The 57,671-nt window shown below is 62.9% G+C and carries 51 protein-coding genes and 2 tRNA genes (1 of these 53 only partly in view); 14 read left to right on the forward strand and 39 right to left on the reverse strand.

Going from position 1 to position 57,671, the window contains the following annotated elements; all coding sequences use genetic code 11:
• Window positions 1–891: 891 nt before the first annotated feature.
• Together J0W34_RS17065 and mltA are read right to left on the reverse strand one after the other, a co-directional pair.
• On the reverse strand, window positions 892–2,094 hold the full coding sequence (locus tag J0W34_RS17065) for an ammonium transporter (RefSeq protein ID WP_230969589.1): 1,203 nt from the start codon (window positions 2,092–2,094) through the stop codon (window positions 892–894).
• A 180-nt stretch (window positions 2,095–2,274) separates the two neighbouring features.
• The gene (mltA, locus tag J0W34_RS17070; protein WP_230969590.1) at window positions 2,275–3,537 is read right to left on the reverse strand and encodes a murein transglycosylase A; all 1,263 of its coding nucleotides are present in this window, start codon (window positions 3,535–3,537) and stop codon (window positions 2,275–2,277) included.
• A 194-nt stretch (window positions 3,538–3,731) separates the two neighbouring features.
• Between mltA and J0W34_RS17075 the strand changes: the two genes are divergently transcribed.
• Genes J0W34_RS17075 through mgtE form a run of 3 tightly spaced genes read left to right on the forward strand, consistent with a single transcriptional unit; the run spans window position 3,732 to window position 6,918 of the window.
• Window positions 3,732–4,619 (forward strand): ATP-binding protein, encoded by an 888-nt coding sequence (locus J0W34_RS17075; RefSeq protein WP_230969591.1) that lies wholly within the window; start codon window positions 3,732–3,734, stop codon window positions 4,617–4,619.
• Complete coding sequence (locus J0W34_RS17080; protein WP_230969592.1) at window positions 4,616–5,551, forward strand: Nudix family hydrolase; 936 nt, start codon at window positions 4,616–4,618, stop codon at window positions 5,549–5,551. Before J0W34_RS17075 ends, J0W34_RS17080 begins: the two co-directional genes overlap by 4 nt.
• Window positions 5,551–6,918 (forward strand): magnesium transporter, encoded by a 1,368-nt coding sequence (mgtE, locus tag J0W34_RS17085; protein ID WP_230969593.1) that lies wholly within the window; start codon window positions 5,551–5,553, stop codon window positions 6,916–6,918. Before J0W34_RS17080 ends, mgtE begins: the two co-directional genes overlap by 1 nt.
• 71 nt (window positions 6,919–6,989) lie before the next feature.
• Here the strand turns inward: mgtE and J0W34_RS17090 are convergent, their stop codons facing one another.
• The 11 genes from J0W34_RS17090 to J0W34_RS17140 all read right to left on the reverse strand — a co-directional run bounded on the left by J0W34_RS17090 (window position 6,990) and on the right by J0W34_RS17140 (window position 17,300).
• On the reverse strand, window positions 6,990–7,196 hold the full coding sequence (locus J0W34_RS17090; protein WP_227817979.1) for a DNA gyrase inhibitor YacG: 207 nt from the start codon (window positions 7,194–7,196) through the stop codon (window positions 6,990–6,992).
• 6 nt (window positions 7,197–7,202) lie between these two features.
• Window positions 7,203–7,958, reverse strand: a complete 756-nt coding sequence (gene zapD / locus J0W34_RS17095; protein WP_227817978.1) for a cell division protein ZapD — start codon at window positions 7,956–7,958, stop codon at window positions 7,203–7,205.
• 55 nt (window positions 7,959–8,013) lie between these two features.
• The gene (coaE, locus tag J0W34_RS17100; protein WP_230969594.1) at window positions 8,014–8,625 is read right to left on the reverse strand and encodes a dephospho-CoA kinase; all 612 of its coding nucleotides are present in this window, start codon (window positions 8,623–8,625) and stop codon (window positions 8,014–8,016) included.
• Window positions 8,622–9,425, reverse strand: coding sequence for an SPOR domain-containing protein (locus tag J0W34_RS17105; RefSeq protein WP_230971696.1), 804 nt, complete (start codon window positions 9,423–9,425; stop codon window positions 8,622–8,624). The genes coaE and J0W34_RS17105 overlap by 4 nt, the downstream gene beginning before the upstream one ends.
• 297 nt (window positions 9,426–9,722) lie before the next feature.
• A complete protein-coding gene (locus tag J0W34_RS17110; RefSeq protein WP_230969595.1) occupies window positions 9,723–10,466 on the reverse strand; it encodes a type III pantothenate kinase in 744 nt (247 codons plus the stop codon).
• The gene (locus J0W34_RS17115; RefSeq protein WP_230969596.1) at window positions 10,463–11,290 is read right to left on the reverse strand and encodes a biotin--[acetyl-CoA-carboxylase] ligase; all 828 of its coding nucleotides are present in this window, start codon (window positions 11,288–11,290) and stop codon (window positions 10,463–10,465) included. Before J0W34_RS17115 ends, J0W34_RS17110 begins: the two co-directional genes overlap by 4 nt.
• A gap of 38 nt (window positions 11,291–11,328) precedes the next feature.
• The gene (ntrC, locus tag J0W34_RS17120; protein ID WP_227817986.1) at window positions 11,329–12,759 is read right to left on the reverse strand and encodes a nitrogen regulation protein NR(I); all 1,431 of its coding nucleotides are present in this window, start codon (window positions 12,757–12,759) and stop codon (window positions 11,329–11,331) included.
• A 39-nt stretch (window positions 12,760–12,798) separates the two neighbouring features.
• Window positions 12,799–13,884: a nitrogen regulation protein NR(II) gene (gene glnL / locus J0W34_RS17125; RefSeq protein WP_227817975.1), complete on the reverse strand. Its 1,086-nt coding sequence runs from the start codon at window positions 13,882–13,884 to the stop codon at window positions 12,799–12,801.
• Between the two features lie 48 nt (window positions 13,885–13,932).
• Entirely contained in the window at window positions 13,933–14,400 is a 468-nt protein-coding gene (locus J0W34_RS17130) for a DUF4124 domain-containing protein (protein WP_321573682.1), read from the reverse strand.
• A gap of 129 nt (window positions 14,401–14,529) precedes the next feature.
• Window positions 14,530–15,939: a type I glutamate--ammonia ligase gene (gene glnA, locus J0W34_RS17135; protein WP_227817973.1), complete on the reverse strand. Its 1,410-nt coding sequence runs from the start codon at window positions 15,937–15,939 to the stop codon at window positions 14,530–14,532.
• A 182-nt stretch (window positions 15,940–16,121) separates the two neighbouring features.
• Window positions 16,122–17,300, reverse strand: coding sequence for a cation diffusion facilitator family transporter (locus J0W34_RS17140; RefSeq protein WP_227817972.1), 1,179 nt, complete (start codon window positions 17,298–17,300; stop codon window positions 16,122–16,124).
• 56 nt (window positions 17,301–17,356) lie between these two features.
• Here J0W34_RS17140 and J0W34_RS17145 point away from each other — a divergent pair, with 56 nt between their 5' ends.
• Together J0W34_RS17145 and nadA are read left to right on the forward strand one after the other, a co-directional pair.
• Window positions 17,357–17,809, forward strand: a complete 453-nt coding sequence (locus J0W34_RS17145) for a rhodanese-like domain-containing protein (RefSeq protein ID WP_227817971.1) — start codon at window positions 17,357–17,359, stop codon at window positions 17,807–17,809.
• An 88-nt stretch (window positions 17,810–17,897) separates the two neighbouring features.
• A complete protein-coding gene (nadA, locus tag J0W34_RS17150) occupies window positions 17,898–18,998 on the forward strand; it encodes a quinolinate synthase NadA (protein WP_230969597.1) in 1,101 nt (366 codons plus the stop codon).
• A gap of 58 nt (window positions 18,999–19,056) precedes the next feature.
• Here nadA and J0W34_RS17155 read toward each other — a convergent pair whose 3' ends face one another.
• Window positions 19,057–19,506: a cupin domain-containing protein gene (locus J0W34_RS17155; RefSeq protein ID WP_227817969.1), complete on the reverse strand. Its 450-nt coding sequence runs from the start codon at window positions 19,504–19,506 to the stop codon at window positions 19,057–19,059.
• 1 nt (window position 19,507) lies between these two features.
• The gene (locus J0W34_RS17160) at window positions 19,508–20,596 is read right to left on the reverse strand and encodes a RuBisCO large subunit C-terminal-like domain-containing protein (protein WP_230969598.1); all 1,089 of its coding nucleotides are present in this window, start codon (window positions 20,594–20,596) and stop codon (window positions 19,508–19,510) included.
• A gap of 59 nt (window positions 20,597–20,655) precedes the next feature.
• On the opposite strand from J0W34_RS17160, the gene J0W34_RS17165 reads away from it, so the two are divergent.
• Complete coding sequence (locus J0W34_RS17165) at window positions 20,656–21,402, forward strand: endonuclease/exonuclease/phosphatase family protein (RefSeq protein ID WP_230969599.1); 747 nt, start codon at window positions 20,656–20,658, stop codon at window positions 21,400–21,402.
• The gene (clsB, locus tag J0W34_RS17170; RefSeq protein ID WP_230969600.1) at window positions 21,399–22,583 is read left to right on the forward strand and encodes a cardiolipin synthase ClsB; all 1,185 of its coding nucleotides are present in this window, start codon (window positions 21,399–21,401) and stop codon (window positions 22,581–22,583) included. Before J0W34_RS17165 ends, clsB begins: the two co-directional genes overlap by 4 nt.
• Here the strand turns inward: clsB and J0W34_RS17175 are convergent.
• Window positions 22,578–23,063 carry a CoA-binding protein gene (locus tag J0W34_RS17175; protein WP_230969601.1) on the reverse strand — a complete coding sequence of 162 codons (486 nt, stop codon included), beginning with the start codon at window positions 23,061–23,063 and terminating at the stop codon, window positions 22,578–22,580. The genes clsB and J0W34_RS17175 overlap by 6 nt on opposite strands.
• A complete protein-coding gene (gene gluQRS, locus J0W34_RS17180; RefSeq protein ID WP_227817964.1) occupies window positions 23,053–23,961 on the reverse strand; it encodes a tRNA glutamyl-Q(34) synthetase GluQRS in 909 nt (302 codons plus the stop codon). The genes J0W34_RS17175 and gluQRS overlap by 11 nt, the downstream gene beginning before the upstream one ends.
• Window positions 23,962–24,119: 158 nt before the next feature.
• Between gluQRS and J0W34_RS17185 the strand changes: the two genes are divergently transcribed.
• Window positions 24,120–26,057: a diguanylate cyclase domain-containing protein gene (locus tag J0W34_RS17185; RefSeq protein ID WP_227817963.1), complete on the forward strand. Its 1,938-nt coding sequence runs from the start codon at window positions 24,120–24,122 to the stop codon at window positions 26,055–26,057.
• A 38-nt stretch (window positions 26,058–26,095) separates the two neighbouring features.
• Here the strand turns inward: J0W34_RS17185 and ychF are convergent, their stop codons facing one another.
• The 8 genes from ychF to J0W34_RS17225 all read right to left on the reverse strand — a co-directional run bounded on the left by ychF (window position 26,096) and on the right by J0W34_RS17225 (window position 32,733).
• Entirely contained in the window at window positions 26,096–27,187 is a 1,092-nt protein-coding gene (ychF, locus tag J0W34_RS17190; protein ID WP_230969602.1) for a redox-regulated ATPase YchF, read from the reverse strand.
• Window positions 27,184–27,789, reverse strand: a complete 606-nt coding sequence (gene pth / locus J0W34_RS17195) for an aminoacyl-tRNA hydrolase (protein WP_230969603.1) — start codon at window positions 27,787–27,789, stop codon at window positions 27,184–27,186. Before pth ends, ychF begins: the two co-directional genes overlap by 4 nt.
• A 23-nt stretch (window positions 27,790–27,812) precedes the next feature.
• On the reverse strand, window positions 27,813–28,436 hold the full coding sequence (locus J0W34_RS17200; RefSeq protein WP_227817960.1) for a 50S ribosomal protein L25/general stress protein Ctc: 624 nt from the start codon (window positions 28,434–28,436) through the stop codon (window positions 27,813–27,815).
• Between the two features lie 78 nt (window positions 28,437–28,514).
• Window positions 28,515–29,465, reverse strand: coding sequence for a ribose-phosphate pyrophosphokinase (locus J0W34_RS17205; RefSeq protein WP_227817959.1), 951 nt, complete (start codon window positions 29,463–29,465; stop codon window positions 28,515–28,517).
• A 76-nt stretch (window positions 29,466–29,541) separates the two neighbouring features.
• Window positions 29,542–29,618: transfer RNA gene (locus tag J0W34_RS17210), tRNA-Gln, on the reverse strand.
• Between the two features lie 18 nt (window positions 29,619–29,636).
• Window positions 29,637–30,479, reverse strand: coding sequence for a 4-(cytidine 5'-diphospho)-2-C-methyl-D-erythritol kinase (gene ispE / locus J0W34_RS17215; protein ID WP_230969604.1), 843 nt, complete (start codon window positions 30,477–30,479; stop codon window positions 29,637–29,639).
• On the reverse strand, window positions 30,476–31,036 hold the full coding sequence (gene lolB / locus J0W34_RS17220) for a lipoprotein insertase outer membrane protein LolB (protein WP_230969605.1): 561 nt from the start codon (window positions 31,034–31,036) through the stop codon (window positions 30,476–30,478). Before lolB ends, ispE begins: the two co-directional genes overlap by 4 nt.
• Window positions 31,033–32,733, reverse strand: a complete 1,701-nt coding sequence (locus J0W34_RS17225) for a tetratricopeptide repeat protein (RefSeq protein WP_230969606.1) — start codon at window positions 32,731–32,733, stop codon at window positions 31,033–31,035. Before J0W34_RS17225 ends, lolB begins: the two co-directional genes overlap by 4 nt.
• A 196-nt stretch (window positions 32,734–32,929) precedes the next feature.
• Here J0W34_RS17225 and mutM point away from each other — a divergent pair, with 196 nt between their 5' ends.
• Both mutM and J0W34_RS17235 read left to right on the forward strand, forming a co-directional pair.
• Window positions 32,930–33,745: a bifunctional DNA-formamidopyrimidine glycosylase/DNA-(apurinic or apyrimidinic site) lyase gene (gene mutM, locus J0W34_RS17230; protein ID WP_230969607.1), complete on the forward strand. Its 816-nt coding sequence runs from the start codon at window positions 32,930–32,932 to the stop codon at window positions 33,743–33,745.
• 145 nt (window positions 33,746–33,890) lie between these two features.
• Complete coding sequence (locus J0W34_RS17235; RefSeq protein ID WP_227817954.1) at window positions 33,891–35,864, forward strand: dynamin family protein; 1,974 nt, start codon at window positions 33,891–33,893, stop codon at window positions 35,862–35,864.
• Between the two features lie 70 nt (window positions 35,865–35,934).
• Here J0W34_RS17235 and J0W34_RS17240 read toward each other — a convergent pair whose 3' ends face one another.
• From J0W34_RS17240 to J0W34_RS17260, 5 genes are read right to left on the reverse strand one after another with little or no spacing between them, the layout of a single operon-like run.
• Window positions 35,935–36,183: a YfhL family 4Fe-4S dicluster ferredoxin gene (locus tag J0W34_RS17240; protein WP_227817953.1), complete on the reverse strand. Its 249-nt coding sequence runs from the start codon at window positions 36,181–36,183 to the stop codon at window positions 35,935–35,937.
• Window positions 36,184–36,199: 16 nt separating this feature from the next.
• The gene (coaD, locus tag J0W34_RS17245) at window positions 36,200–36,688 is read right to left on the reverse strand and encodes a pantetheine-phosphate adenylyltransferase (protein ID WP_227817952.1); all 489 of its coding nucleotides are present in this window, start codon (window positions 36,686–36,688) and stop codon (window positions 36,200–36,202) included.
• A complete protein-coding gene (rsmD, locus tag J0W34_RS17250; RefSeq protein ID WP_227817951.1) occupies window positions 36,685–37,227 on the reverse strand; it encodes a 16S rRNA (guanine(966)-N(2))-methyltransferase RsmD in 543 nt (180 codons plus the stop codon). Before rsmD ends, coaD begins: the two co-directional genes overlap by 4 nt.
• The gene (locus tag J0W34_RS17255) at window positions 37,224–38,570 is read right to left on the reverse strand and encodes a M16 family metallopeptidase (RefSeq protein WP_230969608.1); all 1,347 of its coding nucleotides are present in this window, start codon (window positions 38,568–38,570) and stop codon (window positions 37,224–37,226) included. Before J0W34_RS17255 ends, rsmD begins: the two co-directional genes overlap by 4 nt.
• Window positions 38,571–38,587: 17 nt before the next feature.
• Window positions 38,588–40,000, reverse strand: coding sequence for a M16 family metallopeptidase (locus J0W34_RS17260; RefSeq protein WP_230969609.1), 1,413 nt, complete (start codon window positions 39,998–40,000; stop codon window positions 38,588–38,590).
• A 127-nt stretch (window positions 40,001–40,127) separates the two neighbouring features.
• Between J0W34_RS17260 and ftsY the strand changes: the two genes are divergently transcribed.
• The 4 genes from ftsY to J0W34_RS17280 all read left to right on the forward strand — a co-directional run bounded on the left by ftsY (window position 40,128) and on the right by J0W34_RS17280 (window position 47,456).
• Window positions 40,128–41,384: a signal recognition particle-docking protein FtsY gene (gene ftsY, locus J0W34_RS17265; RefSeq protein WP_230969610.1), complete on the forward strand. Its 1,257-nt coding sequence runs from the start codon at window positions 40,128–40,130 to the stop codon at window positions 41,382–41,384.
• Window positions 41,381–42,043, forward strand: a complete 663-nt coding sequence (locus J0W34_RS17270) for a cell division ATP-binding protein FtsE (protein ID WP_227817947.1) — start codon at window positions 41,381–41,383, stop codon at window positions 42,041–42,043. The genes ftsY and J0W34_RS17270 overlap by 4 nt, the downstream gene beginning before the upstream one ends.
• Window positions 42,043–42,942, forward strand: coding sequence for a permease-like cell division protein FtsX (ftsX, locus tag J0W34_RS17275; RefSeq protein WP_230969611.1), 900 nt, complete (start codon window positions 42,043–42,045; stop codon window positions 42,940–42,942). The genes J0W34_RS17270 and ftsX overlap by 1 nt, the downstream gene beginning before the upstream one ends.
• Before the next feature lie 104 nt (window positions 42,943–43,046).
• Complete coding sequence (locus J0W34_RS17280; protein ID WP_230969612.1) at window positions 43,047–47,456, forward strand: CHASE domain-containing protein; 4,410 nt, start codon at window positions 43,047–43,049, stop codon at window positions 47,454–47,456.
• Between the two features lie 24 nt (window positions 47,457–47,480).
• Here J0W34_RS17280 and J0W34_RS17285 read toward each other — a convergent pair whose 3' ends face one another.
• The 9 genes from J0W34_RS17285 to acs all read right to left on the reverse strand — a co-directional run.
• Complete coding sequence (locus tag J0W34_RS17285; RefSeq protein ID WP_227817944.1) at window positions 47,481–48,035, reverse strand: NADPH-dependent FMN reductase; 555 nt, start codon at window positions 48,033–48,035, stop codon at window positions 47,481–47,483.
• A gap of 159 nt (window positions 48,036–48,194) precedes the next feature.
• Entirely contained in the window at window positions 48,195–48,986 is a 792-nt protein-coding gene (locus J0W34_RS17290) for an SDR family NAD(P)-dependent oxidoreductase (RefSeq protein WP_227817943.1), read from the reverse strand.
• Between the two features lie 228 nt (window positions 48,987–49,214).
• Window positions 49,215–49,305 (reverse strand) — tRNA-Ser (locus J0W34_RS17295).
• 77 nt (window positions 49,306–49,382) lie between these two features.
• Window positions 49,383–51,422 (reverse strand): sodium:solute symporter family protein, encoded by a 2,040-nt coding sequence (locus J0W34_RS17300; protein WP_227817942.1) that lies wholly within the window; start codon window positions 51,420–51,422, stop codon window positions 49,383–49,385.
• A gap of 54 nt (window positions 51,423–51,476) precedes the next feature.
• Window positions 51,477–53,645: a 3'-5' exonuclease gene (locus tag J0W34_RS17305; RefSeq protein ID WP_227817941.1), complete on the reverse strand. Its 2,169-nt coding sequence runs from the start codon at window positions 53,643–53,645 to the stop codon at window positions 51,477–51,479.
• 2 nt (window positions 53,646–53,647) lie between these two features.
• A complete protein-coding gene (locus J0W34_RS17310) occupies window positions 53,648–54,022 on the reverse strand; it encodes a response regulator transcription factor (protein ID WP_227817940.1) in 375 nt (124 codons plus the stop codon).
• 59 nt (window positions 54,023–54,081) lie between these two features.
• Complete coding sequence (locus tag J0W34_RS17315; protein ID WP_230969613.1) at window positions 54,082–56,799, reverse strand: sensor histidine kinase; 2,718 nt, start codon at window positions 56,797–56,799, stop codon at window positions 54,082–54,084.
• On the reverse strand, window positions 56,799–56,990 hold the full coding sequence (locus J0W34_RS17320) for a hypothetical protein (RefSeq protein ID WP_227817938.1): 192 nt from the start codon (window positions 56,988–56,990) through the stop codon (window positions 56,799–56,801). The genes J0W34_RS17315 and J0W34_RS17320 overlap by 1 nt, the downstream gene beginning before the upstream one ends.
• Window positions 56,991–57,175: 185 nt before the next feature.
• A protein-coding gene (acs, locus tag J0W34_RS17325; protein WP_227817937.1) for an acetate--CoA ligase crosses the window boundary here: on the reverse strand, window positions 57,176–57,671 show its 3' portion. It continues 1,466 nt past the right edge of the window; the window shows 496 of its 1,962 coding nt (coding positions 1,467–1,962); its start codon lies beyond the right edge, outside the window; the stop codon is at window positions 57,176–57,178.

The raw sequence follows: 57,671 nt of genomic DNA on the forward strand, positions 1-57,671 counted from the left end.
ACTCAACTACAAGGGCTTCCCCCCGAATCGCAAGCATCGATTCAAATCATTTGATTCTCCTGGTGCTGGCAACACGACGTGTCGAAGAAGCTGAAGGACTGCGGTACTACAACCGGTCATGTTGGGCATTAATGGCCCGGACCCTGATGAAAGACGCGCGTGGGGGCCTCATTCGTTAGCAGGGCTCGGTGTTGCCACCCCTGGAGTTAATCAGGTACGCCCCACGCGGGTCCAAACCGCTTCACATCAACGCTGTGTTGTCCTGCCAGAATTCATTTCCTGTTCTTGAAGATCATTCGACCGGATCGGCCTTGAGCCGGAACTGATCACCGTTAGAGGTCTCGCATGAGCTCTGTCTCTGGCGGCCAATCCCTCGCTCGCGTCCTCGCGGCAATCGAAGGTTTCTTCGTCCGCCACGGCGAATGGCCTACCGTCGTCCGCCTTCCGCCTGGCTACATCGAGCACTTGCGGGACGTAGCGTTACCGCCGGCGGCTTTTTCGAAGCTCACCGCGAAAGTGGCGCTTGTGCCCGAAGCGTCGGCAACGGCCATCGCCGAGAACCAAGCCGGGTTGCAGAACAACTACGGCGTGTCTGGCTTCTCGAAAACAAAACCACCAATTCGCGCTCGGAACTTCCTATTGCGGCCCGACAGGTCGCGATGTCCAAGCAAGCGCTCAGGCGAACGGCTTTCGAATCAAACTTCCCGTACGGCAGGAAGCTCCAGCATCAAGGTCCCACTGGCGCTTGGGAGGCGGCAGCCCCACCCAAGCAGCGGGAACGCACAGTCCCTGACGTCAGAAAGCGTCATGAACCATCACAGCAGGTTCATGACGCTTTCAGGACAGTCAATTCGAGTTCGAGAGACTTTCTTCAGAGAGTCACTGCAGCGCTTACCAGCTCGCCTCGCGCTCGGGTGTCGCGGTGATCTTGTGGATGGTCAGATCGGCGCCCTCGAACTCCTGCTCCTGATCGAGGCGCAGCCCCACGGCCGCCTTGAGCACACCATAGACCAGGAAACCACCGCCGAAGGCCACGCCCACGCCGGCCAGCGTGCCGAGCAGCTGACTCAGGAACGTCACGCCGCCCATGCCACCGAAGGCTTCCAACCCGAAGATGCCGGCGGCAATGCCGCCCCAGGCGCCGCACAGACCATGAAGCGGCCAGACACCCAGCACGTCGTCGATCTTCCAGCGGTTCTGGGTCAGCGTGAACATCAGGACGAACAGGGCACCGGCAATCAGGCCGACCACCAGCGCGCCGCCCGGGTGCATCAGATCCGAGCCGGCACACACCGCCACCAGACCGGCGAGCGGGCCGTTGTGCACGAATCCCGGGTCGTTCTTGCCGAAGACGAGGCCGGCCAGTGTGCCGCCGACCATGGCCATGAGCGAATTGACGGCCACCAGACCACTGATGCCCTCGACGGTCTGGGCACTCATCACATTGAAGCCAAACCAGCCCACGGTCAGAATCCACGCGCCCAGGGCGAGAAAGGGAATACTGGAGGGCGGATGCGCCGCGATGGCGCCGTTCTTGGAATAACGTCCGTGCCGGGGGCCAAGCAGCAACACGGCCGCCAGGGCAACCCAGCCGCCCACGGCGTGCACCACGACGCTGCCGGCAAAGTCATGGAAGGTCGCGCCGAAGCTCGCTTCGAGCCATGCCTGGAAGCCGAAGTTGCTGTTCCAGATCATGCCTTCGAAGAAGGGGTAGACCAGCCCCACCAGCAGCGCGGTGGCGGCCAACTGCGGATAGAAGCGCGCACGCTCGGCGATGCCGCCCGAAATGATGGCGGGAATCGCTGCCGCAAAGGTCAGCAGGAAGAAGAACTTGACCAGATCGTAGCCGCTGCGCTCATTGAGCACGGCGGCACTGTCAAAGAAGTCGATGCCGTAGGCCACGGTGTAACCGATGAAGAAATAGGCCAGGGTGGACACCGAGAAATCGACCAGAATCTTGACCAGCGCGTTGACCTGATTCTTCTTGCGGACCGTTCCAACCTCGAGAAAGGCGAAGCCGGCATGCATGGCAAGCACCATAATGGCGCCCAGAAGAACAAACAGTACGTCACTGGACGTCTTGAACTGCTCCATGAGAATGCTCCGTTTTGCACAATAGCGGAGCATTTAGCACGAGCCGTGCCAGCAAATTAAACCCATAAAAACAGTGACTTGAATATTTACGCACCAGAAAGCCGCATCATCAGGCACTTGTTTGGTGCGCCGTTTTCAGCACAACGCCCCATGTTTGTGCAAACACGCTCGGCGTGCGCCTTAATTCGGTGCCCACCCTTTCGGTAACAGGACCCACATTTCACCATCTTGGCGCATGCGCCCGGCAAGGGCGCCTGCTTCATCACCAAAACCCCAGAAGTAGTCGGCCCGGACACCGCCCTTGATCGCGCCGCCCGTATCCTGGGCCATCACCAGACGCCGCATCGGCCGGGTACTGTTCGGCTCGGTGGTTGCCAGAAACACCGGGGCGCCAAGGGGCACCGCGCTACGATCGACGGCAATACTGCGCTCGGCCACCAGCGGAACGCCCAGCGCCCCCAGCGGCCCGTCGTTGCCCGAAGGCATGCGGCGGAAGAAAACGAAGGCCGGATTCTGGTCGAGGAGCTCGCGCAGCCGCTTTGGATGGCTGCGCGCCCAGCGCTGGATGCCCTGCATGGAGGCTTGCGACAGCGTGAGCTCCCCCTGGTCGATGAGCCAGCGGCCGATCGACTTGTACGGGTGGCCGTTGTGGTCGGCATAACCGATGCGCAGGTAGGTGCCATCGTTCAAGGCGATACGCCCCGAGCCCTGAACCTGCAAAAAGAACAGCTCGATCGGGTCGTTCGCCCACGCGATGACCGGCGCACGTACGTTACCCCCTTGCGCGGCCAACTCGCCCCGCGTCCAGTACGGCACCAGCTTGTTCCCCTCGAGACGGCCGCGCAGACGCATGTTCTTCAATTCGGGGTAGATCTCGCTCAGATCGACCGTCACCAGATCGTCAGGGACACCGTAAATGGGCCAAGCGCTGAGCGCGCTGCGCTTCAGGCTGCCGCGGATGAGTGGTTCGTAGTAGCCGGTCACCATGCCATCGGTGGAGCCATCGCCATTGACCACCTGCCAGGGCGCGAAGCGGGTCTCGAAAAACTGGCGCACCGCGGCTCGACCCGGCTGGGCGCCCAGGGTCGTGGCGACCGTGCACACATCGGTCCATCGCCGGTCAGCGACCAGCACGTCGCACGAGCGCAGCAGCGCCGGCCACGCGGCCTCGATCTGATCGGCTTGCCAGCCCGGCAACTGTGCAAAACGCGCGGGCTTCAGCCGCGCTGCCTGAACCACGTCCTTAGGTGGCGTCGGCCGCGTCTCGGGCACGGGGACGACCGGCGTCGCGGCCGGGGTTTCCGGCGCGGGGGTACCCGGCGCAGGGGCCTGGGGCACGCTCTGGCACGGCGTGCACTCAGGCGGTGGCGGCGTGACGCAGCTGACGCTGAAGAACACGGAAACGGCGAGAACAAGGGCAGGCAGGAGGCGACGCGGGGTCATGGGCGCAGATCAGTTAAACTCGAACGAGCAAGATTCGCCAGTATAGCGGGGGCGCGAGCCGCGCTGCGACTGGCACCCTCCCCCAACAAGGAGATTGTCACCCATGTGGGTCATCCTGCTCGAAGCCGGTGTGGCGCTGTCGCTGCTCCTGATCATCGTCTGGGCCACCTGGCCCCGCAAGAAGAACACGGAAAATGACAAACAAGACGACTGACCTGGCCCTCTTTCTGGCGCGCGTCGAACAGACGCTGGATCGCCTCGACGCCTGGCTCCCGGCCCCCGTCACGCCGCCGGACTGGTCCAGCGCTATCGCCTTCCGCTGGCTTCGCCGCGGCGCCCAGGCAAGGCTTGAGGCCATCACCCACCCGCACCTGATCCGGGTGGAGGATCTACAGGACGTGAGCGATCAGGTCGCCTGCCTGGATGCCAATACGCGCCAGTTCGTGCGCGGCCGGCCAGCCAACAACGCGCTGCTCACGGGCGCGCGGGGCACCGGCAAGTCATCTCTCGTCAAGGCCATGCTCGATCGTTACCACGCGAAGGGTCTGCGCCTGATCGAAGTGGACAAGCAGGACCTGATGGATCTGCCCGATATCGTCGAACTCGTTCGCGGACGAAAGGAGCGATTCGTCCTGTTCTGCGACGACCTGTCCTTCGAGGACGCCGAGCCGGCGTACAAGGCCCTCAAGAGTGTGCTGGACGGCTCGCTCGCGGCGGTGCCCGACAACGTCATCATTTATGCCACATCCAACCGGCGCCACCTGATGCCGGAGTATCACGCCGAAAATCTTCAGGCCAGGAACGTGGATGGCGAAATCCACCTGGGCGAAGCCACCGAAGAGAAGGTCTCGCTCTCCGAGCGCTTCGGTCTGTGGCTGTCGTTCTACCCCTTCAGCCAGGACGCCTACCTGGACATCGTGCATCACTGGTTGCGCGAATTCGGGCTCAATGACGCGAAGATCGAAAAGGCGCGCACCGAAGCGCTGCAGTGGGCCCTGGGCCGGGGGTCGCGCAGCGGCCGGGTTGCCTGGCAGTTTGCCCGCGACTACGCCGGTCGCCACGGCGGAGGCGCGAAGCGATGAAGAAACGCGTCGAGGTGGCGGCGGCGGTGATCACCCGCCCCGACGGCAGCTTTCTGCTGGGCCAGCGTGCGCCCGGCACCTTCTATCCAGGCTACTGGGAGTTTCCAGGGGGCAAGGTCGAGCCGGGCGAAGACGCCCGTGCCGCCCTGATTCGCGAACTGGACGAGGAACTGGGCATTCAGGCTCATGCCTGTTGGCCCTGGCTGATGCGCGAACACGACTACGAACATGCCAACGTGCGGCTTCACTTCTTCGAGGTGCCCGATTATTCGGGCGAGATCCGGGACCACGTCCACAGCGACCTTCAATGGCAGCACGCTGACGCACTGAGCGTCAGTCCCATGCTGCCGGCCAACGGCCCGATTCTCAAGGCGCTGAGCCTGCCACGGGAGATGGCCGTCACATGCGCCGAGACCCTTGGCGTCGAGGCTCAGCTCGACGCTGCCGATCGCGCTCTGATGCGTGGCGTTCGATTGATTCAGCTGCGCGACAAGACGCTGGCACCGGAGGCCCGAGAAACCCTCGCGCGATCGCTGCTGGCGCGGTGCCGCGAACACCACGCGCTGCTCGTCATCAACGACGATCTGGCGCTGGCCGAGCGGGTGGGGGCGCATGGCATTCACCTGAGCGAGGCACACCTGCAGACCATCGGGGCCCGGCCCGACATGGCATGGGTGGGTGCCTCCTGCCATTCGCGCGACGCCCTTGAGCGGGTGGCCGAACTCGGTCTCGATTACGCCCTGCTCGGCCATGTGCTGCCAACCCCCTCGCACCCGGACCAGCCAGCCCTTGGGTGGTCGGCCTTCACGGGTCTGACGCGCCTGCTGCCCATGCCGGTGTTTGCCATCGGCGGGCTGTCGACAGAACACATGCGCGAAGCGCGTGAAGCAGGCGCGCATGGCATTGCCGCCATCCGGAGCAGCTGGCGCTGATGGATAACGAACAGCTGCCCAGCACCGACGAGGCGCGCGAACAGTTACTCGACGCACTCGAACGCCCGGACCAGGCCAACATCCACGCGCTGGTACGTGACTGGCACCCGGCCCTGATCGCCGATGCCGTCGAAGCGCTGCCACGCGAGATGCGCCACGACCTGTGGGAGCGGCTGGACACGGCCGACCGCGGGCAGGTGCTGATCGAGGTGGGGCGCGGTGTCCGCCAGCAGCTTATCGATGAGGCGGCTCACGAAGAGCTCCTGGCCGCGCTGGGCACGCTGGAAATGGACGAACTGGCCGATCTGGATGCCGACCTGCCGGTCTCCGTGCTCGACACCATGGTGCGCGCCATGGACGTCCAGCGTCGCCAGCGATATGAGGCCGTCAAGCAATACCCGGACGATTCTGCCGGCGGTCTGATGGACGCAGATGCCGCCGCCGTGCGCGAAGATGTCAGCCTCAAAGCGGTGTTGCGCTATTTGCGCCAGATGCGCAAGCGCGAAGGCAAACTCCCGGAGCACCTGGACAGCGTAATGGTGGTCGACCGCCAGAACCACTACCTGGGCGTGCTCAGTCTGGCCGATGTGGTTTCACTCAAATCGGACACCCTGGTCAAGGCGGTCATGCATACCGATGTGCCGGCCATCACCGTCGACACGGAGGACACCCGGGTTGCCCGACTGTTCGAGGATCATGATCTGATCTCCGCCGCCGTGGTCGATGAAGACGGCCGGCTTCTCGGGCGTATCACCATTGACGACGTGGTGGACGTGATGCGAGCCGAGGCCGAAGGCGAGGTGCTGCGCCGCGCCGGTCTCGAAGAAGATACCGACCTTTTCGCTCCGGTCCTGTCGAATGCCGCCAAGCGTGCCGTCTGGCTGGGCGTGAATCTTTGCAACGCCTTCGTGGCCGCCTGGGTGATCGGGCTGTTCGAAGCCTCCATTGACCAGGTGGTGGCACTTGCGGTGCTCATGCCTGTGGTCGCCAGCATGGGAGGCGTCGCGGGCAACCAGACGCTCACCCTGGTCACCCGGGCCATTGCACTCGATCAGATCGGCCGCGGCAACGCGATGCAACTGCTCTTCCGTGAGGTTGCCTCCGGCGTGCTCAATGGCGCGTTCTGGGCGGTGATCGTGGCCATCATTGCCACCCTGTGGTTCGGCAGCACCCAACTGGGCGTTGTCTTCGGTTGCGCACTGATGCTCAACCTGCTCACCGGTGCGACCGCCGGCACCCTCGTCCCCTTGCTGCTCGACCGCCTCAAGATCGACCCGGCGCTGGCGGGCGGGGTGGTGCTGACAGCCGCCACCGACGTGGTGGGATTCTTTTCGTTTCTGGGTCTGGCGACGCTGTTCCTGCTCTAAGCGAGCGGATGTGCACAAACAAGTGCGGGCGCCCTGGGCGCCCGCGTCTGCTCTGAGTCTGCCGGAGAGAATCACTCCGGATCGTCGAACTCTTCCGACATGGTATCTGGCGGCTTTGCGGCCGGAATGCGGTAGCTTTCGGACGCCCAGGCCCCCAGATCGATCTGGCGGCAACGCTCCGAACAAAATGGCCGGAACCGGTTCTCGGGCCGCCACTCCACCTCTTTCTGGCAGGTGGGACATTTGACGATGCGAAACGTGTCTTGCTTGTCTTTCACGGGAATTCAGAGATTGCAGACGGTCAGTTCGAACTCGACATCGTTGGCCACTTGCCGGGGCCGCCCCGCGGTTTCGGGCGTCATGAAACGGACGTTGAGCACATATTTGTTGGCACTGATTTCAGGCACCGCGTTGAACTGCCGGGCCACGCACACACGCACCATCTGCATCTGCCGACCGCCCATCATCACCTGATACATGCCGCGCTGGGCGATCTGCATTTCGGGGCGACCACTGGCGCGCAGCAGGCGCAAGACGATGGCGATGCCATCGCGAATCGGCAGCAGCGGTCTCAACCAGCCATTGAGGTCACCTCGGCGGGCGTCCGCGTCGCGGCACTGCCAGTGATGATAGGACGGCAGATCGAACTGGCAGGCACCGCCCGGAATGGCAGCCCGGCTGCGGATGCTCATGAGCCAGTCATTTTCGCGCAGGTAGTGACCGATCTTGCCCGACACCGATAGCAGGCCTGACGAGGCCTGCTCGATCTCGTACAGGGCGCCGGCAAGCGCTTCTTCGGAAATATCGGGGTTGTCTCGAAAGGCGAGCAGCGTCTGGCGCTGGCGCTCGAGCTCCTGAACCAGATCCACCTTGAGGTCGGCACGACTGGCCACTTCGAGCAGCTCGAAGATCGACATCAGCACATGATGGTGGTCGACGGGTGAATCGCTCCGCAGAAAATGAGCAATCCGTGCAAACAGGTCTTCGAGTCGAAGGAGGGTGCGAATGCGCTCGTTGAGTGGGTACTCGAATTCAATCACAAGACGCGCCCGTTCCTTGCCTCCTCGGTCATTCGGCGATGATAGCACAGAGGCCTCAAGCACTCTGGAGCCGCAGATAGCATTCATGGAGACGATCGACCTGCACGAACAGGGCGTCGAGATCACCACTGTTGTCGATGATGTCGTCGGCCGCGGCAAGCCGATCATGGCGACTGATCTGCGCATCCATGATCGCGCGCACCTGTGCGTCACTCAGGCCCGACCGCGCCTTGACGCGCTCGACCTGAACGGACTCCGGACAGTCAACCACGACAATGCGCTGACAACGCTCCCGGAATACGCCGGACTCGATGAGCAGTGGCACCACGAGCATCACGTATGGCGCATTCGCTGTCTGGCACTGCCGCTCGCTCTCGGCACGAATCATGGGATGAAGGATCGCTTCGAGGCGCTTGCGAGCCTCGGGCTGTTCGAAGGCGAGCGCACGCATGATGCCACGGTCAAGCGCGCCCTCGGCGGTGATCACTTCGTTGCCGAAGGCCTGTCGAATGGGCTCGATGGCGGCACCGCCGGCCGCCGTGAGCTGGTGAGCAATCAGGTCGGAATCGACAACGGCCGCCCCCCGATCAGCGAACCGGTCGGCTGCGGCGCTCTTGCCGCTGCCGATCCCCCCGGTCAGCCCGATAACGGGCGGGCGTCCCGTCATGGCAGACACTCGGCCTTGGTCGCACCATCGAGCCGGCCACTCCAGTCGCTCGCCCACCCAGCGAGCCGCTCGTCGGGGCCGCGTACTTCAATCCGGTGCGTCGTGTTGCCCCGTTCCTCGATGGCAATGCCGGTCACCCCTCTCTTTTCCAGTCGCCGACGCTGCTCGGCCGCCGATTCCGCGGATTTGAACAGTCCCAGGGACACGGTAAAGGGGCGCGCGCCGCGCTCACCGATGGCGAACAGGTCCTTGACGCCCTGGCCACGCAGCTCGGCAACCTTGCGGTCGGCGGCTTCCCGACTGCCCTGGGAGGGGATATGCACCCACCAGGACGTCACTTCCATGGTGGGCTCGTCTTTGGTCTGAAGCCCGGGCTGTGCCAGCGCATCGCCCATCAGCAATGCGGCCTGCTCGTCCCCGACCCCGTCGAAGGCAACACAGGCCAGCGGCGCAGCCAGCACCTCGGTCGCCGGCTCCTGCGCTGGTGCCGTTTCGGTATCGGCGACGGCAAGTGCCTCGTTCGCCGGTTCGGCAGGTTCGGCCCCCTGGGGCGCCACGACCTCACCAGGCAACACCACAGGCGGGTTGTCGACACTCGGCTCGACGGCAGGCGCGGCTTCAACTGCCGGCACCCGCGCCGGTGGCGGTTCCGTACCGTCGAGCAGGCGAATGCGCTCCGGATGCAATTGATTGGTGAGTCGTTGCGGCTCCGACGGGCTTTGACCTTCGCCCAGCCAGCCTTGCCAGGCGGCAAGCACCAGAACGTTGATCAGCAGCAACAGGATGATGAGAAAACGCATGAATGCCACGTTCAACAGTCCTCAATCGCGCCTGCCGGGACACGCCTTGCAATCAGGCGAGGCAGCAGACGGATATTCGTTGTGTTCCAGCTCGACTGCAAAGCGACCATCACGTCAGATCGCCCCGATCCCAGCCTGAACGGCATAGCTGCCCGCGTTGCCGGGCGGCACCCGACCGACAAGCCATGGCAGCGGCCGGTATGGGTCCGGATTATAGACGGGGTGACCCGCAACACGACACAGGCATGTGTATATCGAGCAGCTTCGCGCCATTTCAGCGGACGTGGTGCCGTCACGTCACGCGTCAGCGCCCCGCCCCCTGAAACCCGGTTCGTTCAGGGCAACCGCGACGCCATCGAGCACCAGATTCTCGACCAGCATCACCGGCATGTCGAGCAATGGCGCAATGAGCGGCCCCGCGCCCCCATTGATGAGACACATCGGCGCCCGCTGGCCCGCCAGGTGCCGATACATGCGCTCGATGGCACCGGCCTGGGCGTGCAGACAGCCCATGTGTATCGCGTCCACCGTTCGTGTGGGGACATCGGCGGGCACGCCATCGGCAAAGGGCAACTGCGCGGTGTTGCCTGCCAGAGCACGCTTCATGAGCTCAACCCCGGGGATGATGAGCCCGCCTTCAAAGACGTGCGCATCAGTCAGCACATCGATGGTCGTGGCCGTCCCGGCGGTCACCACGAGCGCGGCACCGTCATGCCGCCGCGAGGCGCCCAGAACGGCCGCCCAACGGTCGGCACCCAGTTGAGTCGGGTCATAGGCATTTCGGACGCCGGCACATTCGCTCGCAGGGCGGATCCACTGGATCGCCACCTGCCAGGGGGCAAGCGCCTGCTCGACACGCGCGGCCATTCGGTCACCCGCCACGTTCACGCCGGCAGCCGAGGCCAGTTGCCCTTCCGGCGGCAGGATCGCGTCGAAATCCCAGGGCCTGTCATGATCGAGCGCCCCTTGCGCAACCCATCGGCCTGCACTGAGCAGGCCCCACTTGAGGCGGGAGTTCCCGATATCGAGCAGCAACTTCATCGGGCAAGTCTCAAGGACACATCCCCCGCGAGAATACGTCGCGTACCTGCGTCGGTTTCGAGGCATAGCGCGCCGTCCGTGTCCGCACCGCGGCAGACACCATGGATGGCCTCGCCCTCTCCTGAGATGGTCACGGGCAGGTCCGCATAGGCGTGGCGCTGGTTCCACGCGTCGCAGAAGGCCTCGAAACCGGCATGCGTGTAAGTGGCAAACAAGTGGCGCTGCGCCACCAGAATCTTCGCCAGCAGGGTCTCGACCGCAGGCACGCTCTCCATCGAGTCGGCCAGCGCGACCACGTCAGGCCGGTCAGGCACGCTGGCGCCATCAGGAAAAAACAGGTTGAGTCCGATACCGACCACCGCGTCCATGCCGCCACGATGCCGGCTCAACTCGACGAGAATGCCGCCGAGCTTGCGCCCGTGGATCTGAAGGTCATTCGGCCACTTGAGTTCGACACCTTGCGCGCCGCAACTCTCGAGCGCGTTGGCCACGGCCAGCCCAGCCACAAGCGACAGCCCGGCCGGGGCCGCGGACTGAGCCGGAAAGGTCCAGCGAGCGGAAAAGGTCAGTGTCGCACCGGGCCACGCCAGCCACTGACGGGCACGTCGACCACGGCCAGCCGTCTGATGATGGCAGACCAGCACGGGCACACGCCCGTCCTCACGCGGCGGCGCTGCCATCAGTTCGGCATTGGTGGACGAACATGTTTCGCGCACGTCGAGGGCAAAGCTGGCGGCGTCTGCCCCCAGCGCAAGGCGCAACTTGTCTTGGTCGATCATCAGGTGAAGGGCGCGAAACAGCGCACCGCCGGGCCAAAACGGCATTATGGCGGATTCACCCTGGCCCCGCATGGGGGCACCGGTCATGCCCCGAGATGGGAGTCTTTGTCGTCGCGCGGGGTGTCGAGCCCCAATTCCTGGATTTTCCGCGTGATGGTGTTGCGTCCGATGCCCAACAACTGGGCAGCTTCGATACGGCGGCCACCCGTGTTTTCAAGCGCACGCTCGATCAAGGTGCGCTCGAACGCGCGATTGAGCTTTTCATAGACCTCGCCCGGTGACGCGCCGAGCATGCGGTCTGCTTCCATGCCGAGGGCGCTGCACCAGTCGCCACCGGCGGCCGTCTCGACCACCGGTTCTTCACGGAATTCCACCGGCAGATCGGCCACTTCGACCACCTGCCCCGGCGCCATGACGGTGAGCCAGTGACACAGGTTTTCCAGCTGGCGTACGTTGCCGGGAAAGGACTGCCCCTGCAGATGCCGGAGTGCGGCCGTGGAGATCCGCTTGGCTTCGACCTCGAGTTCCCGAGCGCTCTTCTTGAGGAAGTGCTGGATGAGCAGCGGAATGTCTTCGCGGCGCTCACGCAACGGCGGCAGACGCAGCCGGATCACGTTGAGGCGGTGATAGAGATCCTCCCGGAACAGCCCATCCCGCACCCGGTTGTCGAGATCCTGATGGGTGGCTGCGATGACGCGCACATTGGCGCGGATCGGCTGATGCCCCCCCACGCGGTAGAAGTGCCCGTCGGAGAGCACGCGCAACAGCCGGGTCTGAAGTTCGGCCGGCATGTCGCCGATCTCGTCCAGAAACAGCGTGCCGTTTTCGGCCTGTTCGAAGCGCCCGCGCCGCTGGGCCGTTGCGCCGGTGAAGGCGCCACGCTCGTGGCCGAAAAGCTCGGACTCCAGCAGATCCTTCGGGATCGCAGCGGTGTTGATGGCGATGAAGGGTTGATCCTTTCGCGGGCTGTGCCGGTGCAAGGCGCGGGCTACGAGTTCCTTGCCGGTGCCCGACTCACCATTGATCAGCACGGTGGCGTGAGACTGGGCCAGGCGACCAATCGCACGGAACACCTCCTGCATGGAGGGGGCCTGACCGAGAATCTCGGGCGTCAGGACATTGTCGTCCGGGTCGTCGGCGCTCTCTTCGCCCTGCTCGATGGCGCGGCGCACCAGGCCCATGGCCTGTTCGAGATCGAAGGGTTTGGGCAGGTACTCGAAAGCCCCTCCCTGGAAGGCGGAGACAGCGCTGTCGAGGTCCGAGTACGCGGTCATGATGATGACCGGCATGGACGGGAAGCGCGCTTTGGCCCGTTGCAGCAAGCTGAGCCCCGATTCGCCCGGCATGCGGATGTCGGAAACCAGGACCTGGGGGGGCCGCTGGACTTCGTCAAGCGCCGCCCCTGCCTCGACGGCCGACTCGAAACTGCGGTGGGTTATGTTCTCCCGTGCGAGGGCCTTTTCAAGCACCCATCGGATCGAGCGGTCATCATCGACAATCCAGACTGTTTCCATTTCCATTGCACTATTCTGGTGCATGCGCCCTGTTCGAGGTCACCCCCGTTCCGATACAGGCAGCAGCAGTGTGAAACACGTGCGGCCGGGTTCGCTGTCCACTTCGATCATTCCCTGGTGCTGTTCCACGAAACCTTGCGCCAGTGACAGGCCCAAACCGCTTCCTCCGTCACGACCCGACACCAGGGGGTAGAAAATCTGGTCCTTGATATCTGCGGGAATTCCCGGGCCGTTGTCGATTACTTGCAATTCGAGTGCCAGTTTGTGACGACGCTTGGCCATGGTGACCTGGCGGGCCGCGCGGGTTCGCAAAGTGATGGTGCCTTCGCCGTCCACGGCCTGGGCCGCATTGCGCGTGATGTTGAGTACGGCCTGAATCAACTGCTCCCGGTCGCCGGTCATTTCCGGCAGGCTGGTGTCGTAGTCCCGATACATGACGAGTCCGGGAAATTCGGCCAGGATCAGTCGCCGCACATGCTCAAGCACGTCGTGAATGTTGAGCGGCGCCGGGTGCATCACCGCGTGGGTGCCGAGCAAGCGTTTCATCAGCGCCTGTAGCCGGTCCGCCTCGGCAATGATCACCTGGGTGTATTCCTTGAGCTGGGGGTCGTCGAGTTCGCCCTCGAGCAACTGGGCGGATCCGCGGATGCCCCCCAACGGGTTCTTGATCTCGTGAGCCAGGTTGCGGATCAGTTCGCGATTGGCCTGTTGCTGCTGCAACAGTACCTCCTCGCGAGTCACGCGCAGTTGCGCCTCGATGGGACGAAACTCGAGCAACAGATTGACCCCTTCCGCCTCGACCGGGCTGACCGTGCAGTCGAGCTGGATGAACTCTTTCTTGCCCGGCACCTGCATGCGCAGGTCCTTGCCGGTGTAGCTCCAGTTGTTGTCGAGCGCGTTGTTGAGCGCGGGGTGCAGGGGTGAGGCCTCACCGATCAGCTCGACCAGCGGGCGATTGGTGAAGCGCTTCGCGCTGATGCCGAAGAGGTTCTCCGCGCCGGCATTGACGTAGCGAATGACCAGGTCGGCGTCCACCAGCAGCACGGCGGTCGATAGCAGTTCCAGGCCCGCGAAGCGGGAAACGCGTGGCGCCGGTTTGAATTTGGTGTTGTGTCTGGATTCCATAGGCAGTGTGACTGAGCAAGATACAAGCCAGCAACCAGCCCGGCTGAATCAGAGGTTGGACATCTCTTTCTTGAGCGCCTCAACATTGCGCTCGTGCTGCTCGACCTTGTCCTGAAAAGGCTTGAGCCGATCCAGCTTGTTCTGGTAGTTGCGCTCATTGCCGTAGCGCACCGCCTCCTGTTCGGCCAGCACCTTGCGAGCGGCCTCGAGGGCCCCCTCCTCGTCGCGCAATTCAGCCTCGAGAATCTGCCGTCGTGTGTCGTCGCGCTGCTGCTGCACGTCGTTGCTGACCTTGGGCGCACTGCTGGGCGTCGTCGCCCGAGCATCACTGCGCCCCGGCACGGACGAGACCGGCAGGTCGGTACTGAGACGTTCGCACCCGCGCGTGCGCCGGTCGTTGGTGTAGGTCACCTTTTGCTCGCCCGTGTTCGGGTCCGTCTCGACGCACTTGTACACGTCGGCGGCAGCGAGTCCGCTGGCCAGACTCAGGACAGCTAGAGCAATGGGAAATTTCATTGGCATTTCCGAAAAGTGTGCCCGCAGTTTACCAATCGAGATGACATTGTGCGCCGATCCGTTGAGCGCGGACATGAAAAAAGGACGGGCATTGCCCGTCCTTTTCAACGCTTGAACCCGGGATTCGGATTACAGGCTGTAGTACAGGTCGAATTCGACCGGGTGCGTCGTCATGCGCACGCGATTGACTTCTTCCATCTTCAGCTCGATGTAGGCATCGATGAAGTCGTTGGAGAACACACCACCCTGGGTCAGGAAGCTGCGATCTTCATCCAGTGCCTTCAGGGCCTGTTCCAGGCTCTCGCACACGGTCGGGATCTTTGCATCTTCTTCCGGCGGCAGATCGTAGAGGTTCTTGTCTGCAGCGTCGCCCGGGTGGATCTTGTTCTGGATACCGTCCAGACCAGCCATCAGCAGTGCGGAGAAGCACAGGTACGGGTTGGCCATCGGATCCGGGAAGCGGGTTTCCAGACGGCGGCCCTTCGGGTTGGCCGTGAACGGGATGCGGATGGAAGCGGAACGGTTGCGGGCAGAGTAAGCCAGCTTGACCGGGGCTTCGTAATGCGGCACCAGACGCTTGTAGGAGTTGGTGGCCGGGTTGGTGATGGCGTTCAGGGCACGTGCGTGCTTGATGATACCGCCGATGTAGTACAGGGCCATTTCGGACAGGCCGGCGTACTCGTTACCCGCAAACAGGTTCTGGCCGTCTTTCCAGATGGACTGGTGAACGTGCATGCCGGAACCGTTGTCGCCCACGATCGGCTTGGGCATGAAGGTGGCGGTCTTGCCGTACTGGTGAGCCACGTTCTGAACGATGTACTTCAGGGTCTGGGTCCAGTCGGCACGCTCGGTCAGGGTGCTGAACTTGGTACCGATTTCGCACTGACCGGCGGTGGCCACTTCGTGGTGGTGCACTTCGCACGGCACGCCGCAGGCTTCGAGTGCCAGCACCATGGCAGCACGGATGTCGTTCAGGCTGTCAACCGGCGGGACGGGGAAGTAGCCGCCCTTGACACGCGGACGGTGACCCACGTTACCGCCTTCGAACTTCTCGGCCGTCGACCATGCGGCCTCTTCGGAGATGATCTTGGAGTACACGCCGGACATATCGACGCTCCACTCGACCGCGTCGAAGATGAAGAATTCGGGTTCCGGGCCGAAGAAGGCGGTGTCACCAATGCCGGTGCTCTTCAGGTAGGCTTCGGCGCGCTTGGCGATGGAGCGCGGATCGCGGTCGTAGCCCTTGCCGTCGGACGGCTCGATCACGTCGCAGGACAGCACCAGGGTGGATTCGTCGAAGAACGGGTCCAGATACGCAGAATCCGGATCCGGCATCAGGATCATGTCGGAAGCCTGAATGCCCTTCCAGCCAGCGATGGAAGAACCGTCGAACGGGTGGCCGTGCTCGAAGTGCTCTTCTTCAAAGGCGGACACGGGCAGACCGACGTGCTGCTCCTTGCCGCGGGTATCGGTAAAACGGAGGTCAATGAAGCGAACTTCATTTTCCTCAATCATCTTCATGACATCTTTAGCACTCATGGCCACTCCTCGTGATGAGCTTTGTTTAAAAACTTGCCGCATGCGGCAATTTGCGGGTTCTGACCAAGCAGGGACCGTGCCACTGCCAAAATCAGTGTGCGGAGCCCCCTCAAGGCGGTGACACCGCGAAATCGTTCACTTCAATCGCACCAAATTTGTGCGCCCCAGAATTGTGCGCCCCATTATGGGGCAGCTCTACCGTAAACCCGGATCGCACGAATCTCGGGTCGGGCGGCAATGCCCGCGTCGATACCTGCGCGAAGTCGATCATGATCGTCCAATTGCGCAAGAACCTCAAACGGGTAATAACACTCGAGCTCGGCCCGACCGCCGAGATAATGCACCAGAACGCGATCCGGTGCAGGCAGTGCGCTCGAGAGAATGTCGCTCGCTGTTTTGATCAGCGTGTCGCGATCGGGCATCCGGGCCATCGGCAAGGCCAGATGATCGAGATCATCCTCGGCGTCGACATGGACCAGCACGTCCTGCACTTCAGGATGATTGGCCAGAATCCGGCGTCGAACCCGTTCGGACAGGTAATGCCCTTCGGAAACGGTAATGCGCGGATCCACCTGGATATGCGCGTCGCACAGTATGCGATGGGCCATACGCCGGGTACGCAGTTCATGCCCATTGATGACGCCCGGGGTTTCGTCGATCGTTGCGCGAATACGGCCGACCAGTTCGCGCGAGGGCGCAGTATCCACCAGTTCGCGAATGGCCTGCCACGCCAGCATCAGCCCCATGCGGATGATCATGAAGCCCACCAGCGCGGCAGCCAGTGGCTCGACGAAACGATACCCCGCGAGCCCGCCGGCAATGCCCAGCGCCACCACCAGCGACGACGCGGCATCGGTCCGCGCATGCCAGGCGTTGGCCTCGAGCATGCGTGACTTGAAGCGCCGGCCTGCGGCGAGTGTGAAACGGAAGAGCAGCTCTTTGGCCACCAGCGTACCGCCAGCCATCCACAGAGCGGCCACGTGCAGAGGCGGCAGCGCCTGGGCCGACTGAATGCGATCCCCGGCCGACCACAGGAAGCCGCAGCCCACGGCCACAAGCACCAGCCCCAGAAACAGGGAAACGACCGTTTCGTAGCGCTCGTGTCCGTAGGGATGGTTCGCATCGGCCGGATCAGCCCCCTTGCGCGAAGCCATCAGGACAAGCCCGTCCGTCAGCAGATCGGAGAACGTATGGGTGGCATCCACCACCAGACTGAATGCGTTCGCCCAGATGCCGACGATGATCTGCAGCACACTGAGCGTGAAATTGGTGCCCATGGCGACCAGGGTGACCCGCTGAATGCGACGTGAGCGTTCCGCGTCCGAGATTTCCGCTTGCACGGGCTGAGCATCACCGGTCATGAAGGATTGGGTATTCGGTATAATTCCAAGTCCGCCATTCTAGCCGGATCACCCCCATGGGAACATTGACCGACATTCTGTCTTTGGCAAAAAAACGCGCCGAAGACCTGAATCTGCCGTATGCAGGCGCCCTCACCCCCGCCGAAGCGCATCAGGTGTGGCAACTGGCCCCCGGCGCCCGTCTCGTGGACGTCCGCACGCGGGCGGAATGGGACTGGGTCGGCCGCATTCCCGATTCGGTGGAAATCGAGTGGATGAGCTATCCGGGCAACCAGCCCAATGCCAGCTTTCTGGCCGAACTCAAGCATCAGGTCGATCCGGAAGCGCTGGTGATGTTCATCTGCCGCAGCGGCGCCCGCTCCAACAATGCGGCTCGTGTCGCTGCCGAAAACGGCTACACCGAGAGCTATAACGTGCTGGAGGGCTTCGAGGGCGACAAGGACGCCAACGGCCACCGCAACCGCATCGGTGGCTGGCGAAAGGCCGGACTGCCCTGGCATCAGGGCTGATTCAGATTTTGTGACACCCGAGGGCGGGCCGGAACTGGCCGCCCCGTCGGCGGTCTGACCACCGCCCCTGTTTGAGGAAGAACGCCCCATGGAAGTGGCCACCATCAGTTTCGACAAGTTCAACGTACTGCAGGACGCCCAGGCACAGGAGCGCATTCGCGCCGCCCGCGCCAAGCTGGGCGACCGGGCCGTGCTGCTGTGTCACCACTACCAGCGTGCCGATGTCTATCAGCATGCCGATCTGACCGGTGACTCGCTCAAGCTGGCCAAGCTCGCCTCCCAGACCGATGCCGAGTACATCGTGTTCTGTGGCGTGCACTTCATGGCCGAAGTGGCTGACATCCTCTCCAAGGACAATCAGATCGCCATCCTGCCGGACCTGGCCGCCGGCTGTTCCATGGCCGACATGGCCAACCTGGCCAAGGTGGAGCGCTGCTGGCGCGAACTGACCGAAGTGCTGGGCACACCGGACGAGCAGATCACCCCTGTCACCTACATCAACTCGGCGGCCGACCTGAAGGCCTTCTGTGGCGAGCATGGCGGCATCGTGTGCACCTCCACCAACGCGCCCACCATTCTCGACTGGGCGTTCAAGCAGCGCGAGAAAGTGCTGTTTTTCCCCGATCAGCACCTGGGTCGCTGGACGGGCTTCAAGAAAGGCATTCCGCTTGAAGACATGCACGTCTGGGACCCGGATCTGGAGTATGGCGGCCTGACCCCGGAGCAGATCAAGAGTGCCAAGGTCCTGCTGTGGAAAGGTCACTGTTCGGTGCACCAGATGTTCCAGGAAAGCCACATCCGCCGCTGGCGCATGCAGCACCCGGATGGTCTGGTCATCTCGCATCCGGAGAGCAATCTGGACGTCTGCAAGGCCTCCGACTACGTGGGTTCGACCGAGTACATCATCAACACCATCAAGGCCGGCCCGGACAATGCGCGTTGGCTGGTGGGCACCGAACTGAACCTGGTCAATCGCCTCGCCGAAGAGGAAAAGAGCCGCGGCGTTGTCGTCGAGTTCATGGCGCCCACCGTATGCATGTGCTCGACCATGCAGCGCATCGATCCACAGCATCTGGCCTGGACACTCGAGAACCTGGTCGAAGGCAACGTGGTCAATCAGATCGAAGTGCCGCCGCATGAAGCGGAACTGGCCAAGGTTGCGCTGGACCGTATGCTGGCGGTCTCCTGACCAGGGCAGGCAGTACTCCCAATTGAAAACGGCGCCCTCGGGCGCCGTTTTCGTTGCATCAGGTGCGGATGAAGGCCGCGACCTTCGGGTCGGCACGCAACTGAGCAAGGTCCGCCTCTCCGGGCAGCTGGGGGCGATCCCGTGCCACGTTGACCATGCACAGGAAACCGAGCGGCTCGCCGGCGCTGGCGCGGAACTGGTGCCAGGTCCAGGCCGGGATGCTCACCAGATCGTGCGCACCGACCGAACGCAGCTCCGTCCCCACCAGACACACACCGCGACCCCGCAGAATCATCACCGCGTGGGCGTGCTCGTGGCGCTCCAGCGTGGAGTGCCCGTCCGCCGACACCTCGAAGTAGCGAAGCTCGCACCCCAGATCATCCGTCCTGAAGAGCAATTGGCGCGTCACGTCCCTGAAGGGCGCGCTGCCCTTGTCCTTGTAAGCCAGCACCTCCACGCCTTCCCACAGGAAGCCCTCGCGGGCGCGACGAATGTTGGAGTCAGTCATGTCATCGCTCCTTGCGTATCGATTCGACAAAGGACGTCATGGCCGCCAATGGATCGTCAGCCGCGAGCAGGCTACCGCCGATCAGCAAGGCCACGTCAGGACCATAGAACGCCACCAGCTCAGGCACCCGATCTGCCGTCAGTCCGCCAGCGGGCACCGGCATGGCCGCAGGCAGGCCCTCAAGCGGCGCGCGGGCCGCAGCTGCGATCTGCCGGCACACATCGGCGCCGTCTGCAAACCGGCCGCCGAAGTTGGGGAAAATCACCATGTCGGCACCGAACAGGCGAAACAGCGTCCCGTACATCACCGCCGGGTGAATTCGTGCCACCCCAGCCAGCGCCGGGTGGCCAAGCACGATCATGTCGGGCTGATCAGCCACGATCTCGGCCATGGAGGACGGCCCGAGCAGGAGCGGACACATCAACACGGCCTCCACCCCATGATCGCGGCACACCGCGATCTGTTGCTGGAGCTGTCGACCACCCCCACTGAGATTGGGCGCATACACGCTTTGCCCGCCGGTTTCCCGATTGGCCCGTGCCACCGCCGCCTGAATTGCGGGAACGCGCCTGGTGAACGGGGCCAGGACCGGATCGGCTATCCCATGGTCATCCTTGATGATATCCACACCGGCAAGCGCCTGAAGATAGGCCAGGTCGGCCAGCGCCTCGACCGGCAAACCCTGAGGCTTGAGGGCGCTGCATGCCAGCGGCCCGGACGCGACGCCCAGTTTGCGACGCACACCAGCCACGCCGAACTGCGGGCCCGGCAGCGCGGGAAGGCCGTCCGGAAAGGCGATGTCCTGCACCCGGACGTCAGGCTGCAGGGAAGAGTTGCCGAAGATCATGTTGAGCAGCTGACCGGCATCACGCCCCACGGTCTCGAGGGCGAGGCCCACCTGCACGTCGAAGCATCCCGCCCCGGCAGGTGAAATATCCAGCACCTGTCCGACCACCTCGTTGCGCACGCGGGGATCGCGCACCGCGCCCAACGGGCACTCGACACTTTGTTCAATGGCCAGCCCGAGAGCGCGCTCGTCGATGGCCTCGGCGGCAGCCTCGACGCGGTAAGTCACGTGCATTCGTGTCATGGCTTCTGTTATAAAAATCCATCCGCTTCCAATTCGGCAGCAATTATGCCCGTTCCCCCATGACCCTGCGCATCTGCACCTACAACATCCACAAGGGTTTCTCCCAGTTCAATCGTCGCATGATGGTTCACGAACTGCGTGAACGGCTGCGCCAGCTGGGCACCGATATCGTGTTCCTGCAGGAGGTGCAGGGGCTGCACATGGGCCACGCCCGCCGTCACGCCGACTGGCCGAGCGAACCCCAGCACCAGTTTCTGGCCCGCGACATCTGGCCCTCGGCAGCCTATGGCGGCAACGCCATCTACGACCACGGCCATCACGGCAACGCCATCCTGAGTCGCTATCCGATCATCAGCACACACAACCAGGACGTATCCGACCATCGTTTCGAGCGACGCGGCCTGCTCCACTGTGAAATCCGGATCGCGGAGAACAGACCGCCGGTGCACGCCGTGTGCGTGCATCTGGGCCTGTTTGCGGGTAGCCGCCGACGTCAGATGGAAGCCCTTGCCCGGCGCATGATCGAACTCGCCCCGCCGGATGCGCCCATGATCGTGGCCGGGGATTTCAACGACTGGCGCAACCACGCGCCGCGCGACCTGCTCTCCAAACTCGATCTGGTGGAAGTCTTCAGCCCCGAAGGGCGACCGCCGCGCAGCTACCCCAGTTCGTTCCCCATGTTCCGGCTCGACCGAATCTACGTGCGCGGCCTCACGGTTGAACAGTGCGCAGTGCACTGCGGTCCGCCGTGGTCGCGCATTTCCGACCATGCCGCGCTGACCGCCGAGTTTCGCCTCCCCGAATGAGCCACACTGAGCTGTGGCCCCACTTTTCCGAGGGCAATCAACTCGAGCTGCTTGAAACCGGTGCCGAGTTTTTCCCGGCACTGGAGGCGGCCATTGAAACCGCCCGCTCGGATGTCTTCATCGAAACCTACATTCTCAAGTACGACATTGTCGGGCGTTGCCTGATCTCCGCCATGCGCCGGGCCGCAGCACGCGGCGTGTCCGTGCGCCTGCTGGTCGACGGTTTCGGCAGCCGTCGCTTCGTTGAAGACCACCATCAGATGATGCTCGACTCCGGGATTCACATGCTGGTCTATCGGCGGGAGTTCAGCCGCTGGGCGCTCAGGCGTCACCGCCTGCGCCGGCTCCACCGGAAACTGGCGGTCATTGATGGGAAGGTGGCTTTTGTGGGCGGCATCAATCTGGCCCACGATTATCCGTCACATATCCCGGAGCACCCCCGCCACGACTACACCTTGCGTATCGAAGGCCCGCTGTTGCGCGCCATCCAGTCAACAGTCAAACACGTCTGGGAACTCGTCGTCTGGGCCAGCCTCAAGCACCGGTTTCATCTGAACAACCTGCCGCAGCCACAAGGACTGCCGGCGGGCAGCGTCAGCGCAGCGCTGGTCATCCGGGACAACGTCCGGCATCGCCGAGACATCGAGAACGCCTATCTCGGAGCCATCGAGAAGGCGCGGCATCGCATCCTCATCGCCAATGCCTATTTTCTGCCGGGCCGCCGTTTCCGGCGGGCCTTGGTGAGCGCGGCCCAACGGGGCGTTGAAGTCACCATCCTGCTGCAGGGGCAGGTGGAGTACCGCCTGCAGCATTGGGCAACGCAAGCGCTCTATCCCTCGCTGATCGGCCATGGCATCCGGATTTTCGAGTATCAGCGCAGTTACCTGCACGCCAAGGTGGCGGTGATCGACGATCAATGGGCCACGGTCGGTTCGAGCAACATCGATCCCTTCAGCCTGCTGCTGGCAAGAGAAGCCAACATCATTGCCCGCGACAGCGCCTTCGCAAGCCAGTTACGGCAAAGCGTCGAACGTGCCATGCAGGAGGGTGCTCAGGCTCTGTCGATGGCCTTCTGGACAAAGAAGAGCATTCCCGCACGTGCCATGCGCTGGCTGGCCTACGGCATGGTGCGCATGGCCGTGGGCATCAGCGGCTATGGCAGGGGAAAGGAAGGCTTATGAGCGGGTCGGTGCGGGCGGCGGCAACGGCCGTTTGGACGAAATCACGCCGGTATTGACCCCGAACCAGCCCAGTCCGCCGAAAAGGCGCGCGTATTCGATTTTCACGCAACGATCCATCACCACCGCCAGACCGGCGGCTTCGGCCCGACGGGCCGCTGCTTCATTGATGACCCCCAGTTGCATCCACACACTCTTGGCGCCGATGGCAATGGCGTCGTCCACCAGCGGGGGAATATCGATCGCCTTGCGGAAACAATCGACCATATCGACCGGCTCCGGGACCGCGCTGAGGGACGGATAGCATTTCTGCCCCAGCACCTCGTCATAGGCGGGATTCACCGGAATGATCCGGTATCCGTGTTCGAGCATGTACTGGGCAGCAAAATAGCTGGGGCGATACCAGTTGGCCGACAGCCCCACCACCGCAATCGTGCGGGTTTCGGCCAGAAGACGCCGCAAACCGTCCGCATCATCGATCATAGTCACTCCTGGAATGGACCTCGCCAACAGGCGGCACCGCCTCAATCGACCAGTGGGTCAGGGCCCACTGCCAGACATCTTCAAGCGCCGCATCAGACAGCGCTGCCGGCGGCTTCTGCCCCAGGCAGGATAGCGCATCAAGCACCAGTTGAGCGGGAGGGAATGCATGAACCGCTCGCGCCAGGCTCTGCTTGGACAGCTTCTGCCCTGCCGCATCGACCACCACGGGGACATGCGCATAGCGCGGTGTCGGCAAATCGAGCGCGCGCTGCAACGCAACCTGCCTCGGCGTGGAGAGCATCAGGTCGATTCCCCGCACCACATCGGTGACACCCGCATCCGCATCATCGATCACGGTCGCCAACTGATAGGCGAAAAGACCATCTGCGCGCTTGAGGACGAAATCGCCCACGTCCCGCGCAAGATCTTCGACCACCTCGCCCTGAATCCTGTCAACGAAGCGGACCTCCTGGTCCGGCACCCGGAAGCGCCACGCCCGCGCCGCCAGGCCTGCGGGAAGGCCCGCAGCGCATGTTCCGGGATAGATGACGGAACCGTCGGCGGCACGGGGTGCATCGGACAGCATTTTGCGGGTGCAAGCGCAGCCGTACACCCGGTTCGAAGCCCGCAGCGCATCCAGTGCCGCCTCGTACGACGTGGTGCGCTCATGCTGCCACACAGGCGCTCCGTCCCACGCGAATCCGAGTCGCTCCAGGGTTCGCAAGATGTCATCCCCTGCCCCGGGGACAGACCGCGGCAGGTCGACATCATCGATCCGGACCAGCCACTGACCATCCGCCCGTCGGGCGTCCAGATAGCTGCCCACGGCCGCCACGACCGAGCCGAAATGCAGCGGCCCGCTCGGCGTTGGCGCGAACCGCCCAACATAGTTGCTCACTCTCTTCACGGCCATGTCAGACAAATAGAATCAGAAATGAAACGGCAACCGACCATTCGTCAGGCGACGCGCTCCCTGTGACCTTTTACCATTCATTTTGAACGGCTGTCGTTCAATACTGCGGAACTAGTCCTTACTCAGGCTGCGCCCCCACATTTATGGATCGCATAGCCATCCAGCGAGAGCAAGACCACGGCCGCCAGTCGCGCATCCAGCGGCGTGCGCACGCCGAGAGCATGCAGATGCTGGCGACCAATCTCCAGACCGGTATCGCCAGTGGCATTCTGGCCGCCGCGGCGACCGTGATCTGGCTGTGGCCCTTTCTGGGCGGCCAAACGCTCATGTCCTGGGCACTGGCGCTCGGCGCCGGGATGCTGGTGACGATTTACCTCATTCGCGTACTTGCCTGCTGGGGACACGACACCGTACGCAGCATTCGGCTTGAAGCCTGCTTTGCGGCCAACGCGTTCTATAACGGCGCCATCTGGGGGGCCCTGCCCCTGCTCGGCGGCTTCAGCGAGCAAAGCACTGTCCAGATCGTCATGACCATGATTCTGGGCGTTGTCGCCCTGGGCGGCACCGGCATTCTTGCGCCCAGTCGGGTGGCCTTCTTCGCCTTCGTCGTCCCGTTGCTGGGGCCGGTGATCACCGTCTTCGCCGTCACCCCGCCGCCGGCAATGCCCCAGGCGGCCGTCGCCGCCAGTGTATTCGCGCTCATGCTCTTCGCGCTGCACGAACTCTTTCACCAGATGCTGCGCAGCACGCTCACTCAGCGGCTGACCAGCGACAACCTCGCCGAAGAACAGCGAATCATTCTCGAGAGCACGGCCGAAGCCATCATCCTCACGCGCGGCGACCGGCTGCTCAAATGCAACAAGCGCTTTGCCGACCTGGTCGGCGAGCCCACCGAACACGTACTGGGACGCCCGCTATGGCAATGGCTGGCCGACCCCAACGAATGGCACCGCCATGCGCAGCGCGCCCGACGCATCATGAGCGAAGGGCTCACCTTCCGCATCAAGGTGCGGGTCAGGCGGGCCAACGGCGAGCTGTTGTGGGTGGAATTCAATGCCGATGCCGTCGATCCGGCACGACTCGAAAAAGGGGTGGTGTGGACGGGTCAGGACCTGACCTCGCGCATGCATTCCGAGGCGACACTGCACGCCTCCGAAGAGCGTTATCGCCGCCTCATCACCCTGACGTCCGACTGGTACTGGGAATGGGACGCCAACCTGCGCTTTACCCATCTGAGCGGCCCCGGCCTCAAGCATGCTGGGCTGTCACCTGCGATCTATGGCCATGCACTGGGGGCGCTTCATCAGATTGGCGGGGTCAGCACCGAGGGCTGGGCCGCCTTGCAGCGACAGATCGAAAAGCGCGAGCCGTTCCGTGACTTCATCTGGCAGCTCAAGGGCGACCAGGGCACCCAGCGCTGGTTTTCCATGAGTGGCAACCCCACCTTCGACACCGCGGGCAACTTTGCCGGCTACCATGGCATTGGCTCGGAAGTGACCGAGCAGATGCGCGGCACCGAGCGCTTCCGGCAACTGGCCTATCACGACACACTCACCGGGCTGCCGAACCGGCGCCTGCTGGATGATCGACTGCACCTGGCCATCGCTCAGGCGGCACGGCGCGACCTGAAGCTGGCAGTCATGGTCGTCGACCTGGACAACTTCAAGATCATCAACGACACGGCAGGCCATGCGGTCGGCGATCTGGTGCTGGTCTCCGTGGCCAAGCGTCTGCAGTCCGCCATCCGTGCCAGTGACACCGTTGCGCGCCTGGGCGGGGATGAATTCGTCGTGATCCTGCCGGACGTGGACACCGAGTCAGCACACACGGTGGCGACCAAAATCACCAGCTCCCTGGCGCTGCCCGTCGAGGCAGGCGATCGTCAGTACATGCTTGGCGGCAGTGTCGGCCTCGCCATCTATCCCGAAGACGGCACGTCCGCACGCACCTTGCTCGCACACGCTGATTCAGCCATGTACGAAGCCAAGCGTCTCGGCGGTGGCCGGCACATGGCCCATGGAGAACCGCCGCGCGCTTCGCTTGGCGACGGGGCAGAACCGCGACGTGACGCCATCAGCTGATGCGCTGAAACCTCGCACCGCAATCCGGCCCCGAATGGTCAGACGTTGAACAGGAAGTGCATGACGTCACCGTCCTGCACGATGTAATCCTTGCCCTCGACGCGCATCTTGCCCGCTTCCTTGGCGCCGGCCTCGCCCTTGTAGGCAATGAAGTCGTCGTAGGAAATGGTCTGTGCGCGGATGAAGCCACGTTCGAAGTCGGTGTGAATCACACCCGCGGCCTGCGGTGCCGTGGCGCCAATCTCGACCGTCCAGGCACGCACCTCTTTGACGCCGGCAGTGAAGTAGGTCTGCAAACCCAGCAACTTGAACCCTGCACGAATGACCCGATTCAGACCGGGCTCTTCCAGCCCGAGGTCCTCAAGAAACGCCTGCTTGTCCTCGTCATCGAGATCGGCCAGTTCGGCTTCGATCTTTGCGCACACCGCTACCACCGGAGCGCCCTCGGCCTCGGCATGGGCGCGCAGACGGTCCAGGTGCGGATTGTTTTCAAAGCCGTCTTCGAGCACGTTACCCACGTACATCGCCGGCTTGATGGTCAGCAGACACAGGGGGCGGATGAGTTCCTGATCCTCGTCCGACAGATTGCAGGTTCGCGCCGGGTTGCCTTCGTTGAGGTGGGGCTGAAGCCGCTCGAGCACCTCGACGATCTTCTTCGCATCCTTGTCGCCGGAACGCGCTTTCTTCCCCTCCCGGGAGATGGCTTTTTCCACGGCGGCCAGGTCGGCCAGCGCAAGCTCCGTGACGATCGTTTCGATGTCAGCAAGGGGATCAACGTGTCCATTGACGTGGACAACATTCGGGTCATCGAAACAACGCACCACGTTCACGATGGCGTCTGTTTCACGAATATTGGCCAGAAACTGGTTGCCCAGCCCCTCCCCCTTGGAAGCCCCCGCCACCAGACCGGCGATGTCCACGAACTCGACGATGGCCGGCTGGATACGCTCGGGTTTGACGATGGCCGAGAGTGCGGCGATGCGCTCATCCGGCACTTCGACGATCCCCACGTTGGGTTCAATGGTGCAGAAGGGATAGTTCGCTGCCTCGATTCCTGACTTGGTCAGCGCGTTGAACAGGGTGGACTTGCCTACATTGGGCAGCCCCACAATGCCGCATTTCAAGCTCATTTGGCTTCCTTGCCGCGCGACGGGCGCGCGTTGATGGTCTGTGCAGCCGCGTCGTACGCGCCGCGTTGAATGTCAGGCCAGGCACTCAGGGCCCGGTCAATGGTTTCGTCGATCAATTCTTCTTCAGCACGACTCGGGCGCTTGAGAACGAAGCTCACCACCGCATTACGGTCGCCGGGATGGCCGATACCGATTCGCAGACGCCAGTAGTCATGGGTGCCGCAATGCGCTGAAATGTCTTTCAACCCGTTATGCCCCCCCAGACCACCACCGAACTTGATTCGGGACTGGCCTGGCGGCAGGTCGAGTTCATCGTGCACCACGAGAATTTCAGCGGGACTGATCCGGAAGAACCGGGCGAGTGCGCCCACGGACTGCCCGGATCGGTTCATGAAGGTTTCCGGCATGAGCAGCCAGATGCCGTCGGTGGTCTTGGCGACCTGACCATGAAACCGGCTCTCCCGATTGAAGTGGGCACCCAGTCGCGCCGCGAGGCGCTCACAAAACCAAAACCCGGCATTGTGCCGGGTTTCGGTGTAGTCGGGCCCCGGATTGCCGAGGCCGACGATCAGCTTGGGTGCCGGTCGCGACGTATTGGACATGCGACAGGTCTCCAGCGAGTGAATTACTCTTCGGCTGCGCCTTCTTCGCCTTCTTCACCTTCTTCGCCGGCAGCCACACCACCACGCGGCGGCACGCAGCTGACCACGACCGGATCATCTTCACCGTGCAGCACGGCTTCAACGCCCTTCGGCAGGTTCAGGTGAGAGACGTGGATGGACTGGCCAGCTTCGATGGCGCCCAGGTCAACCTCGATGAATTCCGGCAAATCTTTCGGCAGGCAAGCAACGTCCAGTTCGTTCATCACGTGGGTGATCAGACCGTTCTGCAGCTTGACGCCCGGAGCGTCTTCGTCGTTGACGAAGTGCAGAGGCACCTTCAGGTGCAGCTTCTCGCCCGCCTTCACGCGCTGGAAATCCAGGTGCAGCACTTGCTGCTTGTACGGGTGCCACTGGGTGTCACGCAGAACCACGGTGTCCTTGCTACCGTCGATGTTCATGGTCAGCACGGAAGCGTGAAAGGCCTCCTTGCGCAGCAGGTGATAGATCTCGTTGTGATCAAGCGTCACCTGGATGGCGTCCTTGTCTGCACCATAAACGATGGCCGGCACACGACCGTCGCGACGCAGGCGGCGGCTCGCACCCGTACCCTTGGCATCGCGCTTTTCAGCGTTGAATTGAATATCCATGACTACTCCAAAATTCGAACCGTCCGCGACCAGATCGGTTCATTAAAATGCCGACTCAAACCGAGTCGGCGCGAAAAATCATTCCATGAAGAGCGTACTGACAGACTCTTCGTTACTGATGCGCAAAATGGTGTCCGCCAGCAGTGAAGCCACCGACACCTGCCGGATACGGCCCACGGCACGCGCTTCGTCACTCAGGGGGATGGTGTCGGTCACGACCAGCTCATCGAGGGCAGAGTCCTTGATGCGCTCGACGGCGGCACCGGACAGGACCGCATGGGTACAGTAAGCGAGCACACGCTTGGCACCGTTTTCCTTGAGCGCAGCCGCAGCCTTGCACAGTGTGCCGGCAGTATCGACGATGTCATCCATGATGACGCAGGTGCGGTCATTGACCTCACCGATGATGTTCATCACTTCGGAGACATTCGCCTTCGGACGGCGCTTGTCGATGATGGCCAGGTCGCACTCCATCCGCTTGGCGAAGGCACGTGCCCGCACCACGCCACCCACGTCGGGTGACACGACCATCAGGTCATCGAACTTCTGCTTGTCCAGATCATTCAGCAACACCGGCGCGGCATAAACGTTGTCCACCGGGATGTCGAAGAAACCCTGAATCTGGTCCGCGTGCAGATCCATGGTCAGCAGGCGCTGAACACCCACCGCCTGCAGCATGTTGGCCACCACCTTGGCAGTGATGGGAACGCGAGCAGAGCGCGGACGGCGATCCTGACGGGCATAACCGAAATAGGGAATGGCTGCGGTGATACGGCCGGCGGACGCACGCTTGAGTGCGTCGACCAGAACCGCCAGTTCCATCAGGTTGTCGTTCGTGGGCACGCAGGTGGGCTGCAGCACGAATACGTCCTTGCCGCGGACGTTTTCGAGCAATTCAACGTTCACCTCACCATCGGAAAAACGACCCACCGTCGCAGAACCAAGGGAAATACCAAGACGTTTGACCACGTCTGCGGCGAGTTTGGGATTAGCGTTCCCCGTGAACACCATCAGGCTGCCATGAGCCATGCTGCTTCTCCGATGCCGAACGAAAGCCGATCGCAAAAAACAATCGGGCAGGCATGACGCCTGCCCGACTCTCTACTGGCTGGGGAGGAAGGATTCGAACCCTCGAATGCCGGAATCAAAATCCGGTGCCTTAACCGACTTGGCGACTCCCCAAAAAACCGTTTCGCGCGCTCAACCCACCCAGCCGTGCATCGGATGCACATCGAGACTTTTCGCCGCCCAAGCCTGCCACCGATCGGGGCACTGCCGGACAACATCTCTGGCTGCCTGCTCGCTGTCGAATGCCGAAAAAATACAGGCTCCAGAGCCTGTCATTCGTGCCGGGCCGAACTGCCCCAACCACTCGACTGCGTCCGCTATCTGCGGGTATCGCTCGATCGCCACACGCTCAAGATCATTGTGCGTTGCGCTCATTGCGAAGTCCGATATTTTGATAGGTTTCGTATCGCGCGTCAACTCTTTTGCGCGGAAGATTTCGGGCGTGGGCACGTGCACGCCGGGCGCCACGACAACGTACCAGCACGGCGCCAGGTGAATGGGCGAAAACCGCTCCCCCACGCCTTCGGCAAAGGCCGTGCGTCCATAGACGAAAAACGGAACGTCCGCCCCCAGTGGCAGCGCCAATGACTCCAGTTGATGCCGATCGAGGCCGGTCTCCCACAGTCGGTTGAGTGCGATCAGTGTGGTCGCCGCGTCGGAACTGCCTCCGCCCAGCCCGCCCCCCATGGGGAGGACTTTGGTCACTTCGATATCAACACCCCGATCAACCCCCGTTGCCTGCTGAAGCGCCCCGGCCGCACGCACCACGAGATCGTCCGCCGCCGGAACCCCGGGCACATCGTTGACGCGTCGGACCCGACCATCGCTCCGGACGTGAAAATCGAGCCGATCCCCCCAATCGAGCATGCGAAATGCCGTCTGCAGCAGGTGGTATCCATCCTCGCGTCGGCCAACCACATGAAGAAAGAGATTGATCTTTGCCGGTGCAGGGCATTCGATCAGCACCTGCGTCATTCCCAGCGATCCACCAGCAGCTTGAGCAGTGCATCGCCGCGCGAGACTTCAATCGTCCTGGGGCGTGCCGATGGCGTCTCGTCTGCGTAGGCGAGGTATCGCACCTGCCAGCCGTCATCTGCAATGCGCACCGGACGTCCCAACGCATCCGACTCTCTCACGACCTCGGTGGCCACCACGCCCGCCTGAACCCATCGAGGCAGCGCATTGACCGGCACATTCATGCCCAGCACCCGCTGCATCAACTGAGAAAACGGCTCGGCAATTTCCTCGCCCTCAGCCGTGAGCAGCACTGCCATGTCGCCATCGCGGCGCACACGCGCCACGATCTGCCCCAACGGGGAATAGAAGTCCCACTGATCCTGACCGGGGGCATGTTGCCACTCGAATTTGCCGTGAATGGCCTCATCCCCCGTGCGCGCAGACAGTCGTCCGCCGATGGCGAAATGTGACTCGACCGGCCTGAACGCAATGGTGGTAAGCGGCACTGTCTCAGGCGTCGAGGCACATGCCGCAAGCACCAGCGCGGCACACCCAGCGAGAAGCCAACGCATCATTGCCCGTACCGACGCATCACGGACACCAGCGTGTCATTCTCCGGATGATCTTTTGCCGCCATCTGCCAGGTTTTCCGAGCCTCGTCCTGATTGCCCATCTCCCAGAGCACTTCACCCAGGTGGGCAGCGATCTCGGGATCAGGCCGGATCTGGTAAGCGCGCTCAAGCAGCTGTCGCGCTTCCTCGAACTGACCGCGCCGATATAGAACCCAACCCAGACTGTCCATGATGAACGGGTCCTCCGGGCGCAGTTCGACGGCTTTGCGGATGAGAGCCTCGGCCTCGCCGAGTCGCTCTCCACGATCCGCCATCCAGTATCCGAGCGCATTGTAGGCATGCGCGTAGTCGGGACTGAGGGCGATGATCTTGCGCAAGCGCCCTTCCATGGCCTCGGTGCGCCCCAGACGATCAGCCAGCATGGCCGACTCGTACAGCAGGTCCGGGTCGTCCGGCTTGATGCGCAGCCCTTCGTCCACTGCGCTCACGGCCTCTTCCATACGACCGGCGTCACGCATCAACTGCGCTTCGACCAACAGGTAATTGGCGCGAGTTGCGTCGTCCGTACCCAGTGCCCGCAGACGTTTGCGCGCCTCGTCAAAGCGCCCCTCCTTGACCAGCAGCTGGGCGATGCGCAACTGGGCACGCTCGCGCCGGGGCACATCCTCGACCGCATCGTAGTGCGCGATCGCTTCATCCAGTTGCCCGCGTGCCTCAGCCACTTGCGCCAGTCCGGTCTGCACCCCGTCACCATCGGCATAGCCGGACTGGCTCAAGCGCTTGAAGACACGCTCAGCCACGTCGATATCACGCATTTCGAGCGCAATGATCCCCACCGCATAACGCGAGGCATCGTCACCGTCCTCGCGTTCAAGCACTTTCTCAAACGCGGTGCGCGCCTGTGCGTACCGCTTGTTTCCCAGCAGGACACGCCCATATCCACGCAGGACGTCCACATCGTCCGGATGCGATTCAAGAAATCCGGCCAGCGTTTTCTCCGCCGCCTGCGGGTCCATCGTCTGCTCGATCTGCGCTTTGAGCAGCACCGCCTGAGACCAGTCGGGCCGACGCACCAGCGCCTCGTTCAGCGAAGCCAGGCTGGCCTGCATGTCGCGTGCGCCCGAGGCGGCATGGGCGCGGGCGAAATGCGCTTCGGCCATGTCCATGTAGGGCTCGGTCACCCGCTCGACGATCTTGCGCACCCGCTGCTTGTCCTCGACGGGTGCCAGCACCCGATTCAGGCTGAGCAGGGCACCGGGCAGGCGCGGCCCCGCCTTGGCCAGCGACTCGGCCAGACGCATTTCGATCTGCTCCGAAGGCATCTGGGCGCCCGCAATGGCGCCCGAGAGCACCCGCTGCGCATCTTCGGATTCCGGGTCAGCATCAGCCCAGATGCGCGCCGTCTCCTGCGCCATGTCCATGCGCCGGGCGAACAGGGCGATCTCCGTCGCACGGCGAGCCACGCGTGCGTCTTTGGTGGTGCGTGCCAGGCGCTCGTAAAGCGGCAAACTGTAGTCGAGCCGACCGCGCGCCAGCGCGATCTCGGCAAGCAGCATGTCGAACAGAATCTGCGGGGTCAGTTCCTGCCCCGGGTGAGGCTCTGCAGCCACGTCGGCGGCATGAACGGCCGGCATCAGGAGGCCAGCCATCGCGGTCGTCATGATGACAACGCCGCGTTTGAGCTTCAAAGAAAAAGCCATGTCATGAATCCAGTTGGACGCACCGCATCGGGCGTCGTTGCGGCAGCAAGATCACACAGATCTTCGAAACCGGGTTTGTGTTGACCGTTGGAGTGCATTTTGCCGCGTCGGTTCGACGCATGTTAGGGAGTTTGACCACACCGGGCAAGCGGACAGTCTGCTTAGAATATGGGACACCCATTCACCCGAAGCTGCCATGCCCGAATTACCCGAAGTCGAGACCACTGCCCGCGGCATTGCGCCGCACCTGACCGGCGCACGCGTCAGCGGCGTCTCGGTTCGCCAGCCACGCCTCCGCCTTCCCGTCCCGAATGACATTGCAGATACGCTTCGCGGCAGAGTCTTGCAGCAGGTGCGTCGGCGCGCCAAATACCTGCTCCTTGATTTCGGCCACGGCGACCTGCTCATCCACCTGGGCATGTCCGGCAGCCTGCGCATTGTCGACATTGGCAAAAGCCCCAACCTTCACGACCATGTGGATATCGAGTTTGGCGATCGCATCCTGCGCTATCGTGATCCGCGTCGCTTCGGTCTGATCACGTGGATGCCCAAGGACAGCGCCCCGCCTGCGCTGCTCGCGCACCTCGGCATCGAACCGCTTGAAGAGACGTTCGACGGCGTTTGGCTCCACCGTGCCACCCGGCACATCAAGCGCCCCATCAAGACCTTCATCATGGATAGCCATCAGATTGTGGGTGTCGGCAACATCTATGCGTCAGAAAGCCTGTTCCGCGCCAGGATTCACCCGCTGACCGAGGCCGGCCGCCTAGGCCCGAAACGCTGCCAGCGACTGGCCGAGGAAATACGCGCCACGCTCACCGAAGCGATCGCCGCCGGCGGCAGCAGCTTGCGGGACTTCGTCGGCACGGATGGCGCCCCCGGGTATTTCCAGCAGCAATATTTCGCCTATGCCCGCGAAGGCGAACCTTGCCGCACGTGCGGGCGACCGATCCAGCGTCACGTCATCGCACAACGCTCGACCTTTCTGTGTCCAGCCTGCCAGCGTCGTTAATGACATGGGCAACTTGCCGTTCGTCGCTGAAAGCCCGCCACTCGGGGCAGAGAATGGCGCCAGGCTTGGAGAGCGACAGGCGCAGCGCTATGCTGCGATATTGGGATAAAAACGACTCCGGCATTGTTCGACCGGCGAGGACACCATGGCACTGATTGACCAATTTTCCGAATACAGCCGCTGGCGCGCCGACACTGCCCGCTCTGTCGGCCTGCTGCGCAGTTGGTTGAACCAGAACGAAATCGGGGACGCACAGGGCGACCTTCGGCTTCAGTACGTGCTCGACCGCCTGCAGGAAGACAAACTCACGATCGCCTTCGTGGCCGAGTTTTCGCGCGGCAAGTCCGAGCTGATCAACGCCCTGTTCTTCTCCGATTACGGCAACCGCGTGCTGCCGTCGAGTGCGGGTCGAACCACCATGTGCCCGACCGAGCTGCAATGGTCTGAGGGCGACACCCCCCAGATCCGCCTGCTGCCCATCGAAACGCGCCGCAACCACACCACGGTCAGCGAGTTCAAGCGCCATCCGGATGAGTGGATTTCCCATACGCTCGACATCGGCTCGACGGCTGCATTGCAAAGTGCGCTCGCCCGTGTCGGCGAGACCAAGGTGGTCCACCAGGACGAAGCCGAAGCGCTGGGCTTCATTCTCGACCACGAGGGCAAGACCGGACTGCAGCCCGACGCAAATGGCGAGGTCACCATTCCATGCTGGCGCCACGCCATCATTCATTTCCAGCACCCGCTGCTTGAACAGGGCCTTGTCGTGCTGGACACCCCGGGGTTGAACGCCATCGGTGCCGAACCGGAACTGACGCTTTCGCTGCTGCCCAACGCCCATTCCGTCCTGTTCATTCTCGCCGCAGACACGGGCGTCACCCAGAGCGACATGACGGTCTGGAGGGATTACGTGAATGCCGGCCAGCGGACCGAAGGTCGTCTGGTGGTCCTCAACAAGATCGACAGCCTGTGGGACGGGCTGCGCGGTGACAGCCGGATCGCCGAGGAAATCAACCGCCAGGTGGTGTCGGTGAGCAAGGATCTGGGCCTGAGCGAGAGCCGTATCTTCCCGATCTCTGCACAGAAGGCCCTGCTCGCCCGCATCCAGAACGATCAGGAACTCTTCCAGCGCAGTCGCCTGGGCGAACTTGAAACGGCGCTGAGTGACCAGTTGCTGCCCGCCAAACAGAAGATCGTTCGCCAGTCGACGCTGGCTGAAACGGAAGACCTGGCGCTGCACGCCGACGAGCTGCTCGCGTCTCGCCAGCGCGGCGTTCACGAACAGCTCAGGGAACTGACCGACCTGCGCGGCAAGAACCAGAACGTCATCGAATACATGATGCGCAAAGTCCGGTCCGAGAAAGAAGAATTCGAGGCCGGCCTCAAGAAATACTATGCCGTGCGCAGCATCTTCTCGAACCTCACCAACAACCTGCTGGCCCACCTGGGCCTGGATGCGCTGCGCGACGAGACACGCAAGACTCGCGAGGCCATGCTCGAGTCCACCTTCTCGCGCGGCCTGCGTCAGGCCATGACGAGCTTCTTCGACCATCTGCGCAGCAACCTGCAAAAGTCATCCGAAGAGGTCAACGAAATCTCCGGCATGCTCAATGCCATGTACAAGCGCTTCAGTGTCGAGCACGGCCTCAAGCTCTCCCAGCCGGCCAGTTTTTCGACCCTGCGTTACGAGCGTGAGATCAATCAGCTTGAGAAAGCCTTCAACCAGCAATTGAATACCACGCTGGCGCTCATCACGACCGAAAAGCACACGCTGACCCAGAAGTTCTTCGAGACGGTCGCCATTCAGGCGCGACGCACCTTCGAAGTGGCCAACCGGGATGTGGAGCACTGGCTGCGCGCCGTGATGTCTCCGCTTGAAACGCAGGTGCGCGAGTACCAGCTCCAGCTCAAGCGTCGCCTCGAGAGCGTCAAACGGATTCACCAGGCGACCGACACCCTTGAAGATCGCATTGTCGAACTCGAACAGCAGGACCGCGGCATTCAGCGCCTGCGTGACGAGCTGGCCGAAGTGGCGGGCGACATCCGCAAGGCCCTCGGTGCCACCGACGCGGATCTCGACGCCCTCCGCCAGGAGCGCGAAGAAGCCATGGCGGCCTGATCCGGGCCGGATTCCGGCAACAAAAAAGCGAGGCACCGGCCTCGCTTTTTTGTTGCGTGCTGCCTGAAGCTCAGCCTTGCGTGAGCTTCACGAACTTGGCCATCAGATCGTCCTGCGACTCCTTGTGGTCCGGGTCGTGCGGGATACAGTCCACCGGGCACACTTGCTGGCACTGAGGCTCGTCGAAGTGGCCAACACATTCGGTGCACTTGTTCGGGTCGATCTCATAGATCTCGTCACCCTGGTAGATGGCGTTGTTCGGGCATTCCGGTTCACACACATCACAGTTGATGCATTCGTCGGTAATCATCAGAGCCATGGCTTGATCCTCTCTCCTAGTTCGCTTGATTCAACTTCACCCGCAGGCGCTGTGCCACGGCAGGGTGAACAAATTGTCCGACATTTCCCCCGAAGCGCGCGATCTCGCGCACCATGGTGGCGGAAATGAACATGTACTCCTCGGCCGGTGTGAGGAAAACCGTCTCCACATCGGGAAAGAGCTTGCGGTTCATGCCGGCCATCTGGAATTCGTATTCGAAATCTGAAACAGCCCGCAAGCCACGCAAAATCACCCGGGCCTGCTGCGCCCGGACAAAATCCATCAGCAGCCCGGAAAACCCGACCACTTCAACGTTGGCGAAGCCGGCCGTCACCTCACGGGCGATGTCGACACGCTCTTCGAGTTCGAAGATGGGGCCTTTGCCCGCACTGGCTGCCACCGCCACGATAACGCGCTCGAACAGCAGTGACGCGCGACGCACCAGATCTTCATGACCCCGGGTCATCGGATCGAAGGTCCCAGGATAAATGACCGTGCCGTTCATGCGCCCCCTCGCCTCTTCAGCAACTGAAAACAGACCTGCCCGGCGCGCCCCGACTTGACGGCCTCGAATTCGCCCAGTGACTCAACAGGCACTTCGGCCTCGATATAGAGCCAGCCGTCGGACGCCACCAACGCCTCCAGGTGTGGTTCAAGCTGCTCGATCCAGCCCTTGTTGTAGGGCGGGTCGAGCATCACCAGATCGTAGGGCCGGGACGCAGACGCGGCGAATTTTAGCGCATCCAAGCGCACCAACTCCACCTGATCTGCCCCAAGTGCTTGAGCATGCTGCTTTAAGAGCGCAAACACACGGGGGTTGAACTCTACCATGACCACCTCTCCAGCTCCGCGCGAGGCCGCCTCGAATCCCAGCGCGCCTGAGCCGGCGAACAGATCGAGACAGCGCCAACCGTCCAGGTGCTGGCCGAGCCAGTTGAACAGGGTCTCACGCACGCGATCCGGCGTCGGGCGCAGCCCGGTCGCGATGGTCACGTTAAGCATGCGCGATCGCCACTGGCCGCCGGTAATGCGCACCCGGCTCAAGGCCGGCCCCCATCGTCCGCCACGTCGCCACTGCCGCCCACGACGACGGTCACCAGATGCTGCGGTAGTACGCGACGCTTGAAGGCATCACGCACGTCGTCCACCGTCAGCGCCTGCACCGCCTTGGGGTACTCGGTCAGCCAGTCGAGCGGCAGGTCGTAAAAGCCGATCACCGAAACATAGCCAAGCAGTTTGGCATTCGAATCGAGTCGAAGGCCGAAGCCATTGACGATGTTGGCCTTCGCAGCGGCCAACTCATCCTCACTGGGTCCTTGATCGATGAAGTCCGCCAGCGTCTGCCGCACCACTTCGATGGCTTCATCCGTTTGCCGGCCTCGGGTCTGAAGACCGATGCGGAAGGGGCCAGCGACCCGGTGCGGGGAAAAATGGCTATAAACGCTGTAGGCAAATCCGCGCTTCTCGCGGACCTCCTTCATCAACCGGGAGACGAATCCGCCACCGCCCAGCACGTAGTTGCCGGTCAGCAATGCGTAATAGTCGGGATCATCGCGACGCAGCCCCGGCATGCCAATGGCGATATGCGCCTGCGCCGAGGGATTGTCGATCCGCAGCAGCTTGGCATCGGGCATGACCGGGCTCGGCAAGGCCACCGAGGGGCGCCCCTCCGGCAGGCCGTCGGTCAGGACTCGCGCGATGCGGTCGGCCTGCGCCCGGTCCACATCGCCCACGATGCTGATACTCGCCACGCCCGAGGCGTAGTAGCGTCGATGAAAGCTGACCAGATCCCCCTGCGTGATCGACTTGAGCGACGCTTCGGAGGCCGAAGCCCCGTAGGGGTGAGTCCCGTAGATTTCGGCCATGAAGGCACGATCGACCAGGTAACCCGGTTGCGTTTCGGCCTCCTGCAACCCAATGATGGCCCGGCCGCGCTCACGATCGAGGATGGCGACCGGAAACACCGGATCACGCATCACTTCAGCCATCAACGCCACCGCCGCCGTGCGCTCGGTCTCACTCGACAACACCCGCAAGCTCACCGATGCCCGGTCAGTGCCGGCGCTGGCGCCGAACTGAGCGCCCAGATCGGCAAAGCGGTCTGCGAGGGCATTTTCGTCGTAGCGGGACGTGCCCGCATCCAGCAGGCCGGCCACCATGCCCGCAAGCCCGGCTTTTCGTCCGGGCGAGTAGGCGCTCCCCGCGGGAAAGTCGACTTGTACATCCACCATCGGCAAGGCGTCGGCGCGCACGAAGTTCACCCGGGCGCCACTGGGCAGCGTCCACTGTTCGATATCGACCGCCGACATCGCTGGCATGGCCACGCCACACAACAATGCGACGCTGGCTGTTCGCAGGAAACCCATCAAGCGGGGAAGATCAATCATTCGGTCTGTCTTCATGGTCAATGCCGCACCGGCACACTCGGGCGGCGCGGTTTGGATTCACTGATCGGGAGCGGATCAAGGACCGCCACGGTGAGCGAGTCATCGCTGAAATAGCGGTTCGCTACATCGCGCACTTCATCGGCGGTCACGCTGCGAATGCCTTCGAGCATCACGGCGGCATCGCGCCAGGACAGGCCAACGCTCTCCAGCGAGCCGATTTCCATGGCTTGCCCCATCAACGAGTCTTTCTGAAAGACCCGGCTCGAAACAGCCTGCGTCTTGACGCGCGCCAGTTCATCCGCGGCCACGCCTTCGGTCTGCACTCGAACCAGTTCCGCACGTAGCGCCGCCTCCACGTCTGCCACCGTCTTGCCGGCGGCCGGAGAGCCGTCCATGAAGAACAGCTGCGGCCCTCTGCCGATGCCGTCGTAACCTGCGCCGGCCGACACTGCGACCCCGGCTTCACGCACCACCCGTCGCGGCAAGCGCGCACCACTGTAGCCATCCAGCACCGCCGCAAGCACCTGCAGCGCGTAGACGTCGCGATCCGCCGCTGCATCCCGCAAATCCGGGGCAGCCCAGGCCATGACCACATACGGCAGTTCCGCAGGTGCCCTGACGCTGACACGTCGCTCACCCCGGCGCGGAGGCTCTTCAATCAGCGGTCTCGACGGCAGGGCGGCTCGCGGCCTGACCTGCCCGTAGGTGGCGGCCGCCTCGCGAAAGACGGCTTCATGATCCACATCCCCAACCACCACGAGCGTCGCGTTCTGCGGCGCGTACCAACGGTCGTACCAGGCCCGGGCGTCATCGGGCGTCATGTGATCCAGGTCGCTCATCCAGCCAATCACCGGCCGACGGTAGGGGTGCGCATGAAAGGCGGTCGCCATCAACTCTTCGAACACCAGGGAGCGGGGTTTGTCATCGGTGCGCATCCGCCGCTCTTCCTTGACGACCTCCACTTCCTTGGCAAAGTCCTCGTCCTTGAGCATGAGCCCGGACATGCGATCGGCCTCAAGTTGCATCATGCGCGGCAACTGGTCGGCCGGGACTTGCTGGAAGTAGGCGGTGTAGTCGTGACTGGTGAAGGCGTTGTCGCGCCCGCCCACGCCGGCCACGATCTTGTTGAACTCGCCCGGTCCGACCGCTTCGGTGCCCTTGAACATCATGTGTTCGAGCACATGGGCCACCCCCGATGTGCCATCAACCTCGTCCATGGCGCCGGCTTTGTACCACACCATGTGAACCACCGAAGGCGCGCGGCGGTCTTCCTTCACCACCACCTTCATCCCGTTGTCGAGCGTCATTTCAAAGGGGTTCGCCATGGCCGGTCCGACCAGCACGACGCCCGCGACCGCCCCCAGGAGCCATCGGCGGACCCCGGCGAGGCCCCAGCCGTGTACTTCGGAGCGAAGTCGTTTCTGTGTCATCCACGCATCCTGCATCTGATAAAATTTGCGTTTCGTCCGGCGACCGGACGGCGAGCCATGGTAGCGGCTCGTCGCGGGCGCTGCCAGCCGGCCCGCGCGGCAATCCACCCATGTGACTCGAATCGCCATGTTTGGTTTCTTCAAGAAATCCGCAAAGAAGGACTCGCCTGCCGAACAAAAGGACAGTGCGGTCGACGCTCAGGACCTGAACACTGCCACCACGCAGGTGCCCCAAGACCCCGAGTCCGGGCAACGCAAAGACGCTGTCGACCACGACGCGCCCACCGAGGTGGCACCAGCTGGATTGAGCGACGAACAGATCGAGCCCCCCACCGACGTCGCGTCCCCGGGTGATAGCCCCCCGGAGAGTGCCCCTCAGGGCGAGTCACCCGTCGCGCCTGTGGCGCATGATGCCAGCACCGAAGTGCCACCGGTGCCTGCGCCCGTGGCGCCCGCGCCCAAGCTCAGCTGGCGCGACCGGCTCAAGGCGGGCCTCAATCGCACGCGACTCAACCTGGCCGGCATGTTCGGTCTGCGCAAGATCGACGAGGAGCTGCTCGAAGACATCGAAAGCACACTGCTGATGGCAGACTGCGGCATCGAGGCGACCACACACCTGATTGGCGCCCTGCGCACGCGCTGGAAGCGCGACGGGCTGGAAACCGCCGACCAGCTGCGAGAAGCGCTGGTCGAAGAACTCACCGCCATCCTCGCCCCGCTCGAAGCGACGCTGGATGTCACCACCCACAAGCCTTTCATCATCATGGTGGCGGGCATCAACGGGTCGGGCAAAACCACCTCGATCGGCAAGCTGGCCAAGTGGTACCAGGGCCAAGGCAAGAAAGTGCTGCTCGCAGCGGGCGACACGTTCCGGGCGGCCGCGCGCGAGCAACTGATGACCTGGGGCGAGCGCAATGGCGTGGACGTGATCGCTCAGGAGTCCGGCGATCCGGCAGCTGTGGTCTTCGACGCGGTCAACGCCGCCAAGGCGCGCGGAATTGATGTGGTGCTGGCAGACACGGCCGGCCGCTTGCCAACGCAGAGCCATCTCATGGACGAGATCGCCAAGGTGCGCCGGGTCATCACCAAGGTGGATCCGACGGCCCCGCATGAAGTGCTGCTGGTGCTGGACGCCAACATCGGTCAGAACGCGCTGGCACAGGTAAAGTCCTTCGACGCCGCGGTCAAGGTGACCGGCCTGGTCATCACCAAGCTCGATGGCACCGCCAAGGGCGGCATCCTGGCCGCCATCGCCCGCCAGTGCCCCAAGCCACTGCGCTTTATCGGTGTAGGCGAAGGCATCGACGATCTTCGCCCCTTCCAGGCACGCGAGTTCGTTGACGCCCTGTTTGCCAAATCCGAATCACAGAAGCCCCGGGCATGATCGTTTTCGAGCAGGTCACCAAGCGCTACCCGGGCGGGCACGAGGCGCTCACCGAGGTGAGCTTCGAACTTCGGCATGGCGAACTGGTCGTGCTGTCCGGCCACTCGGGCGCCGGCAAGAGCACACTGCTCAAGATGATTCCGGTCGTCGAGCGTCCCACCAGCGGACGCGTGCTCATCAATGGACAGGACGTCAGCCATCTGCCACGCAACGCAATACCCTACCTGCGCCGCAGTCTGGGCCTGATGATGCAGGACAACCGTCTGCTCTACGACCGGAATGTGCACGACAACGTGATGCTGCCGCTGGTCATCACCGGCATGGCACCCAGTGACGCCGGGCGACGTGTGGACGCGGCCCTTGAGCGCGTAGGGCTGGCCGGGCGCGGCAAGGAAATGCCCATCGGCCTGTCGGGCGGCGAACAGCAACGGGTATCGATCGCCCGTGCGATTGCCAACAAGCCCTCGGTGCTCATCGCCGACGAGCCCACGGCCCACCTAGACGCCGATTACGCCCGCGACATCGCACAGCTGTTCGAGTCGTTCAAGTCGGTCGGCGTCACCGTGATCGTGTGCACTCACGACCCCACGCTCTTTCACGAGACCCGCCCGCGCCGGCTGGTGCTCAATCAGGGGCGACTGATCGAGGGGGCCGAATAATGCGCGCCTGGTTCTATCAGCACCGCAAAGCGCTGGCCCATGCCCTGAGCCGCCTGGTCGGGCAACCGATCGGCACGGTTCTTTCCGCCCTGGTGGTCGGTATCGCGCTCGCCCTGCCGGCCGGGGGCTTCGTCCTGGTGGACAACGTGGGTTCGCTGGCGCGCGGCGTGACCGGCAGCCCGGAGATCAGTCTGTACCTGTCGCTCGAGGCGACCGACGACGACGTCAAGGACATCGAGGCCCGTCTGCGCGACAGCAAGGAGTTGTCCGGTTTCCAGTTTGTGGCGCGCGACGCGGCCCTCAAGCAACTGGCCGACAACGGACTGGCCGACGTCCTCGACGGTCTGCCCGGCAACCCGCTGCCGCACGCCTTCATCATCACCCCGGCCAACGAAGATCCGGCGCTGTTCGAGACACTCAAGGCACGTTTCTCGGCCTGGCCCATGGTCGAGCACGTGCAACTCGATGCCGCCTGGGTGCAACGTCTTCATGCCTTGCTGGCCCTGGCCGAACTCTGCGTCTCGCTGCTGGCCATCCTGCTCGCCTGCGCGCTGGTGATCATCACCTTCAACACCATCCGGCTGCAGATTCTCACCCAGCGGGCCGAGATCGAGGTCACCCGTCTGCTGGGTGCCACCGACCAGTTCATCCGTCGCCCCTTCTACTGGCTCGGTTGCCTTCAGGGGCTCTTGGGGGGCGTGGTGGCCTGGGGCGTGGTCTCGGGCGGTGTTGCACTGTTGCGCCCGCCGGCGGAAGAACTCGCCGCCGCCTATGGCGCCGTGTTTGCCCTCAATGGCCCGACCACCGACCAGGTCGCGCTACTGCTGCTAATTGCGGTCTTTCTCGGATGGCTGGGCACAGCGCTGTCGGTCCGCCAGCATCTGCGCGCCGCCGAATAACGGATTTCGCCTGAAGGATTCAAGGCTTCCCGAGCCACGCCGTAACTCTTAGATGAGCTGGGCGCCGGTGCGCCCGTGTCGATTGGCTTGTTTCCGGAATGCGCTTGGCATCGAGACTGTTCTACAACATCGCTTTGGTGATCGCGTACCTGCTGTTGTGCGCGCTCGGCCAGCTCTTCCCCCCGGGAGATACGGGTATTCCGCCGATCGCCTTCGGGGCGGGCCTGGGGATCGTCGCGGTGCTCATCGGCGGAAGCAGCTTGCTGCCCGGGGTCGCCATTGGCGCGGCCATTGCCACGCTGCCCGGCTTCACATTCCATGCGGACATCCACCCCTTCTATTTTCCAATGGCCTTGGCCGACGCGGCTGGCGTGAGCTTGCAGGCTGCGCTGGGCGCAGCCCTCGTACGCCAGCACGCAGAAGAGAAGTGGCGAGACCTGCTCCATGACCGTGACACGCTGATTTTCTTCGGCCTGGCCGCCATTGTGGCCAGTGTCGTCGCCCCCACCACCCATGCCGCCAGCGCAATGGCCTTCGGGCTGCTGGACACGAGCCTTGCCGGCAGCGTGTGGACGCACTTCTACATCAGCAATGTGCTGGGGGTGCTCATCGTCGCCCCGATCGTGATTTCCCTGTTGCGCAGCCGGACCATTGCCTGGCAAGACCGGGTGCTCGTGCAGATTCCCGTGATGGTGGTGTGCATCACCCTGATCCTGCTGGCCGCCCAGGCCATCGACCGCTGGGACGAGGAGCGCCAGACCCGAGAACTTGAAACCACGGCCGACACCATTGCCCAACAGCTCGCCCGCCGGGCCGTGGCACACCACGAGATTCTCGGGTCGCTGGCGCGCATGTATGAGATCTCTCGGGATTTCAACTACGCTGATTTCGAACACCTGACCCGAGTCACGCTGCTCAAGAATCCGGACATCTTTGCCTTGAGCCTCAATCCGCTGGTCACTGCCACCGAGCGCGCGGCGTTCGAGACAAAAATGCGGGTGATCACCGGCCTTCCCGAATACCGGATCGTCGAGCGGTCCAGTGCCGGAAAACTGGTCGCAGCGGGCGACCGGCCGTATTACGTTCCGGTCGCTTTTATCGGCCCCTTGCAGGGAAACGAACGCGCCCTGGGGTTTGACATCAATTCGAATCCCCTGCGCAGCCATGCCATCGAACGCGCCCTGGCCATGGGTGATATGGCGCTGACAGCGCCGATCCGGCTGATCCAGGAAAGCACCAGCCGCCCCGGCGTGCTCGCCCTGTCCCCGGCGTATTCGTTTGCCCGGGCAGGCGCCGACGGCAAGCGGGCTCCGATCGGCTTTGCGGTGGCTGTGCTCAAGGCTGACCTGCTGATCAACATTGCCACCACCGGACTCAGACATGAGGGCATCGACTACACCATTACCGACGAGAATGCGCCGGAGGGTCAGCGCATGCTCTATTTCTCGGGTCCGGAGCCAACGTCGACACTTCCCGAGTCCGCGTGGCGACGCAAGGTCCAGATGGGAGATCGCAGCTGGCAGATCGCGACTTATCACACCTCGGCGCGCAACCTGCTGACCGACTGGGCCTGGATCGCTTCTGTCATTGGCGGCTTGCTGGCGGCGGCCCTTCAGTTCGTGTTGATGTCGATGACAGGCCGCACGGCACTGGTCCGCCAGCTCGTGGCCGAGCAAACCGCCGAGATCGAATCGCAGCGCGATGCGCTCGCCGGCAGCGAGCAACGCTATCGGCAGCTGTTCGCCCATTCGCACGCGCCCCAGCTGCTGATCGACCCTTTCAATGGCCGCATCGTGGCGGCCAATCTCGCTGCGGAGCATTTCTACGGCTATCGGGAGCAAGAGTTGCTCGCCATGGACCTGACCGATCTCGTCGACGAATCCAGGCGAGGCGATCAACCCCAGGCCTTGCCGGGTTACGACACGCGCCCGCAGCGCACGGAGCACCGCCTCAAGAGTGGCGAGGTCAGGACGGTCGACTGTCGCGTGGCCAGCCTGCAATTCGGCGAACGCCACCTTCGCCTGCTCGAGGTTCAGGACACGACGGAACAGAACGCACTCGAGGAGTCACGCAACCGCCAGCTGGCCTACCTGAGAGCGATGAACGACCTGGGCAACCGATCCGCCGGGCTGGATATCACGGCGCGGCTGACAGAGGCCCTGCGCCTCGGGACCTCCCTGCTCGGCCTGGAGGTCGGAATCATCGGCCAGACGCGCCAGGGCAGCCACCGTATCGTTGCAGCGGTGGCAAACGACTCGGCCATCCGCGAGGGGCTGGAGTTCAATCTTCAAGACACCCTGTGCAGCATCACGCTGGCCGAGAACGACATCGTCGCAGTCGAGCACATGGCCCGCTCCCGCTACCAGCACATGCCGTGCTATCTCAAATGGAGTCAGGAAGCCTTCCTGGGCGCGCCCATCCGGGTCGATGGTCAGATCTACGGCACCGTACACTTTTCCAGTCGCGCCCCCTATTACCGCCCCTGGGACGACAACGACCGTGAATTCGTCAGTTTGATCGCGCGCTGGATCGGCGCCCGACTGGAGCGCGACTTCACGCAGCAACAGCTGGCCGAATCCGACGAACTCCTGCGCAACGCCATCGAAGCCATCGGCGAGGCCTTCGTCATCTACGATCCGGAAGACCGCCTGATCTTCTGCAATGATCGCTACAAGGACCTTTACAAGACGTCTGCGCCCGCCATCGTTCCGGGCGCCACGTTCGAATCGATCCTGCGCTACGGAGCAGAACGCGGACAGTACCAGGAGGCGCGCGGACGAATCGACGAATGGGTCGCAGAGCGTCTCGAGGCCCATTTGTCGGGCAACATCGATCTGGAGCAACCGCTCGACGACGGGCGCTGGTTGCGTATCCGCGAACGCAAGACCACCAGCGGCCACATCGTCGGCTTCCGCGTGGATGTGACCGAGCTGTTCGAGGCCAAGGAAGCGGCCGAACGGGCCAACGTGGCCAAGAGCCAGTTCCTGGCGACCATGTCGCACGAATTGCGCACGCCCATGAATGGGGTACTCGGCATGGCGCAACTGCTCAAGATGCCGGATCTCTCGGAGGATGAACGGCTCGAATACGCCGAAGCCATTCTTGAATCGGGCAATACCCTGCTCAGTCTGCTCAACGACATACTGGATCTATCCAAGATTGAAGCCAACGCGCTTGAGCTGCGTCCGACGGGTTTCGACCCGGCCACCATGCTCAATCATGTCGCTGGACTCTTCCGCCCGAACGCTCAGGGTAAGGGGCTTGAACTCAGGGCGGAATGGCGAGGTATGCCCGGACGACAATACCTAGGGGACGAAACACGCTTGCGTCAGATGATCGCGAATCTGGTCAGCAACGCCATCAAGTTCACCGATTCAGGAGAGGTCACCATCTCCGGAGGAACCTCGCCGAGCGACGACGGTGGCGCCCAGATCCGCTTCGAGGTCACCGACACCGGCTGTGGCATTGCACCCGAGCAGCAATCCTTGCTCTTCAAACCGTTCTCCCAGGTGGATGGCTCCAGCACCCGGCGGTTTGGCGGCACCGGCCTAGGGCTCTCGATCGTCCGGCGCCTCGCCAACATGATGCAAGGTGATGCCGGGGTCACGAGCGAAGCCGGCAAGGGCTCGACCTTCTGGTTCACCGCCCGCCTTGAACCCATACACGATGAAACACCCCGGGTCACGTCCGCCCCGGTCCAGAGCACCAGCCAGCCCGATCAGTCCTGCGGGACCGTGCTGGTCGTGGAAGACAACGCCATCAACCGCAAAGTGGTCAAGTCCATGCTGGTCCGCCAAGGGTATGCCTGCTTCCTTGCCGACGACGGCCAACAGGCCGTGGACGTGGTGACGCAGGGCGCCGTCGAGCCCGATCTGATTCTGATGGACTGCCAGATGCCGATCATGGACGGCCTTGAGGCCACCCGGCACATTCGGCGCTGGGAAACGGCTGAATCACGCACGCGCGTGCCGATCATTGCACTCACCGCGAGCGCGTTCGCCGAAGACAAGACACGCTGCGACGAAGCGGGCATGGATGATTTCCTGCCCAAACCCGTCGATTTCAATGCCCTTGAAACACTGCTCAAACAGTGGATCGACTCAAGCGCCGCGCCACGTCCGGCTTCGCCACGTCCTGAGGCGAGCGTGGTCCAGGCCCGCGCCACGTTGGATGAAAGCAGCCTTTTCGATCGGTTCGACCAGGACAGTGATCTCATCATGACCGCGCTGGAAAACTATCGGAGCGAATGGCAAGACCTGATTCGCCCCATGAGCGCCGCGCTGGAAGCAGACGATCTCGATTCGCTGACGCGCCACGCACATTCCATTCGCGGGGTCGCGGCCACGATTTCGGGGGTCGCGGTCACTGACTTGGCGCTTGCGATCGAAACCCGTGCTCGTCATGGCGAACGGGACGGCCTTGAGGCACAGATCGCCCTCATGGAGCAACAGGCCCGCCAGCTTTCAGACGCCGCAGCCCGGCTGCTGGAGCGCTTGCCACACCCCGGCGTCTGACATATCAGGTTGGCCAACCAGGCCTTACCCGCCGACCTTGGCGATCCAGCCCTTGAAGCTGTCGGAAAACTGCTGAAGAAACTTGCGCGTGTCCTCATTGGTGAGTTTTCCATCATCGTCGAGCAGATTGGCCACGCCGGGGATGTAGACCTCCGGTGCCGGCAGCAAGGGCATGTTCAGGCAGGCGACCGACTGACGCAGGTGCTGGGCCGCCCCGAACGCCCCCATGCCACCCGGTGACACGCTGATGATCGCCGCCGGCTTGCCGATCAGCACGCCTTTGCCATAGGGGCGCGAACCCACATCCAGCGCATTCTTCAACACGCCCGGAACGGAGCGGTTGTATTCGGGCGTGACGAACAGAACCGCGTCGCTGCCACCGATTTCATCGCGCAGACGTGCCCACGCGGCGGGGGCCGAATCCCCATCGATATCAGGATTGTAATGCGGCAGGTCGCCAATCTCGGCGACACGCAGATCGAGATCCGGTGCCGCCATCTCCTTGATTGCGTTGGCGATGGCCAGATTGAAAGACCCTTTGCGCAAAGAGCCAACGAGGACAGATACCTTGTAAGTCATGATGTGTTCTCCAGTCTGTTGGGGGCACGCAAGGCCGGTCTGCGCCGGCAGGGTGCCAGGGAAATGCGACGACGCATGCGCCCAAGCCGGCTCATGCCATCATCATCAAATGCTTGTTCTAGGACAGGCGTTGCCGCGATTAGTGCCTGGGGATGACGCTCAGATGCTGTCCACCACCCCGCCATCGACCCGCAACGCAGCGCCAGTTGTTGCAGACGCTTGCTTCGAACAGGCGTAGACAACCATATTGGCCACCTCCTCACAGGTCGCCGCGCGCTGAATGACCGACGACGGGCGCGCGTCCATGACGAAATCAGCGGCCACGTCCTCAAGCAAGCGACCGCTCTGGGCCACATCATCAGCCAGCATGTCGGCAAGGCCTTCTGACAAGGTCGGTCCCGGCAGCACCGAGTTGACGGTGACGCCGGTGCCGGCCATACGCTTGGCCAGGCCACGTGCAATCGAGAGCATGGCGGTCTTGGTGAAACCGTAATGAATCATGTCACTCGGGATATTGATCGCCGACTCCGACGCAATCATGACGATGCGCCCCCAGCCGGCCTTCTGCATACCCGGGGCATAGGCGCGCGACAATCGCACGGCGGACATAACATTCACATCAAAGAAGTGCTGCCAGGTGGCATCATCAGTCTCGAAGAAGTCCTGCGGACCATAGATGCCCAGGTTGTTGACCAGCACATCACAATGAGGGAATCGCTCGACGAGCGCGGCACACCCCTCGACGGCCCCCAGGTCACCCGCAAAACCATCGACTTTCGCCTTGTCGTCAGCGCCCTTGAGACGATCGAGCGCATCGTCGACCTGCGCGGCTGTCCGGCCGTTGATCACTACGTGAGCGCCTGCTGCGGCAAGCCCCTGAGCGATGGCAAACCCGATTCCCCGGGTCGAGCCGGTCACGATGGCAAACTTGTCTGACAGTTCTATCTTCACGCGATCCTCCTTGCTGAGCGCCTGCGCCCAAAGCGGCGAGACAATTCAAGTCATGCACTCAAGGTATCACCTGCGTTGAAGGAGATCAGCCCGGCTCTGGTAGAAGCATTGTCACGACAACCGCAACAATCAAGTTCCGAACCGATGCGTTACGTTTTATTTCTAACGCAAACCCGATCGATGAAGACAAAAAAAGCGGCCCCTTGGGGCCGCTTTTTCATGAAATTCTGGCGGAGAGGGCGGGATTCGAACCCGCGTCAGGGTATTACCCTGAACACGCTTTCCAGGCGTGCGACTTAAACCACTCATCCACCTCTCCGTGGAAGAGGCGAGAGTTTAGCAGAATTCGGCTTTATTTAAACCCTTTTTTTCAGGCCATGCGCAGGCCCAGGGCAGTCAGCGCGACACCGGGTCGCTGGCGCTGGGATAGCGGACAAAATCTACCAGCGCCTGGACCTCCCGCGGCGGCGGCGGCGTGAGCAGACTGACCGCAATGGCCACGACAAACCCCAGGGGCACCCCGAAGATGCCCGCCGAGATCGGGTCGATATCGAACCAGGCATTGGCCATACTACCGCGGAAGAAGGGATGCGTATGGGCGGCATAGAAAAGCGTAATCCCCAGTCCGCTGAGCATGCCTGCGATGGCCCCCCATTTGTTTGCCCGTTTCCAGAAAATGCCCAGCACAAGCGCCGGAAAGAACGCCGAGGCCGCGATCGAAAAGGCCAGCCCGACCATGAACAGGATGCTGTCAGGTCGCATTGACGCAACCCAGGCAGCGATCGCCGCCACGAGCAGCAACTGACTTTTGGAAATCACCAAGCGGCGCTGGGTCGTCGCCCGCGGGTTGATCACCTTGAAATAGAAGTCATGCGAGAGGGCATTGGAGATGGTCAGCAACAAGCCGTCAGCCGTCGACAATGCAGCAGCCAGCCCACCGGCAGCGACCAGCCCGGATACCACATAAGGCAGTCCGGCAATCTCCGGCGTAGCGAGCACGATCACGTCGGTATTCAGGCTCAACTCAGCCAGTTGAAGGACGCCATCACCATTGAGATCCTCGACGCTGACCATACCGACTTTGCCCCATGAGGCCACCCAGTCGGGCAGCTGGGCCAGGCTAGTGCCCACCAGCGTGCTGTACACCTCCCACTTGGCGAACACGGCGTACGCAGGCGCCGTGACGAACAGCAAGGTGATGAACCCCAGCGACCACAACACCGAGCGTCGCGCTTCGGCCACGCCCGATGTCGTGTAGTAGCGCATCAGCAGGTGCGGCAGCGCGGCAGTGCCCAGCATGAGAACGAAGACGAGCGCCAGAAAGTTGCGCCTCACCGCATCGCGCGCTTCAGGCGTGTCCGCACTGAACGCGGCCGCGTGTGAGGGCGGAGGCAAGGAGCGCTCCAGCGCCTCGTCGCGCAAGGCCCGCCACTGCGTTCTGGCTTCTCCCTCCGTCCGTGGCAGATCGCGCAATGCCCGCTCGGCCTTGGCAACGTCCCGGGCAGACCCGTCGCCCATGCGCAATTCGTCAAGCTGACGATGGAGAATCCGCCGCTCGGCGTCGAGCGATCCGGGCAAATGGTCGATCTTGCGCTGATACGACTCCGCCCGCGCCTTGAACTGCGCCCGCACTTCGAGTTCCAGCGGATCGTTGATCAACGCCTGCTCTTTCTCGCTGAGGTTCTGCAGTACCTTGCCGTAAATCACTTGCGGCACCGGCACGCCGGTAATCTTGTAAGACAGGATCACGACCGGAGTCAGATACGCGATGATGAGGATCACGTACTGGGCCACCTGCGTCCAGGTCACCGCACGCATGCCCCCCAGAAACGAGCACACCAGAATGCCTGCCAGTCCGACAAACAGGCCGATCTCGAACTCAACGCCCACAAAGCGGCTGGCAATGAGCCCGACGCCATAGATCTGCGCCACCACATAAACGAAACTGGCGAGAATGGTGGCCGCCAGTCCGACCACACGGGCGAAGTTGCCTTCGTAACGGGCACCGAGAAAATCGGGAATGGTGTATTGCCCGAAGCGCCTGAGATACGGGGCCAGCAGCAGCGCCACCAGCACATACCCCCCCGTCCAGCCCGTGACGAATGCCAGGCCTTCGAATCCGGCGAAATAGAGTGTGCCCGCCAGCCCGATGAAAGACGCTGCGCTCATCCAGTCGGCGGCCGTGGCCATGCCGTTGAACATGGCCGGCACGCGACGCCCGGCCACATAGTACTCAGCCACATCAGCGGTTCGGCTCATCACGCCGATGCCCGCGTAAATGGCAACAGTGGCAAACAGGAACAGGTGGCCAATCACGCGATTGGAAAGCCCCATCTGCTCGCCAACCGCCAGCAACAGCACGAAACCGAGGAAGGTCGCGGTGTACCAGCCGTAGTAACGGCGCAACCGCTGCGAGAAGCCCGAATCAGTCGGCATGCTGTCGCTCATCCCTCCCGATCATGGCATTCGGGCATCCCAGGGCCCGCATGCTCAGTATTTGAGTCGCGCGTAATAGGTCTTCTCCGCAGCCTCTCGCGCCTGACCCAGCGTACGCACACCCTTTTCGGCAAGCAAGGGAATCATTTTCAGGAACACTTCCGCAGTGACGATGGCGTCCCCCATGGCGGTGTGCCGACCGATGATGGTGACCCCGAAACGCTCGGCGATCGCCTCCAGACGGTGACTGTCCTGATTGGGATGAATCACGGCCGATAGCAGCAAGGTGTCGAGCACCGGATGATCGAAACGGAGCCCGGTATGCTCCTCCTTGAGCTGAAGGAAACGCATGTCGAACGCTGCGTTGTGCGCCACCAGCACCGTGTCCTCCGCGAAAGCGTGAAACGCGGGCAACACCTTGCCGATGGTGGGCTGCCCGACCAGCATGTCGGGCGTGATCCCGTGAATCTTCGACGACTCGGGTGGCAAACTGCGCTGGGGGTCGACCAACTGCTCGAAGGTGTCGCTTTGCAGCACCTTATTGTTGAGTATGCGGGCCGCGCCGATCTGGATGATCTCATCACCCTTGGATGGGTTCAATCCGGTGGTTTCCGTGTCGAACACGGTAAAGCTCAACTCGGTCAACAAGCGGTCGTCCAGCTCGTGCCCCTTGTCCGACCAGGAGAACAGATCGAAATCGTAATACTCGGGCCGGCTTTCGGACTTGAGATAGACCTCGGACTCTTCGAGCTCTTCCTGCGGGGCGACCTGTGGCAACACCAGACGGAAGAAAGCGCGATGACGCACCTTCTCGCGTTCAAGCCACATCTCGCCCCCATGACGCTCGATCACATCGCGAACCGTCAGGGGGCTGTTTTCGCCCGCGAACCGCATGGGTTCGAGTTCCCAATTCATGACCGTCTCGGTGCTCATCGCCTGCCCCGACCAGATCAGGTCGAAGTGCACCAACTGGTCCTTGGCACTCAGGCGGAATCTCAACTCGCGAATCTCGAACTCTTCGGACAGTCGACTTGCCAGATAGGTGGTCGCCTGCAGCAGGGAGAAGCTGTCGACCTTGACCCACAGCGACTCGTCCACGTCTTCAACCTTGGTGCGCAGCGACAACTGGTTTTCAACCCGGCGCTGCGCCGCAGCGACGAGGTCAACCCCCATCATTTCCTCCAGCTGCCAACGCGCCTTGAGCGAGTCGGCAAATTCGGCCGCACTGCTCTCAAGGCGCTTGCTCATGGCCTCAACTTCGTCGCGAATCACCCCACGGAAGCGCTTGCGCAAGGCGTCGTCAAGGTCGTCGTAGTCGAGCATTTCAGCGGCCGCCCGAACGTTTGCCAGGGCGGCCCGATTACCTTCGGTCAGGGTATGGAGCAGTTCGTCACGACGGGCTTCGTTCTCGATGGCCTTGGTGATGTTGTCGAGCATCAGGATGAAACCCGACACCGGCCGTTCTGCCGGGGTGTCTCCCGCGCCCAGCACCGGCGCCATCTGAGCCCGCAGCAGTTGCCCGGCACGCGTGGTGGTCACGAAGTTGGACACCGGCTGGACGGCGCTCTTGCGCAAGCGGTGCTGGATGTTTTCAAGCGCATGGGCGATCAGGTGACGGTCCATGACCGTGTAGATCGAGCGGCCCAGCCCGATGATTTCACCACCGCCGGCGGCGCCGGGGGCCTCGGACAAAGCCTTGAACTGAAGACGCGCCCGGTTGTTGTAGAGCAGAATGCGGCCGTCCAGATTGCAAACGACCACGCTCTGGGACAGTTCGGACATGAGCGCGGCGAGGCGGTTCTTCTCTTCCTCCACCGTACGGCGGGCTTCGGCGACCCGTTGCTCCACATGATCCTGAAGCCCCTGCCGCTGGTCCGCCAGCTCGTTGATGATCTTGACGAACTGCCGCGTCTCACGCGCGCCCACCGGCACCAATCGACGAGACTGCTCAGCCGTGAGCAAGGTCCGCGCATCTTCGGCAAGTTTGGCCGGCACCGCCACGTGCCGCTCATGCAAGCTCTTGACCACCGCCACCGTGGCCACCATGCCAAGCACGACCATGGCACCGAGCAGTCCGCTGCGCGGCGACAGTATCGGTTCAAACACCAGGCGCTCTTCAGGCGAAAGATCAGCCCAGAAGACCCAGCCGGTTGCTACGAACAGGGCGAGAACCCCGGCCGCAGCCAACAGCATGGTCAGCGCCATTCGGCCCTTGAGGGTCATGCTCAGGCTCCGAGCAGCGCGTGGACCTGTTCGACCAGATCCTTGGTGGAAAACGGCTTAGTCATGTAGGCATCAGCCCCCATGGCCATGCCCTTGGCCACTTCGGTGTCACGTCCCTTGGCCGTGAGCATGAGGATTCTCGTGGCCGCCAGCGCCGGGTCGGCTCGTACCTCTTGGCACACTTCGAAACCGGTCTTTTTGGGCATCATGACATCGAGCAGCACGAGATCCGGCGCATCGCTTCTGATCCGTGACAAGGCCTCCTCGCCGTTGCCCGCAACGAGCACCTCGAAGCCCTCGCGCTTCATGAGGAACTCCAGCGAAATGACGATGTTTTCTTCATCGTCAGCAATCAGAATCTTTTTTTTCTCTGACATATTTTCTCCCCCTCACACAATTCTAAGGCATGCGGCGCTCGAAGCGCCCTGCCCTGCTGTCATTCTCTTGGCGCTCCCAGCGCCCGCGGCAAGGTGAAGGAGAACGTGGCCCCCTCGCCTGGCCTGCTCTCCACCCACAGCCGCCCCCCGAAATGGTCGATGATCTGACGACTGATCGGCAGCCCCAGCCCCGTGCCCGTGGGCTTTTCACTGCCACCACCCACCTGACGGAAGCGCTCGAAAATCTCGTTTTGCATCGACGGCTCGATGCCCGGCCCGTTGTCAGAGACATCGACGCGCAGATCATGCTCATCACAACTCAGACGCACGTTCACCCGCCCCTCATCAACCGGCACGAAACGCGCTGCATTCCCGATCAGATTGACGACGACCTGAATCAGGCGATCCCGATCAGCGCGGATGGTCGGGACATGCTCAGGCAGGTCCAGCGTCAGCCGGGCGCCACGATCACGCAACAACTGCTCACCGGTATCGGCCGCATGGCGCACTAGCTCGATCAGGTCGACCTCCGTGTCGTGCCACTGCGCATGGCCCGACTCGATCTTGGCCAGATCCAGGACCTGATTGACCAGCCGTGTCAGGCGCTCGGTTTCCTTGACGATGATGCCGAGAAAACGCGAACGATCCTCGAGCGCAATCTCAGGATCGTCGAACAGCATTTCGGACAGCGCCCTGATCGAGGTCAACGGTGTTCTCAACTCGTGAGTGACCGATGACATGAAGTCATCTTTCAGGCGGTCCAGATCCGTCAGGCGCTCGTTGGCGGCTCGCAGTTCTCGGGTCGCCGCCTCAAGCGCTCGCGATTTCTCTTCCAGTTGTCTCGAGTAAGCCCGCACCTTGGAGGCTTCATCGAGAATATCCATGACCTCTTCGAGGCCGAGCCGCTCTTCTTCGACGATGGAACCGATCATCACGCGCGCCGAACCACTCCCGATCGCACCGGCAAGCAACGTCTCCGCGAAATGCACCAGATCGCCATCGGCAGCCAGTTCTTCAACTCGGGCAACGCCCCGCTGACGTGCGTAGCCACTGAACGCCTCATTGACCCGAGCGGCCCCCAGAAAGCGCGAAAGCAACGCGGACAGGTCGTCGAGTTTTGCCTGGCCACGCCAGAAACGGGCCGCGCCGGATGGATCGCGCACCATCGCGTCCACGAACAAACCGGCCTGCCCCAGTTCCATGGGCGTGGGGGATTTCCAAAGCGACACCCCCACGTAGGCGGCAATATTGGCGCCCAGACTCCAGAAAAGCGCGTGCGTGGTCGGATTGACTCCGGTCATGCTGAACAGGGCCTCGGGTTTGAGTGCCGCGATCCCGAAGAGCCCCGCCTCGACAAATTCCATAGGCAGCCAGCCACTCTTTGCGAACGAGGGCAGCAACAACGTATAGGCCCACACAAGGAAGCCGGCCGACAGACCCGCGATCGCGCCACGGCCCGTTGCGCCCCGCCAATACATGCCGCCAAGCAACGCCGGCGCGAACTGCACAACCGCCGCGAAGCTGATCAGCCCGATCGACACCAGCGCGTAGGCCTGCCCGGCGATGCGAAAATAGGCATAGCCGAGCAGCAGGACAATCGCGATCGCGGCGCGACGAATGAAGAGCAGATACCCGGTGAGATCCTGGGGCGCACGTCGTTGAAAGCGCGCATTCGACAACAGAAAGGGCATCACCAGATCATTACAGACCATGGTGGACAAGGCGATGGTCTCCACGATGACCATCCCGGTCGCAGCCGAAAGGCCGCCGATGAACACCAGTAAGGTCAACCAGGTATTGCCCTCCAACAAGGGCAGCGTCAGCACGAACGAATCCGGGTCTGCCCCCGATGGCAGCAGGAGAAGGCCTGCCAGCGCGATCGGCAGCACAAAAAGATTGATCAGCAGCAGGTAGGCAGGAAAGAGCCATGACGCCTTTTGCAGATATCGCTCATCGACGTTTTCGACGACGGCCACCTGGAACTGGCGCGGCAACATCAGGAACGCCAGCCCCGACAGCAGCATCAGCCCGAACCAGTCTGCCGCACTGCCGAGCGGCGCATGGGAAAACAGACGCGACAGATCTGGCGCCTGCAGTGCCCGATCATGCAGCTCGCCCCAGCCACCGAACATCAGAAACGTCACGAAAATGCCGAGTAGCAGAAAGGCAAGGAGCTTGACCACCGACTCGAAGGCAACAGCTGCGACCATGCCCTCATGCCGCTCCGTGGCGTCCAGATGCCGGGTGCCGAAAATCATGGTGAAGGCCGCCAGCGCCAGTGCAAGATAGAGCGCCGAATCGCGATACCATGCGCCGGGCGTCTGCCCCTCCACGCCCGTGAGCAATCCATACTCGCTGGATACGGCTTTGAGCTGAAGCGCAATGTAGGGCACGATGCCGATCACAGCCATCAAGGTCACCAGCGCAGCAAGCGCTCGGCTCTTGCCATATCTGGACGCAATGAAATCAGCGATCGAGGTGATGCGGTACGCCTTGCTGATACGCACCATCTTCACCAGAACGATCGAGAACACGCCCATGACGATCGTCGGCCCCAGATAGACGGGCAGGAACGACAGCCCACCCGTCGAGGCACGCCCGACGCTGCCGTAGTAGGTCCAGGCCGTGCAGTAAACCGCCAGAGACAGCGCGTAGACCCAGGGATTGGCGATGAGTGATCGTTTGGCGTCGGCGCGACGATCCCCGATGAGGGCAACGATGAAGAGCAACCCAAGGTACGCGAACGACGCAACCAGGATCAGTCCGCTCGAGATCATCAGCGGCGCTCCACGACCCACGCGATCACGGCGATGAATGCACTCCAGACGCCAAACATGTAGGCGTACAAGGCAGGGACACCAAAGACGGTGGCCGTGCTGTCGACGAGCCACAGCACGGGCGCATTGAAAAGCACCGCCGCCAGACAGGTGATGGCGACAAGGCGCTGACGGACCAGCGTTTTACGCATGAGCGAAACACCACGTCGGGATGCTAGTCATCGCTCCCTCCCATTGCGCGCCGATGGCGCACAACATTAAAAAAAAAGGCGCGTTGCCGCGCCTTGTCTCCTCTTATATGCCCGGCTTCTTGGGCCGGGTCCCTCCATTGTTCTTGTTGAACGGCCGGCTGTCCCGCCGGCTCGCTCATACCCGGTTAGCCCTTGAGCTGGTCGAGGATGGCCGGGTTTTCCAGGGTTGAAGTGTCCTGGGTGATTTCTTCGCCCTTGGCGAGCTGACGCAGCAGGCGGCGCATGATCTTGCCGGAACGTGTCTTCGGCAGGTTTTCGCCGAAGCGGATGTCCTTCGGCTTGGCGATCGGACCGATCTCCTTGGCAACCCAGGCAGCCAGTTCCTTGATCGTTGCCGTCGCGTCATCTCCGGTGGGACGCGGTCCCTTGAGCACGACAAAGGCCACGATGGCCTCGCCGGTGGTGTCATCAGGACGACCGACCACAGCCGCCTCTGCCACCTTCTCGTGAGCCACCAGCGCAGACTCGATTTCCATGGTGCCCATACGGTGACCGGAAACGTTCAGCACGTCGTCGATACGGCCAGTGATGGTGAAGTAGCCGGTCTCGGCGTCACGGATCGCGCCATCACCCGCCAGGTACAGCTTGTGCTGGAAGTCCGCCGGGTAGTAGGAGCTCTTG

Source organism: Nitrogeniibacter aestuarii (assembly GCF_017309585.1).
Classification (GTDB): domain Bacteria; phylum Pseudomonadota; class Gammaproteobacteria; order Burkholderiales; family Rhodocyclaceae; genus Nitrogeniibacter; species Nitrogeniibacter aestuarii.

Coding starts and splice junctions, on each gene's coding strand:
- J0W34_RS17065 (WP_230969589.1), bottom strand. CDS start 2,094: ATGGAGCAGTTCAAGACGTCCAGTGACGTACTGTTTGTTCTTCTGGGC.
- mltA (WP_230969590.1), bottom strand. CDS start 3,537: ATGACCCCGCGTCGCCTCCTGCCTGCCCTTGTTCTCGCCGTTTCCGTG.
- J0W34_RS17075 (WP_230969591.1), top strand. CDS start 3,732: ATGACAAACAAGACGACTGACCTGGCCCTCTTTCTGGCGCGCGTCGAA.
- J0W34_RS17080 (WP_230969592.1), top strand. CDS start 4,616: ATGAAGAAACGCGTCGAGGTGGCGGCGGCGGTGATCACCCGCCCCGAC.
- mgtE (WP_230969593.1), top strand. CDS start 5,551: ATGGATAACGAACAGCTGCCCAGCACCGACGAGGCGCGCGAACAGTTA.
- coaE (WP_230969594.1), bottom strand. CDS start 8,625: ATGACGGGACGCCCGCCCGTTATCGGGCTGACCGGGGGGATCGGCAGC.
- J0W34_RS17105 (WP_230971696.1), bottom strand. CDS start 9,425: ATGCGTTTTCTCATCATCCTGTTGCTGCTGATCAACGTTCTGGTGCTT.
- J0W34_RS17110 (WP_230969595.1), bottom strand. CDS start 10,466: ATGAAGTTGCTGCTCGATATCGGGAACTCCCGCCTCAAGTGGGGCCTG.
- J0W34_RS17115 (WP_230969596.1), bottom strand. CDS start 11,290: ATGCCGTTTTGGCCCGGCGGTGCGCTGTTTCGCGCCCTTCACCTGATG.
- ntrC (WP_227817986.1), bottom strand. CDS start 12,759: ATGGAAACAGTCTGGATTGTCGATGATGACCGCTCGATCCGATGGGTG.
- glnL (WP_227817975.1), bottom strand. CDS start 13,884: ATGGAATCCAGACACAACACCAAATTCAAACCGGCGCCACGCGTTTCC.
- J0W34_RS17130 (WP_321573682.1), bottom strand. CDS start 14,400: ATGAAATTTCCCATTGCTCTAGCTGTCCTGAGTCTGGCCAGCGGACTC.
- glnA (WP_227817973.1), bottom strand. CDS start 15,939: ATGAGTGCTAAAGATGTCATGAAGATGATTGAGGAAAATGAAGTTCGC.
- J0W34_RS17140 (WP_227817972.1), bottom strand. CDS start 17,300: ATGACCGGTGATGCTCAGCCCGTGCAAGCGGAAATCTCGGACGCGGAA.
- J0W34_RS17145 (WP_227817971.1), top strand. CDS start 17,357: ATGGGAACATTGACCGACATTCTGTCTTTGGCAAAAAAACGCGCCGAA.
- nadA (WP_230969597.1), top strand. CDS start 17,898: ATGGAAGTGGCCACCATCAGTTTCGACAAGTTCAACGTACTGCAGGAC.
- J0W34_RS17155 (WP_227817969.1), bottom strand. CDS start 19,506: ATGACTGACTCCAACATTCGTCGCGCCCGCGAGGGCTTCCTGTGGGAA.
- J0W34_RS17160 (WP_230969598.1), bottom strand. CDS start 20,596: ATGACACGAATGCACGTGACTTACCGCGTCGAGGCTGCCGCCGAGGCC.
- J0W34_RS17165 (WP_230969599.1), top strand. CDS start 20,656: ATGACCCTGCGCATCTGCACCTACAACATCCACAAGGGTTTCTCCCAG.
- clsB (WP_230969600.1), top strand. CDS start 21,399: ATGAGCCACACTGAGCTGTGGCCCCACTTTTCCGAGGGCAATCAACTC.
- J0W34_RS17175 (WP_230969601.1), bottom strand. CDS start 23,063: ATGATCGATGATGCGGACGGTTTGCGGCGTCTTCTGGCCGAAACCCGC.
- J0W34_RS17185 (WP_227817963.1), top strand. CDS start 24,120: ATGGATCGCATAGCCATCCAGCGAGAGCAAGACCACGGCCGCCAGTCG.
- ychF (WP_230969602.1), bottom strand. CDS start 27,187: ATGAGCTTGAAATGCGGCATTGTGGGGCTGCCCAATGTAGGCAAGTCC.
- pth (WP_230969603.1), bottom strand. CDS start 27,789: ATGTCCAATACGTCGCGACCGGCACCCAAGCTGATCGTCGGCCTCGGC.
- J0W34_RS17200 (WP_227817960.1), bottom strand. CDS start 28,436: ATGGATATTCAATTCAACGCTGAAAAGCGCGATGCCAAGGGTACGGGT.
- J0W34_RS17205 (WP_227817959.1), bottom strand. CDS start 29,465: ATGGCTCATGGCAGCCTGATGGTGTTCACGGGGAACGCTAATCCCAAA.
- ispE (WP_230969604.1), bottom strand. CDS start 30,479: ATGACGCAGGTGCTGATCGAATGCCCTGCACCGGCAAAGATCAATCTC.
- lolB (WP_230969605.1), bottom strand. CDS start 31,036: ATGATGCGTTGGCTTCTCGCTGGGTGTGCCGCGCTGGTGCTTGCGGCA.
- J0W34_RS17225 (WP_230969606.1), bottom strand. CDS start 32,733: ATGGCTTTTTCTTTGAAGCTCAAACGCGGCGTTGTCATCATGACGACC.
- mutM (WP_230969607.1), top strand. CDS start 32,930: ATGCCCGAATTACCCGAAGTCGAGACCACTGCCCGCGGCATTGCGCCG.
- J0W34_RS17235 (WP_227817954.1), top strand. CDS start 33,891: ATGGCACTGATTGACCAATTTTCCGAATACAGCCGCTGGCGCGCCGAC.
- J0W34_RS17240 (WP_227817953.1), bottom strand. CDS start 36,183: ATGGCTCTGATGATTACCGACGAATGCATCAACTGTGATGTGTGTGAA.
- coaD (WP_227817952.1), bottom strand. CDS start 36,688: ATGAACGGCACGGTCATTTATCCTGGGACCTTCGATCCGATGACCCGG.
- J0W34_RS17255 (WP_230969608.1), bottom strand. CDS start 38,570: ATGATTGATCTTCCCCGCTTGATGGGTTTCCTGCGAACAGCCAGCGTC.
- J0W34_RS17260 (WP_230969609.1), bottom strand. CDS start 40,000: ATGACACAGAAACGACTTCGCTCCGAAGTACACGGCTGGGGCCTCGCC.
- ftsY (WP_230969610.1), top strand. CDS start 40,128: ATGTTTGGTTTCTTCAAGAAATCCGCAAAGAAGGACTCGCCTGCCGAA.
- J0W34_RS17270 (WP_227817947.1), top strand. CDS start 41,381: ATGATCGTTTTCGAGCAGGTCACCAAGCGCTACCCGGGCGGGCACGAG.
- ftsX (WP_230969611.1), top strand. CDS start 42,043: ATGCGCGCCTGGTTCTATCAGCACCGCAAAGCGCTGGCCCATGCCCTG.
- J0W34_RS17285 (WP_227817944.1), bottom strand. CDS start 48,035: ATGACTTACAAGGTATCTGTCCTCGTTGGCTCTTTGCGCAAAGGGTCT.
- J0W34_RS17300 (WP_227817942.1), bottom strand. CDS start 51,422: ATGCCGACTGATTCGGGCTTCTCGCAGCGGTTGCGCCGTTACTACGGC.
- J0W34_RS17305 (WP_227817941.1), bottom strand. CDS start 53,645: ATGACCCTCAAGGGCCGAATGGCGCTGACCATGCTGTTGGCTGCGGCC.
- J0W34_RS17310 (WP_227817940.1), bottom strand. CDS start 54,022: ATGTCAGAGAAAAAAAAGATTCTGATTGCTGACGATGAAGAAAACATC.
- J0W34_RS17315 (WP_230969613.1), bottom strand. CDS start 56,799: ATGATCTCGAGCGGACTGATCCTGGTTGCGTCGTTCGCGTACCTTGGG.
- J0W34_RS17320 (WP_227817938.1), bottom strand. CDS start 56,990: ATGCGTAAAACGCTGGTCCGTCAGCGCCTTGTCGCCATCACCTGTCTG.